We start from the raw sequence: 57,671 nt of genomic DNA, 5'->3' as shown, positions 1-57,671 counted from the left end.
GACGGACAGGATGTCTCCCGCGCTCAGAACGCGCGCGCCCGGGATGCCGTGCACGACCTGCTCGTTGACCGAGGTGCAGATCGTGTGGCGGTAGCCCCGCACCATCTGGAAGTTGGACTTCGCCCCGGCGGCCGTAATGACACGGGATGCTGCGGCGTCCAGCTCGAGCGTCGTCACCCCGGGTGCCACCAGCTCACGCACCGCCGCGAGGGCGCGCGCTGTGATCAGACCGGGTTCGACCATGGCCCGCAACTGGGCGGGGGACTTATAGATCGAGCGCCGCAAAGCCATGCGTGTCCTCGCGGGGCGCGATCAGGCGCCGCGACGGACGAGCCCGCGGGCCTCGAGCGCTGCGAAGATGCGGTCGGTGATCTCGTCGAGCGTCCCGACGCCGTCGATCGCGTCGACGATGCCCCGCTCGCCGTAGACGTCCAGGATCGGTGCCGTCTCGTTCTCGTAGATGTCGAGACGGTGAGCGATCACGTCGTCGGTGTCGTCCGAGCGTCCCTCTTGCGCGGCGCGGAGTCCGAGACGCGCGATGCTCTCGGCTCGGGGCACGCGCAACTCGATCACGGCGTCGAGAGACTCGTCACGGCTCGCGAGGAAGTCGTCGAGGTGCCCGACCTGGCCGATGTTGCGCGGGTAACCATCGAGCAAGAAGCCTGTCGCCGCATCCGGCTGCGCCAGACGATCGCGCACGATCTCGCTCGTCAGTTCGTCGGGCACGAGACGACCCTGCTCGACGATCTGCTGCACCCGCTGCCCGAGTTCGGTGCCGTCCTTGATGTTGGCGCGGAAGACATCGCCGGTCGAGACGACGGGGATGCCGTAGGCCTCGGCGATACGCACGCCCTGCGTGCCCTTGCCCGACCCCTGGGGGCCGACGATCAAGAGTCGTGTGGTGGTCATCGCAGCAGCCCCTCGTAGTGACGCTGCTGCAGCTGCGCGTCGATCTGCTTCACCGTCTCGAGGCCGACGCCGACGACGATCAGGATGGATGCTCCGCCGAACGGGAAGTTCTGGTTCGCACCGACCGTAGCCAGCGCGATCAGCGGGAGCAGCGCGATCAGACCGAGGTAGATCGAGCCCGGCAGCGTGATGCGCGTGAGCACGTAGTCCAGGTACTCGGCCGTCGGACGACCCGCGCGGATGCCGGGGATGAAGCCGCCGTAGCGCTTCATGTTGTCGGCAACCTCGACCGGGTTGAACGTGATGGCCACGTAGAAGTAGGTGAATCCGATGATGAGCAGGAAGTACACCAGCATGTAGATCGGGCTATCGCCCGTCGTCAGGTACTGCGAGATCCAGACGACCCAGGCCGCGGGTTCTTGGCCCGCTGCCGGCTGGTTGAACTGCGCGAGCAGCGCCGGGATGTAGAGCAGCGACGAGGCGAAGATGACGGGCACAACGCCAGCCATGTTGACCTTGATCGGGATGTACGTGTTGGTTCCGCCGTACGTTCGACGGCCGACCATCCGCTTCGCGTACTGCACGGGTACACGCCGCTGCGATTGTTCGACGAACACCACCAGCGCCACGACGACGATGCCAACGGCCAGCACGAGAAGGAAGGTCTCGAAGCCTCGGGCCTGCCAGATCGACCACATGGCGGCGGGGAACGTCGCGGCGATCGAGGTGAAGATCAGGAGCGACATGCCATTGCCGACACCGCGCTCGGTGACGAGCTCGGCGAACCACATGATGAGGCCGGTACCGGCCGTCATCGTGATGATCATGAGCAGCTGCGCCCACCACGCGACGTTCGTCAGCACGTTGTCGCAGGCAGCGACGCCCGTGTTGCCGAAGAGCTGTCCGCTGCGCGCGACGGTAACGAGCGTCGTCGACTGCAGGAGCGCCAGCGCGATGGTCAGGTAGCGCGTGTACTGCGTCAGACGCGCCTGACCCGCCTGACCCTCTTTGTAGAGGGTCTCGAAGTGCGGGATGACGACGCGCAGCAGCTGCGTGATGATCGTCGCCGTGATGTAGGGCATGACGCCCAGCGCGAAGATCGACAGCTGCAGCAGGGCGCCGCCCGAGAACAGGTTGACAAGAGAGAGGAGTCCCTCCATGCCCTCGTTCTGTCCGATGCAGGACTGCACGTTCGCGAAGTCGACGAACGGCGTCGGCACGTGGGCACCGAGACGATAGAGCACGATGATGCCCAAGGTGAAGGCGATCTTCCGGCGCAGGTCGGGTGTCCGGAAGATGCGCGCGATAGCGCTGAACAAGAAGGATCCTCCTGAAGGGAAGGGAGATGCCCGCGGGCGGGCCAAACATTAGGTTAGCCCAGGCTGCCGCCACGAGCAGCCCATACCCGAGATCGGCGGCAACGAGTGAGATGTCCCGAGAACGGAAACAGGGGGCCGGAGGATGCCTCCGACCCCCTGTTTGAGAACAGTTCGTCCGTGTTACTTGACGCTGCCGCCGGCGGCGACGATCTTCTGCTCGGCCGAGCCGGAGACCTTGTCGACCGTCACGGAGAGCTTCACGCCGATGTCGCCATCGCCGAGAACCTTGACCTTCTCGTTCTTGCGAACGGCACCCTTGGCGACGAGGTCGGCGACGGTTACGTCGCCACCCGCCGGGTACAGCTCGGCGAGCTTCTCGAGGTTGACGACCTGGTACTCGACGCGGAACGGGTTCTTGAACCCGCGCAGCTTCGGCGTACGCATGTGCAGCGGCATCTGGCCACCCTCGAAGCCGACGCGCACGGTGTTGCGGGCCTTGGTGCCCTTCGTGCCACGACCGGCCGTCTTGCCCTTCGAGCCCTCACCGCGACCGACGCGGGTCTTGGCCTTGTTGGCTCCCGGGACGGGACGCAGGTGGTGAACCTTCAGCACACCGGGGCGCGACGCCGGAGTGTCGTCCTTCGGAGCAGCCTTCTTGGCAGGAGCCTTGGTCGCCGCTGCCTTCGGGGCGTCGGCCGAAGCCGAGTCCTTGGCAGCGGAAGCCTTGGCCGGAGCCTTGGCGGCGGGTGCCTTCTTCTCAGCGGCGGCCTGGGGGGCTGCAGCCTTCTTGGGCGCCGCCTTCTTGGGCGCTGCCGTGGCTTCGGCGGCCTCGGCCGCGTTGTCCTTTTCAGCCATTAGTCGATCTCCTCAACCTTCACGAGGTGAGCAACCGTGTTGACATAACCACGGTTCTGGGCGTCATCCGGACGGACGACAGAGTCGCCGATCCGCTTGAGGCCGAGGCTACGCAGCGTGTCGCGCTGGTACTGCTTTTCGCTCACCTTGGACTTGATCTGCGTGACCTTCAGTCGTGCAGCCATCATGCACCTGCCTTTGCTGCCGCAGCGGCGTCGGCCTCGGCACGAACCAGACGCGCGGGGGCGACCTGGTCGAAGTCGAGACCACGACGTGCGGCGACGGCGCGGGGCTCCTCGAGCTGCTTCAGCGCGGCGACCGTCGCGTGCACGATGTTGATCGTGTTCGACGAGCCGAGCGACTTCGACAGGACATCGTGGATGCCCGCGCACTCGAGTACGGCGCGGACGGGACCGCCCGCGATAACACCGGTACCGGCGGCGGCGGGGCGGAGCAGGACGACGCCTGCTGCTGCCTCACCCTGCACGGGGTGCGGGATCGTCTTGTCGACGCGGGGCACGCGGAAGAAGTTCCGCTTGGCCTCTTCGACACCCTTCGAGATGGCCAGGGGCACCTCGCGGGCCTTGCCGTAGCCGACACCGACGAGTCCGTTCCCGTCTCCGACGATCACGAGGGCGGTGAAGCTGAAGCGACGACCACCCTTCACGACCTTCGAGACACGGTTGATGGTGACGACGCGCTCCAGGAACTGGCCCTTGTCGGCATCACGCGAACCGCGGTCACGCTGGTTGGCGTTGCGCTCGCGACCGCCGCGGCGCGGCTCGCGCTCGGCGGGCGCTTCGGTTGCGGCAGCGGTTTCAGCAGCAGCCGTCGCGTCAGGCGCGGTCTGCTCGGCAGTGGCTGCCACTTCGGTCTCCTTGATTTCACTCACAGGTTCAGTCCCCCTTCGCGGGCGCCGTCGGCGATCGCAGCGACGCGGCCGGCGTAGCGGTTACCGCCACGGTCGAACACGACATCCTCGATGCCGGCGGCCTTGGCACGCTCGGCGACGAGTTCGCCGACCTTGCGCGCCTTGGCGGTCTTGTCACCGTCGAACGAACGCAGGTCCGCTTCGAGGGTGGATGCGGACGCGACGGTGTGGCCCTTGGCGTCATCGACGACCTGGACGAACACGTGGCGTGCGGAGCGGGTCACGACGAGACGCGGGCGCAGCTCGGTCCCGACGACCTTCTTGCGAAGGCGGGCATGGCGACGCGAACGAGCGTCTGACTTCGACTTGAGAGCCATGGTTACTTACCACTCTTTCCGGCCTTGCGACGAACGACCTCGCCGGCGTAGCGCACACCCTTGCCCTTGTAGGGCTCGGGCTTGCGAATCTTGCGGATGTTGGCCGCGGCTTCGCCGACGGCCTGCTTGTCGATGCCGCTCACGGTGACCTTGTTGTTGCCCTCGACCGTGAACGTGATGCCCGCGGGGGGCTCGACCAGGACGGGGTGCGAGAAGCCGAGAGCGAACTCGACCGAGCCACCCTTCTGCGCGACGCGGTAACCCGTGCCGACGACTTCGAGGCCCTTGGTGTAGCCCGTGGTGACGCCGACGATGTTGTTGGCGATCAGGGTGCGCGTGAGTCCGTGCAGCGAACGCGATTCGCGCTCATCATCCGGACGCGACACGACGACCTGGTTCTCGTCGACGACGACCTCGATCGGACGAGCGATCGTCAGGCCGAGTTCACCCTTGGGTCCCTTGACCGAAACGTCCCGGCCGGTCACCGTGACAGTGACATCCGAGGGAATGTCGATGGGAAGTCTTCCAATACGTGACATCGAGGATCACCAAACGTAGGCGAGGACTTCCCCACCCACGCCCTTCTGCTCTGCCTGACGGTCGGTGAGAAGACCGGAGGAGGTGGACAGGATGGCGACGCCGAGTCCACCGAGGACGGTGGGGATCTCGCTCGACTTCGCGTAGACGCGCAGGCCGGGCTTCGAGACGCGCTTGATGCCCGCAATGGAGCGCTCGCGGTTCGGGCCGTACTTCAGCGTCATGGTGAGCGTCTGGCCCACGCGGGCGTCCTCGATCTCCCACTCGGCGATGTAACCCTCACGCTTGAGGATCTCGGCGATGTGCGACTTGAGCTTGGAGCTCGGCAGGCTCACGGATTCGTGGTGTGCCGAGTTCGCGTTGCGCAGCCGGGTCAGCATATCTGCGACCGGGTCTGTCATTGTCATGTGATTGTTTCCTTCGTTCACCAGGTTTCGGATGCCTGTGCAAGGCAGACGACCTGTGGTGGTGGTGTCGGGCGCTTCGACAAGCTCAGCGCCCGACGGTGTGGAGTCTTACGCCTCGGCGCGGAACGGGAAGCCGAGGTGACGCAGAAGTGCACGACCCTCGTCATCCGACTTGGCGGTCGTGACGACGGTGATGTCGAAACCACGCACGCGATCGATCCGGTCCTGGTCGATCTCGTGGAACACGGACTGTTCCTGAAGACCGAAGGTGTAGTTGCCGTTGCCGTCGAACTGCTTGGGCGACAGGCCGCGGAAGTCGCGGATACGGGGCAGAGCGAGCGTCACCAGACGGTCGATGAACTCCCACGCACGGTCGCCACGCAGCGTGACGTGGGCGCCGATGGGCTGACCCTCGCGCAGCTTGAACTGGGCAATCGACTTGCGGGCCTTCGTGACCAGCGGCTTCTGGCCGGTGATGCGGGTGAGGTCGTCGACCGCACCGTCCATCACCTTGCTGTCACGCGCGGCTTCGCCGACACCGGTGTTCACGACAACCTTGACCAGACCGGGGATCTGGTTGACGTTGGCGTACCCGAACTCTTCCTGCAGCTTCTGCTGGATCTCGGCGCGGTACTTCTGCTTCAGGCGGGGCTGGCCGGCGCCCTGGGCCTGACCGTTGGGCACAGTGCCAGTCTCCTCGGCTGTGTTGGTGCTCATCAGAGGTCCTTACCTGACTTCTTCGCGTAGCGGACGCGCACAGTGCGCTTCACGCCATCCTTCGTCTGCTCCTCGACGCGGTGACCGACGCGAGTCGGCTTCTTCGTCTCGGGGTCGACAAGGGCCACGTTGGAGATGTGGATGGGGGCTTCGAGGGTCTCGGTGCCACCGGTCTTGGTGCCGCGCTGGGTCTGGCCGACGCGCGAGTGCTTGGTGACGTAGTTCACGCCCTCCACGATCACCCGGTTGCGCTCGGTCAGGATCTCGAGGACCTTGCCCTGCTTGCCCCGGTCGCCGCCCTTGTCTTGCTTCTTGCCTGTGATGACCTGTACGAGATCACCCTTTTTGATGTTGGCCATGATCAGATCACCTCCGGTGCGAGCGAGACGATCTTCATGAACTTGCGGTCACGAAGCTCGCGGCCGACCGGTCCGAAGATACGGGTGCCGCGGGGCTCCCCGTCTGCCTTCAGGATGACGGCGGCGTTCTCGTCGAACTTGATGTAGGAGCCGTCGGGACGACGGGTCTCCTTGACGGTACGGACGATGACCGCCTTGACGACATCACCCTTCTTGACGTTTCCGCCGGGGATGGCGTCCTTGACGGTCGCCACGATGGTGTCGCCGAGGCCCGCGTAGCGGCGCTTCGAGCCACCGAGCACGCGGATCGTGAGGAGCTCTTTGGCGCCGGTGTTATCGGCGACCTTGACTCGGGATTCCTGCTGAATCACTTGGCCTTCTCCAGAATCTCCACCAGGCGCCAGCGCTTGGTCGCGCTCAGCGGACGGGTCTCATTGATGACGACCAGGTCGCCGATTCCGGCCGAGTTCGCCTCGTCGTGCACCTTGACCTTCGACGTGCGGCGGATGACCTTGCCGTAAAGCGGGTGCTTCACGCGGTCTTCGACCTCGACGACGATCGTCTTGTCCATGCGGTCGCTCGTGACGTAGCCACGACGCGACTTGCGGTAACCGCGGGCCGCGGCGTCGCGCACGTCGTGTGCGGACGACTCGTGTCCCGATGCCTGAACGGCAGCCTGGGGCTCCGCGACCTCGGCCTTGGCGGCCTTCGGTGCGGCAGCCTGGGCGGGCGCCTTCTTGGCGGCAGGCTTTGCAGCTGCCTTCGGTGCGGCGGCCTTGGTCTCCTTGGCCTCAGCGGCCTTGGTCTCAGTTGCCTTCTCGGTGGCCATTACTCAGCCCCTCCTTCGGCGGTGTCCGAGGCATCCTCGGACTTCTTCGCCTTCGTCTTCTTGGCCTTCGTCGCGACCTCCGCGGGAGCGGGCGTGGCACGGATGCCGAGCTCGCGCTCACGGATCACGGTGTAGAGCCGCGCGATGTCGCGCTTGACGGCGCGGATGCGACCGTGGCTCTCGAGCTGGCCCGTGGCCGACTGGAAGCGCAGGTTGAACAGCTCTTCCTTGGCCTTGCGCAGCTCCTCGACGAGGCGGTGGTCTTCCATCGTGTCGAGCTCAGACGGGCTGAGCTCCTTGGTACCGATAGCCATTACGCGTCGCCTTCCTCGCGCTTGATGATGCGTGCCTTCAGGGGCAGCTTGTGGATGGCACGGGTCAGTGCCTCGCGAGCGAGTTCTTCGCTGACGCCGGCGACCTCGAAGAGGACGCGACCCGGCTTGACGTTGGCAACCCACCACTCCGGCGAACCCTTACCGGAACCCATGCGGGTTTCGGCAGGCTTCTTCGTGAGCGGACGGTCGGGGTAGATGTTGATCCACACCTTTCCACCACGCTTGATGTGACGGGTCATCGCGATACGAGCGGACTCGATCTGACGGTTCGTCACGTAAGCGGGCGTGAGGGCCTGGATGCCGTACTCACCGAACGACACCTCGGTGCCACCGGTGGCGGCTCCCGAACGACCGGGGTGGTGCTGCTTGCGGTACTTGACCTTGCGGGGAATAAGCATCAGGCAGACGCTCCTTCTGCGACGGGGGCGTCGTTGCGCGGACCACGGCGACGGTCGCCACCACGGTCATCGCGGCCACGGGGCGCCTTGGGGGCATTGGCCTGCTCGCGAGCGAGCTCCTTGTTGGTGAGGTCGCCCTTGTAGATCCAGACCTTCACGCCGATGCGACCGAACGTCGTCCGGGCCTCGTAGAAGCCGTAGTCGATGTTGGCGCGGAGCGTGTGCAGGGGTACGCGACCCTCGCGGTAGAACTCCGAACGGCTCATCTCCGCGCCGCCGAGGCGACCGGAAACCTGGATGCGGACGCCCTTGGCTCCGGCGCGCTGGGCACCCTGGAGGCCCTTACGCATCGCGCGGCGGAATGCCACGCGACCCGTGAGCTGCTCGGCGATTCCCTGGGCGACCAACTGAGCGTCGGCCTCGGGGTTCTTGACCTCGAGGATGTTCAGCTGGATCTGCTTGCCCGTGAGCTTTTCGAGATCGGTACGGATGCGCTCTGCTTCGGCACCACGACGACCGATCACGATGCCCGGGCGGGCGGTGTGAATGTCGACGCGGACGCGGTCGCGGGTGCGCTCGATTTCAATGCGGCTCACGCCGGCACGGTCGAGCGAGACCTGCAGGAGCTTACGGATCCGGATGTCCTCGGCGACGTAGTCGGCGTAACGCTGGCCGACCTTGGTCGAGTCCGAGAACCAACGGGACACGTGGTCCGTGGTGATCCCGAGGCGGAAGCCGTACGGGTTGACTTTCTGTCCCATTACTTGCTCGCCTTCTTGGTCTTGGCGGACGCCGGGGCGTCAGCGGCCACGGGCGTCGCGAGCACGACCGTGATGTGGCTCGTGCGCTTCTTGATCTGGAACGCGCGGCCCTGTGCGCGGGGGCGGAAACGCTTGAGCGTCGTGCCCTCGTCGACGTAGACGTTCGCGACGTACAGGTCGCGGTCGTCGAGGAACTCGCCGTCCTTGTCAGCCTTGACCCGCGCGTTGGCCATCGCCGAGGCGACGAGCTTCGATACGGGCTCCGACGCCGACTGCGGTGCGAACTTCAGGATTGCGAGGGCCTCTTCGGCCTGCTTTCCCTTGATGAGTGCGATGACACGACGAGCCTTCTGAGGGGTCACGCGGATGTGTCGCACGCGTGCGATGGACTCCACCATTTCTCTCTCCTCTGTCGCCGCCTTAGCGGCGACGGCCCTTCTTGTCGTCCTTCTCATGGCCGCGGAAGGTGCGGGTCGGGGCGAATTCGCCCAACTTGTGGCCGACCATGGTTTCGGTCACGAACACGGGGATGTGCTTGCGACCGTCGTGGACGGCAATCGTGTGGCCGAGCATGGCCGGCACGATCATCGACCGGCGTGACCAGGTCTTGATGACGTTCTTGGAACCCGAATCGTTCTGGACGACAACCTTGCGAAGCAGGTGCTCGTCGACGAAGGGGCCCTTCTTAAGACTGCGTGGCATCTTCTGTTCCTACCTACTTGCGCTTCTTGCCGGCCGTGCGGCGGCGGACGATGAGCTTGTCGCTCTCCTTGTTGGCGTGCCGGGTGCGGCCTTCGGCCTGACCCCACGGCGAAACCGGGTGACGTCCACCGGACGTCTTGCCCTCGCCACCACCGTGCGGGTGGTCGACCGGGTTCATGGCGACACCACGGACGGTCGGGCGGATGCCCTTCCAGCGGTTGCGACCGGCCTTGCCCCAGTTGATGTTCGACTGCTCGGCGTTGCCGACCTCGCCGATGGTCGCGCGGCAGCGCGCGTCGACGTTGCGGATCTCGCCCGAGGGCAGACGCAGCTGGGCGTACGGGCCATCCTTCGCGACCAGACGCACGGAGACGCCAGCCGAGCGGGCCATCTTCGCGCCGCCGCCGGGGCGGAGCTCGATGGCGTGGATGACCGTACCGGTCGGGATGTTGCGGAGCGGCAGGTTGTTGCCGGGCTTGATGTCGGCGCCGGAACCCGACTCGACGATGTCACCCTGCGACAGCTTGTTCGGCGCGATGATGTAGCGCTTCTCGCCGTCCGCGTAGTGCAGCAGCGCGATGCGCGCCGTGCGGTTGGGGTCGTACTCGATGTGAGCGACCTTCGCGTCGATGCCGTCCTTGTCGTGACGACGGAAGTCGATGACGCGGTACTGACGCTTGTGTCCACCACCGATGTGGCGCGTGGTGATGCGGCCCTGGTTGTTGCGACCACCCGTCTTGGAGAGCGGACGCAGCAGCGACTTCTCCGGCGTCGAGCGTGTGATCTCGGCGAAGTCGGAGACCGACGAGCCGCGGCGACCGGGGGTCGTGGGCTTGTACTTGCGAATTGCCATGGTGTCTCGTCCCTATCCCGACCGTCAGCCGACTGCCGTGAAGATGTCGATGGTGCCCGAGCGCAGCGTGACGATGGCGCGCTTGGTGTCCTTGCGGCGGCCGGTGCCGAAGCGGGTGCGGCGGGCCTTGCCCACGCGGTTGATCGTGTTGACCGAAGCGACCTTCACGCCGAAGATCTTCTCGACGGCCAGCTTGATCTCGGTCTTGTCGGCGCGGGGGTCCACGAGGAACGTGTACTTACCCTCGTCGATGAGCCCATAGCTCTTCTCCGAGACGACCGGCTTCAGGATGACGTCGCGCGGGTCCTTGTTCAGGGCCGTGTTCAGGGCGCTCATGCCGAGACCTCCGTGGTGGAGACCGACTTGGATGCGACGAACGCATCGAAGGCGGCCTTGGTGAAGACGATGTCGTCCGAGACGAGCACGTCGTACGCGTTGAGCTGGTCGAACGTCAGCACGTGGACATACGCGAGGTTGCGGATGCTCTTGATGCTGATCTCGTCGTCACGCTCGATGACGACCAGGACGTTCTTGGTCGGCGCGACCGAGGCGAGGTACGTCGCCGCAGCCTTCGTCGACGGGGCACCGGCGACGCCGAGCGACTCGACGACGTGCAGGCGGTTGCCGCGAGCACGGTCGCTGAGTGCTCCGCGGAGCGCTGCGGCGATCATCTTCTTGGGCGTGCGCTGCGCGTAGTCGCGCGGCTTCGGCCCGTGGACGATGCCACCACCGGTCATGTGCGGCGCGCGGATCGAGCCTTGACGGGCGTTACCCGTGCCCTTCTGCTTGAAGGGCTTGCGGCCGGCACCCGAGACCTCGCCACGACGCTTGGTCGAGTGCGTGCCCTGGCGAGCCGCCGCGCGCTGCGCGACGACGACCTGGTGGATGAGAGGAATGTTCGTCTTGACGTCGAAGACCTCGGCGGGCAGGTTCACGGAACCAGCCTTCTTGCCGTCGGTACCCCGCACGTCGAGCGCGAGAGTCGAGTCAGTCATGTGGCTCATGCCCCCTTCACTGCGTTGCGGACGTAAACGAGGCGGCCGCGCGCACCGGGAACGGCGCCCTTGACGAGCAGCAGACCCTTCTCGGCGTCGACGGCGTGCACCGTGAGGTTCATGACGGTCACACGCTCGCCACCCATACGGCCGGCCATCCGCATGCCCTTGAAGACACGGCTCGGGGTCGACGAAGCGCCGATCGAGCCGGGCTTGCGGTGGTTACGGTGCGAACCGTGCGATGCCGAGACACCCTTGAAGTTGTGACGCTTCATGACACCGGCGAAACCCTTGCCCTTGCTCGTGCCGACGACGTCGACGAGTTGGCCGGCCTCGAAGGTGCCCTCAGCCGTGAGCTCCTGACCGAGTGAGTAGTCAGAGGCATCCGCGGTGCGGATCTCGGTGAGGTGACGGCGGGGCGTGACGCCCGCAGCCTCGAAGTGAGCCGTCTGGGGCTTGTTCACCTTGCGCGGGTCGATCTGGCCGTAGGCGATCTGAACGGCCTTGTAGCCGTCCTTCTCGGGCGTGCGGATCTGGGTGACGACGTTGGGCGCAACCTCGATCACCGTGACGGGGATCAGCTTGCCCTGGTCGTTCCATACCTGGGTCATGCCGAGCTTGGTGCCCAGCAGGCCCTGGGAAATCTTGTTGTTGACCTGTTCTGAATGTGACTGTGCCATGTCGAGCCTCAGAGCTTGATCTCGATGTTGACATCGGCCGGCAGGTCGAGACGCATCAGCGAGTCGACGGCCTTGGGCGTCGGGTCGATGATGTCGATCAGACGCTTGTGGGTGCGCATCTCGAAGTGCTCGCGGCTGTCCTTGTACTTGTGGGGGGAACGGATCACGGGGATCACGTTCTTCTCCGTCGGAAGGGGCACGGGGCCCACGACGGTCGCGCCCGCACGGGTCACGGTGTCGACGATCTTGCGCGCCGACGTGTCGATGACCTCGTGGTCATACGACTTCAGGCGAATGCGGATCTTTTGTCCCGCCATTGTCTGCTCACTCTCTATATCGCGTCGTACGGTTCCCAGATTTCTCTGGGCGCATTGGACGCATGTGACGCTTGCGCGCCTCTGGCACTTTCTGCTGCACCGCTGTTCTGATGTCACACCGGATGACAGGCATCCGGATCACTGCCCCGGCACGCACGCGTGCGAATCCCGCTTTCGCGGTTGGGGCTGTGGAGGTGTTCTGCTGCCCGCGGCCTAGTCCTGCGCTTCCGCGCGGTCTATGCACTGCCTGGCAGTGATCCTGCGCGCGCCATGCGGCACGCCGGAATGTGGAACTGGACTAGTCTACGTGTCGCCCGGGCGTGTCGCAAACTCGGGTGTGTCGAGAATCCCCTCGCACGGCGTGTCGCAACCGACGGTGGACCGATCGCTTGCCCAGAACCCCGGCTTCGCACCCCATGTCCCACTTCGTCGGCCCCATGTCCCCCTTTGTGCCGGTAAGGCCGCCGGGTAGCGGTCGTAAGTGGGACATGCCGGCGCGGCGCGACCCCGTTCTCGCGCCAGCCGGCCCCGTTAGCGGTGCGAAGTGGGACATCGGGATGGCTGAGCCGCCGGGGACCGGCGCCCGGGAACGGGCTACTGGTTGCCGATGTGCTTGTCGACGTTGTCGCGCGTCTCGTCGATCTTGGCGTGATGCTCTTCGGGCACGACCTTCTTGATCGCGTCGGCCGCGCCCGCGAGGAGCTTGTCGCTGACGTCTTCCGCCTTCTTGCTCTTCAGAGCCTCTTCGATCTTGTCGCGGTTCTGCTCGAACATCTGCTTGCCCTTGTTCACGATGTCGTCAACGCCCATGTTGTCCTCCTCCGGCGCCCGGATAGCGCATGCCCATTCATCCTCGCGTTCGACCGCCGGATCGTCCAGGCCCACGCATGCCCGGAGCGCGGCGCGAAGCGTCCCAATCACGGCGCGAGCTGACGAGACCAACTGTGAGGCTTGCATCTGCAGCACAATCTCGCCAGACTTCTCGAACGGCTTACATGAGAGACTTCTCATCTTTGTCGCATCGGAACCCGTCGACTCCCATCCGTAGCAGATGTCCGCCCGAACTATCGGCCCGCAACCCGAACCGCCCGCTTCACCAGGAGTGAGAACACCCCCATCCGCGCCACGCAGCTCCGCTCGCGTCGGCTCTCCACTGTGCGAGAACGTGGTCCCCAACGCGTTCTCGCTCTCACGAGGCACGATCTTCGCCTCATCGGGGCCGGGCGGTGTCCCCAGCACGCCCGGCCCCGATCATCCGTCTGCTCCCGGGTCCCCTCGCAGAAATGTCCCGGAAGATGAATGACAGTCGCCGCCATGCCCCGACCCCACGCACGCTGGATCGGACTGCGCCGTTCGTCGCGCTCGAATACGACTCCCCCCGTGCACACCGCGTCGCCGGCGGGCGGCACCTCACCATCGTCGTGTCGACGGGGAGCACCGATCTCCTCGGATCATTCGGACGCGTCTCCCTCGACAGCGACCAGGTTCTTCTGCTGGCCCCTGCAACCGACTACGAGATCCGGCAACCACGCGGCCAGCGGACCTGGGCGGCGTTCGTCCATGAACGGCTCGCGGTCGACCTGCTGCAGTGGCGGCATCAGACCGCCGGGGGCAGGCTGGATGTCTGGCAGCACCTCCGTACGCGAAACCCCCCGTACTGGCGCGGCATCGTCCATCCCTCCGATCACGCGTCGTTGCTCGAGGTCCTCATGCGCGCTGCGTCTTCCGGGTCAGCCACGATGTCGGTCTGGGACCAACTGGAGAGTGCCGCGAAGGTCGTACGCCGCGTCGATTCCTTCATCGCCCGCAGTTTCGACGCCGACAACTTCGTACGCGTCTCACGCGACGATCGCCCCGTACGACTGCGACGCGAGGTTGCCCGCGCGAAGGCCTTCATCGAAGCTCGGCATACCGAACCGATCTCGACGACAACGATCGCGGAGCATGCGGGCCTGTCATCGTCCGCACTGACACGTGCGTTCCAGAAGGAACTGGGCGTGACGCCGCCGGAGTATCTGCGGGCCGTGCGCGTGGCACGATTCGAACATCTGCTCGTCGAGTCCGACAAGAGCATTCGAGAGGTCGCTCGCCTTGCCGGACTCAGCTCGACCGGGCACCTGCGCGAACACATCAATCAGAAGTACGGGATGTCCCCCCGGGAGCTGCGCGCCCGGCTCCGGCAGCCGTCCTGAGCCGCGCCCACCGGTCCGCGCGTACGCCCGACATGCGAAAAGGCCCCCCGACCGTAGTCGAGGGGCCCTTTCGAGCAAGCAGGTGTTACTTCAGGATCTTCGTGACCGTGCCGGCGCCGACGGTGCGGCCACCCTCACGGATCGCGAAGCCGAGGCCATCCTCCAGGGCGATCGGCTGGATGAGCTCGACCGTCATGTCGGTGGTGTCACCGGGCATGACCATCTCGGTGCCCTCGGGCAGCGAGATGACGCCGGTGACGTCGGTGGTGCGGAAGTAGAACTGCGGGCGGTAGTTCGTGTAGAAGGGGTTGTGACGGCCACCCTCCTCCTTGGACAGGATGTACGCCGTGCCCTCGAAGTTGGTGTGGGGCGTAACCGAACCCGGCTTCACGATGACCTGGCCACGCTCGACGTCGTCACGCTTGGTGCCGCGCAGGAGCAGACCACAGTTCTCGCCGGCCCAGGCCTCGTCGAGCTGCTTGTGGAACATCTCGATACCGGTGACGATCGTCTTCTGCGTCGGGCGCAGACCCACGATCTCGACCTCGGAGTTGATCGCGAGGGTACCGCGCTCGGCGCGACCCGTCACAACCGTGCCACGGCCGGTGATGGTGAAGACATCCTCGACGGGCATGAGGAACGGCTTGTCCTTGTCGCGCACCGGGTCGGGGATCGACTCGTCGACGGCTTCCATGAGCTCGACGATCGCGTCGACCCACTTCTCGTCGCCCTCGAGAGCCTTCAGGCCCGAGACGCGGATGACGGGGGCGTTGTCGCCATCGAAGTCCTGGCTCGAGAGCAGCTCGCGAACCTCGAGCTCGACGAGCTCCAGGATTTCTTCGTCGTCGACCATGTCCGACTTGTTCAGCGCGACCATCAGGTACGGCACGCCGACCTGCTTGGCGAGCAGAACGTGCTCACGCGTCTGGGCCATCGGGCCGTCGGTCGCGGCGACCACGAGGATCGCGCCGTCCATCTGGGCGGCACCGGTGATCATGTTCTTGATGTAGTCGGCGTGACCGGGCGCATCGACGTGCGCGTAGTGACGCTTCGGGGTCTCGTACTCGACGTGCGAGATGTTGATCGTGATGCCGCGCTGACGCTCCTCGGGAGCGGAGTCGATCGACGCGAAGTCGCGCTGCACGTTGGTGGCCGACGGGTACTTGTCGGCGAGCACCTTCGAGATTGCCGCGGTGAGCGTGGTCTTGCCGTGGTCGACGTGACCGATCGTTCCGATGTTCACGTGCGGCTTGGTCCGCTCGAATTTGGCCTTAGCCACTGGGTCCTCCTAGGACATTCGTGTAGATCCTCCGGGCGCTGGATTGCGACCGGTTCTCTACGGGGATTGGTTCTCAGCTTAGTGGAGAGAGGTGAAGTGATTCTGTGTGAAGTTGTGGACCGGCCCCATCGACGGATTCAGGGCAGGCCCTGACGGCCGTGGGGCCGGAAATCGAGCTACTCGCCCTTGTTCTTCTGGACGATCTCGTCGGCCACCGCGCGGGGGACCTCGGCGTAGCTGTCGAACTCCATGGAGTAGACGGCACGACCCGAGGTCTTCGAGCGCAGGTCACCGATGTAGCCGAACATCTCGGACAGCGGGACGTTCGCCCGCACGACCTTGACGCCCGCGGCATCCTCCATCGACTGGATCTGACCGCGGCGGCTGTTGAGATCGCCGATGACGTCGCCCATGTACTCCTCGGGAGTACGCACCTCGACCGACATGATCGGCTCGAGGATGACGGGGTTCGCCTTGCGGACGGCCTCCTTGAAGCCCATCGAACCGGCGATCTTGAACGCCATTTCCGACGAGTCGACATCGTGCGAGGCACCGTCGAGCAGACTTGCCTTGACTCCCACCATGGGGTAACCGGCGAGCACACCGACGTTCATGGCGTCCTGGAAGCCCTGGTCGACCGGCGCGATGTACTCGCGCGGGATGCGTCCGCCCGAGACCTTGTTCACGAACTCGTACGTCGTCTCGGCCGTGACCTCGAGCGGTTCGATCGCGAACTGGATCTTTGCGAACTGACCCGAACCACCGGTCTGCTTCTTGTGCGTGTAGTCGTGACGCTCGACGGCCTTCTTGATCGTCTCGCGGTACGCGACCTGCGGCTTTCCGACGTTGGCCTCGACCTTGAACTCGCGCTTCATGCGGTCGACGAGGATGTCGAGGTGGAGCTCGCCCATGCCGCGGATGACCGTCTGGCCGGTGTCGGAGTTCTGCTCGACGCGGAACGTCGGGTCCTCTTCGGCCAGCTTCTGGATCGCGGTGCCCAGCTTCTCCTGGTCAGCCTTGGTCTTGGGCTCGATGGCAACCTCGATGACCGGTTCGGGGAACGTCATCGACTCGAGCACGACCTGGTGCTGCGAATCCGAGAGCGTGTCGCCCGTCGTCGTGTCCTTGAGACCGATGACCGCGTAGATGTGCCCGGCGGTGACAGCGTCGACCGGGTTCTCCTTGTTCGCGTACATCTGGAAGATCTTGCCGATGCGCTCTTTTTTGCTCTTGGTCGAGTTGACCACCTGGCTGCCCGAGTCGAGGTGACCCGAGTAGACGCGGATGTAGGTCAGACGACCGAAGAACGGGTGCGTGACGATCTTGAACGCGAGGGCCGTGAACGGCTCTTCGCGGTCGGCGTGACGCGCGATGACGATCTCTTCGTTCTTCGGGTCGTGCGCCTCGATGGCGGGGACGTCGAGAGGAGACGGGAGGTAGTCGATCACGGCGTCGAGCATCGGCTGCACGCCGCGGTTCTTGAACGCCGAACCGCAGAGCACGGGGTAGAGCTCCGAGTTGACCGTCATCTTGCGGATGGCAGCCTTGACCTCGGCGACGGAGAGCTCCTCGCCACCGAAGTACTTCTCGAGCAGCGTCTCGTCGGATTCGGCGACCGTCTCGAGCAGCATCTCGCGGTACTTCGCGACGACCTCGGCCATGTCGGCCGGGATCTCCTGGACGTCGTACTTGGCGCCCATGGTCACGTCACCCTTGGAGTCACCGGCCCACACCAGGGCACGCATCTCGACGAGGTCGACGACGCCGAGGAAGTCGTTCTCTGCACCGATGGGCAGCTGGATGACGAGCGGCTTGGCCTTCAGCTTGTTGATGATCGTGTCGACCGTGAAGTAGAAGTCGGCGCCCAGCTTGTCCATCTTGTTGACGAAGCAGATGCGCGGGACGTCGTACTTGTCGGCCTGACGCCACACGGTCTCGGACTGGGGCTCGACGCCCTCCTTGCCATCGAAGACGGCAACGGCGCCATCGAGGACGCGGAGCGAACGCTCGACCTCGACCGTGAAGTCGACGTGGCCGGGGGTGTCGATGATGTTGATCTGGTTGTTGTTCCAGAAGCACGTGACGGCGGCAGAGGTGATCGTGATGCCACGCTCCTGCTCCTGCTCCATCCAGTCGGTCGTGGACGCACCATCGTGCGTCTCACCGATCTTGTGGTTGGTTCCCGTGTAGTACAGGATGCGCTCGGTCGTCGTCGTCTTGCCGGCATCAATGTGGGCCATGATGCCGATGTTGCGGACCTTCGTGAGGTCGGTGAGCACGTCTTGTGCCACGGGGATGTCCTTACTTCTCGACTCGGTCGGTCGGGCTTCTTGTCGCTCGGCCGAGCGACCAGGTACAGGGCCGGGGCCCGGCGACGGGCTCGGGGATCGCGGCTTTCGCCCCGGTCCCCGAGCCTGTCGAGGGGTTTACCAGCGGTAGTGCGCGAAAGCGCGGTTCGACTCGGCCATCTTGTGGGTGTCTTCGCGGCGCTTGACCGCGGCACCCAGGCCGTTCGAGGCGTCCAGGATCTCGTTCTGCAGACGCTCGGTCATCGTCTTCTCACGACGACCCTTCGCGTAGCTGACGAGCCAGCGCAGCGCCAGCGTGTTGGCGCGGTGCGGCTTGACCTCGACCGGCACCTGGTAGGTCGAGCCACCGACGCGGCGGCTGCGGACCTCGAGGGTCGGGCGAACGTTGTCGAGCGCCTTCTTGAGCGTCGCGACGGCGTCCTGGCTGTTCTTCGACTCGACACCGGCGAGGGCGTTGTAGACGATCGATTCAGCGAGGGACTTCTTGCCGTCGACGAGGATCTTGTTCACGAGCTGCGTGACGATCGGAGCGCCGTATACCGGGTCGTTGACGACGGGGCGCTTCGGGGCGGGGCCTTTACGAGGCATGGTGCTTAACCCTTCTTCGCGCCGTAGCGGCTACGAGCCTGCTTACGGTTCTTGACGGCCTGCGTGTCGAGAGCGCCACGCACGATCTTGTAACGCACACCGGGGAGGTCCTTCACACGACCGCCGCGCACGAGCACCATCGAGTGCTCCTGGAGGTTGTGGCCCTCGCCGGGGATGTACGCCGTGACCTCGGTCCCGTTCGACAGCTTCACACGGGCGACCTTGCGCATCGCCGAGTTGGGCTTCTTGGGGGTGGTCGTGTACACGCGCGTGCAGACGCCGCGCTGCTGCGGGTTCGCCTTCAGGGCGGGAGCCTTGGTCTTTACGACCTTCGGGGTCCGTCCCTTGCGAACCAACTGCTGAATAGTTGGCACTTCTTCTCCTTGATGGTGCTGCACGGTGACAGCGAGCGTGTTCTCCGCCCGACGAAATCCGGAGATCGTGTCGGGTTCACGTCGACCCTCCGACGCGCCAGATGACTGTCACGTGTGGTGGGGGTATGCCGTGGGGGTGACCTGTTTGCAGGCCCGTCCCTGAGATGCGGCGTTCGCTGCCCGTATCGAACCCGTGGACACGGAGCGGAGAACCGCTTCGCACCCGAGGCACGTCACATGGCGCGCGCGAACGCACACCCGCCCATGATACGCCGGGGTTCGGTGTGGGGTCAAACGAACGACGTGCCTCAGTTTCTTTGAGCGCGTGGGGTGTGTTGGTGCCTCACATACTTTGAGCGCGAAGCTTGCCTGTGTGGAAGGCAAGATTGAGATGGCCGCGAGGCGACAGGTGACGAACAAACTCCGTGACGCGTACCGGAAAGCATCGAAGCACGACAAGGCCCGGATCCTTGACGAGGTGATGAGCACGACGGGGATGGGCCGATCAACGGCGCGGCGGATGCTGACGGGGCCGGTGCTGCCGGATCCGGCGAAGCAGGTCGATAGACGCCAGTTGCGGGCCAAGACGTATAGCGATGATTCGAGGCGGCTGCTGGAGCATGTGTGGGCGCTGATGGGCATGCCGTGCGGGAAGTACCTCGTGGTGATGCTGGAGCTGTGGATGCCGCTGCTGCACGCTGCCGGCGACCTCGACAAGCCATTCGTGACACCGCAGACGATCGTCGAGCTTCAGACAATGAGTCCGGCAACGATCGACCGGTATCTGAGCCCGGCACGTCGGGCGATGCAGTTGCGGGGGATCTCTACGACGATCCCGTCACCGCTGCTGCGCAACTCGATCGGGTTGTCGAAGGTCGGGGATGCCCCGGTCACGGCACCCGGGGTGATCGAGGCGGACACCGTCGCGCATTGCGGACCCACGTTCGTCGGCGAGTTCGCACGCACGTTGACGATGACCGACATCGCCACCGGGTGGACCGAGAACGCCTCGATCCGCAACAACGCGGCCAAGTGGATCGTCGGCGCTGTCGGCGATCTGCAGAACATGTTCCCATTCGAGCTGCGCGTGTTCGACTCGGACAACGGATCGGAGTTCATCAACCATGATGTCGCGGACTGGCTCCAAGCCCGTGACATCGCCCAGACCCGGTCCCGCCCTTACAAGAAAAACGACCAAGCGACCGTCGAGTCGAAGAACAACCACGTCGTCCGCAAACACGCGTTCCATTGGCGCTACGACACCCCGGACGAGCTCGCGCTGCTGAACGAGCTCTGGCGGCTCGTCTCACTACGGTTGAATTTCTTCACCCCGACGAAGAAGCCCACCGCATACGCCACCGCGGCCAGCGGGCGCCGCACACGCCTCTACGACGCACCGAAGACACCCTGGCAGCGAGTGCGCGATTCTGGGGTCCTCACCGCCGAGCAAGCCGACGTCGTTCAGGCCCGGATCACCGGGATCAACCCCGCCGATCTGACCCGCCGGATCAACCAGATCCAGCTCCAACTCATCGAGCTATCACAAGCCAAAACCGAAGCCATGACCACCAGCCGACACCTCGACATGACATCCTTAGAAACGTCGATCCGTCGACTCCAAACAACCAAATGAACCGCAAGCCTCGCGCTCACCATACGTGAGGCACCGCATCACCCTTCGCGCTCACTTCTAGATGAGGCACCTCGACGAAGACGATGGCCCTCACACGCCGGCAGCGAACACGAGGGCTACCAGGGCGGCGAGCAACACGACCACGAGCGCGACGATCGTCATGACGAGGGCGGCGAGGCGGCGACGCGCTCGCGCGCGCAGGGAGCGGCGGATGCCCGAGGCATCCGGAATCGCCTCGTGCAGGGTTCGCTCGCCTGCGGCGGCGCGCTCACTCGTGGCGGCGCGGTCATCCCGGACGGCCGCGCTCTGCCCCTTGCGCGAGCCGCGTACGGGCGCCGCGACACGGCTGGGGTAGGCCGCGCCCGCAATGGCCGCCGGACTGACCGCGCTCGCTAGCGCCGGGTCGCTCCGGCGGTGCGGACCCCGGTGGACGATGACGGTGTCGTCCGCGTGATCCGTGTCGGCGAGCGCCACCGGATCGGGCGGTGCCGGCACGCGGGAAAGACGCACGGTCGTGTCGCCCCCGGGCACCTCTTCGCCGACGTCGCCCCGCGAACCCGGCCCGCCCAGCGGGTTCGGCTCGGGGGTATCGGTCACTCGCCCTCCCGGCGCAGGCCGAACTCAGCGTCGCCGAGCAGGAACCGCGGGGTCAGGCGCTCGGGCAAGCCCGCCGCGGCGTCCTTCTCTGCGCCGTCCTGACCGATCAGGATCACGCCGTTGGTCGAATCGAGGTCTACGATCATCCATCCGTCGGGCGTCAGCTCCATGCGCGCGTGCGTCTTCGAGACCGTCCGCGTCTCGTCCTGGATGGCGATGAGCTGCACATCGCCGTCTTCGGGCTCACGGTGCGGTCGACGGCCGATGATGACGACATCCGCCGTCAGCGGGATCGGCGCGCCGAGGGCCGGCACGAGGGTCCAGACCGTCCGACGACGCGCCACGACGATCGTCTCGTCGAACGATTCGTCGGGCTCGTCGTTCCGGGGGATCTCCGGGCGTTTGTGCTGCGCGGACACCGACGTGCGCGCCGAACGAGGCGCACCGGATGTCGGGGCCCCCTGGACCGCGGAGACCTCCGCCGAGGACTCGTAGGTCAACTCGGTCGACCCGAGGAACGGTTGGAAGGAAGCCGAACGGACGGCGCCCGATGCGGCGGGAGCCCAGGGTTCGTTCGACGCCCGCGCTGAGACGGGGGGCTCGGCTTGCGGCCGCGACCCCTCGGTGTCGTCGATATCTTCGGGAGAGAACGAGGGCCGCGATTCCGGCGCTCCGTGAGGCCCGGAAGTCCCGTGCAAGAACCCTCGGACCGGCACATCGGTGGCCGCCGTGTCCGTCCGTCCCGCGAAGGCGGCTGGGGTCGTCTGCATCGTGGATCGGAAGGTGGGGACCGGGGGCAGCGGCGCCGACCCTCGTGCGATTTCGACGGGCATCAGGGGCGCTCCACCGCGTCCGACCGGAACCGGGACGACCGAGGGATACCCATCGATCGTCGGCGGCGCGGGCCGCGGCGGCACATCGGGACCGCCCGCCGGTCCGTGGGCTCCGAACACCGAGGCGAGCGCTGCGCCACCCGCGGGAGCGGCCGGGGGCGCGGGAGTCGGTGCTTCCGGGGCCTGCCAACCGTCGTCCGCGCTGGAGCGACGTCGCGTCGGGGATGCGACAGCGTTTCCGGACAGCCACCGCGCAGATCCCCAGCCGATGATGCTCGCCCACACCGGGAACAGGAGCGCGCCGAGCACCGTCATGCCCGTCCCCAGCCCGAACGACCGGTTGATGCGCTGCAGGGCGATCACCGCCACGACGAAGAACGCGCAGGTGCCGAGCACGGGCACCACCAGGAGCAGCACGAGCCATCCGGAGAGGCCGCCGAGGCGAAGGAGGACGACGGTGTTGAGAATCGGTACCCACGCCTGCCAGGACGCCTCGCCCGCCTTGCGGAAGACGGCGGAGAGACTGAGAGCCACCCAGATATAGAGAACGAGCGCGACGACCAGCGAGGTCGTGATGAGTTCGGTGGTGTTCATGATGGGCGCGAGCCGCCGTCGCGGCGCCGCGTTCTCCTCTCCTGACGACGTGGAGCGCCCGAGGGGGCGCTCTTCGGCGAGATCTCCCGGGTGAACGATCTCAACGATACGGCTGCGATGACGGAACGCCATACGCTCTCTCGAGCCGAGAAAAGGCGACGCTCTTCCTCGACGATGCGCCAGAACTCGTCCGACTCCGCCGGCGTGACGGCATCCATCGCGAAAACGGCACGATCCGCGCGATCCGCCAGCAGAAGAGCACGGGGTGTGGCGTACTCCGCCGCCGTCTCCTCCCGCGTCTGCGTGCGGGGGGCGACACGCCCGTGGTCGACGGCCGCATCGACGTATTCCTCCCAGCCCGCGACGACGCGAGCCGTCGGGTCATCCCCGCGGCGGCGGCTTCGGCGCCGGAGCGCCTTTGCCGCGACGACGACAGCGAACGGGCCGAGAAGAAGCGCGGCGAGCACCAGGACGATGCCGGAGATGCGCAGCACCCCCCACAGCCCGGTGAGGTCTGCGGGGGCGTCGTCGTCGCGGACATCGCTCGCGGGCGCGTCCTGCTGCACGGGATCCGGAGGAACGACCTCCTCGGCATTCTCGGGACGCACTTCGGTCTCGTTCTGCGGGTCTCGCTGCAGGGTCAGATCGGTCTGCGGGGCAACCGTGCTCTGCGGCGTGACGTCGATCGCGACCCAGTCACCCGCATCCGACTGCACCTCGGTCCAGGCGACGATGTCGCCCCCGCGACACGCACCGGCGTCGCAGGTGCGCAGCCCGTCGTCCGACGCCAACCGCGCCCCGACCACGACGCGCGCGGGAAATCCGAGTTCTCGAGCGATGAGCGCCACGGCCACCGAGAACTGCTCGTCGTCGCCAACGGCCGCGACGAGCGGCAGGTCGGCGTCGCCCACCTCCGCTTCACGGTCGAGCAGGGCGCGGAACAGGGCGTCGATCCGAGCGAGCGAATGCCCCGATGCGCTCGACTCGAACGCGTACCCCGGGATCTCCGTCAACCACGTCGGCGGCGACTCGGGATCGACCGATACGGCGTGCGAAAGGTAGCCCCTCTCGCGGAGCAGCTCGACGAGACCCGCGAGGGCCGCGCCGCCGCTTCCCTCGACATGCTCGGCAACCCAGCGCTGCAGGGACTCGGGTGGCTCGACCGCGCCGGCCGGTGTCCCAGGAGCGCCGATGAGACCCAGATCGACCGTCTGCGGTGCCACGGCGGTGACCGCGTAGACGTCGCCCGCCCGCACACCACCCTCGGAGACCTGAACCCCTCCCCAGGCTTCGCTGCTGTAGTAGAACGAATCGGCGAGCGCACTGGAGCGCGTGCCCCCGAAGTCGATCGACTGCACCCGTCCGAGCGTCGGCAACCAGATACCCGTGAGCTGCCCGATGCGGATGTCCGCGGTCACCGGTATGCCCTCGCCCGCGTCGAGCCGGGCCGGCACCCGCAGATAACGACCGGCGTCGACCGCGCCGCGTGGGTCGACGGCGCGAAACGTCTCGCCGTCGTAGTACGAGAGCGTCGCGAGCCGCACCCTCGTCGCGTGGCTTCCGCCATCATCCGCGGACACACCGTCGCCCGCGTCCACACGGAACAGGACCGCATCGGTCCGGGGCGCGGTGAAGTTCGTGCGGTACTCCGTGAGCGGGCTGATCGCGCTCGTCAGGGCGGTCTCGGGACCGACGCCCGAACGCAGGACCGTGCGCTCGGCACCCTGAGCGACAGCCGGCACGATGGCGGCCGCGGCGACGACGGATACCGCGATCATGGCGGCACCGAGAGCCATCCGGCGAGCATCGGATGCTCCGCGCGAACGCGACAGTCGCACTCCGCTCGCGGAGGCGGCGCGGCGAAGCGCACGTGAGCGCTCGGCGTATGTCTGCCACGAGAGCCAGACGAGGCTCGCGACCAGGCTGAGCGCCCCGATCAGCGTTTCGACCGGCGCGGCGAGTGTGATGGGCCCGATCTCGAGCGGCGCACTCACGCTCGTCCGGCCGAAGAGAAGCCCGAAGGCCACCATCCCCAACCCCACGAGCACCGCCAGCGCCGAGGTCGGCGGACGCCGCCACGCGAGGAGCAGGGCGGCGGTGATTCCGAAGAGGAAGACGATCAGGGCGGGAACGAGCAGGTTCCGATACGCGCCGGCGGGAAGTTGGACCGTGAGCAGGTCCTTCCACGCCGTGATGCTCCCGAACAGCACCTCGCCGAGCCCCGTGACGGCCTCGGGGAGGGAGGTCATCCGCGACGGCACGGCGACCGGGACGCCGAGCACCATCAGGCTGCCGAAAGCCACGAGCCCCGTGAGCCATCCGGGCCAGCGGAGCGCGCGCGCCGTGGTCGCGATCGCCGCACCGACCACGGCGGCAGCCAGCACGAGAATCAGGAAGGCCGGAGAGCGATAGATCGGCCACGCGGCGACGGCCGCCAGCACCGTGATGGTGGCGACGTACAGGCTGCCCGCGGCGATACGCGCACCGGATCGCGTTCCCCTCCCCCGCCGCAGCGGCCGACCCACGTGTGCCGTCATGCGCCGGCTCCGCGCAGCATCAGGCTCGCAAGATCGTCGAGCACGCCGATGGTGAGGATCGTGAAACCGCCCACGCCCTGCATCCGCGGGTGCGCGCGCTCGTCACACACCACGGCGATCACCGCGGTGTCGGCGGGAAAGGCCAGGGCCGCGCGACGCAGCGTCGACGTCGTGACGCGTGACCCGCAGACGACGATGGCGATCGACAGGTCGTTCTTGGCCTCCGCCGTCAGCCGGCAGATACCCTCGAGCGGCATCGTGTTCTCGAGGGCTTCGACGGTGCAGAATCCGTCGAGCAGGGCGCGCGGCGACGCCGCCGAGATGTCCCGGATGGCCCGCAAGCGGCCACGCACGACGCGCGGGATCTCCGCCCCCGTCACGACGTCCAGGTCGCGTCCGTCGCGCACCGCCTGCACACCCAGCGAAGCGGCGGCACTGACAGCGAGCTCGAACTCGTCGGCGTCGGTGAACTCCTTCTCCGAGAGGCCGAGCACCACCGCCATCCGGGATCGACGCGACTCTTCGAATTGCCGCACCATGAGCTGACCGGTCTTGGCCGTGGACTTCCAGTGGATCTGCCGGCGCGCATCTCCCGGCGCGTACTCGCGGATCGCATGGAACGACATGTCCGCGTCGACGAGGCGGCGGGTCGGCTGTCCCTCGAGGTCGCGCACGAGACCCGCGCTCGTGGACGGCACCGCGACGGTTCGGGGATGCACATACACGCGACGGACGTCGTCCCAGGCGCGTTCGCGGCGGAGGAGCCCGACGGGGTCCGTGCGGACGGCGGTGGGCGGCCCGACCGTGATGATCCCCCGACGCAGGGCCGGGATCGTCAACGGCTGAGCGACGAAGTGCCCGGCGCGCATGAGGGGTACGCCCAGCTCCACCAGCCCGTCGCCGACGGGCAGATCGAGGCGGCCCGGCAGTGCCGTCGAGCGACCGCGATTTCGGATGACGATCTCGCCCGTCAGTTCGCCGCCCACGACGACCCGCTCGTGGGCGAGGCGCACCACGACGTCGTAGGCGCGTGCGCCGAACAGGAAGGGCACGCAGAGCGCGAGCATCACGAGGGATGCGAAGCCGGCGACCAGCCACTCGACCCACCCGAAAGCGGCGCCGAAACCGAGCCCGAGTGTGGCCGACGCCAGCACGAGCCAGCCCGCGGGCATGACCGAGCCGCCCGCGCGGTCCGCGACGGCACGGGCACCGGCCCCGACCGCGCGCGCCGCCGTCACGATCCACACGCCGGCGCGCGCGCCGCGCTCACCCCGCGCGGTCGTCGTGACTCGTGTGCGCGCCGATGGCCCGGACGACGCCGACGTCCGGGTGGCAGGTGCCTCGTCGCTTACGGTCATCCGGGCTCACGCTGGGTCGGCGGGGGGACGTCGAGCAGCACCTGCCCGATCACGGATTCGGGGCTGACCCCGTCGAACTCGGCCTCGGGGTGCAGGATCAGGCGGTGCGAGAGCACCGCGACCGCGAGCGACTTGACATCGTCGGGTGTGACGTAGGTGCGCCCCCGAGACGCCGCCCGTGTCTTGCTGACATGCGTCAGACCGAGTGCGCCGCGAATGCTGACGCCCAGGCGAACCTGGTCAGCCGAGCGGGTCGCATCGACGAGGCGCGCGATGTAGTCGAGCACCAGCGCGTCGATGTACACCTCTTTCGCGATGTCGGACATCCCGATGAGTGCCTGCGGCGCGACGATCGCCGTCAGCTCGGAGGTCGGGACGGCGGCGCCGCTCAGGATGCGGACGGTCGAGGCGTGGTCAGGGTAGCCGAGCGACGTCTTCAGCAGGAACCGGTCGAGCTGTGCCTCGGGGAGGCGGTACGTGCCGGCCTGCTCGACGGGGTTCTGCGTCGCGATCACGAGGAAGGGATCGCCGACCGGACGGCTGATCCCATCGATCGTGACGCTGCCCTCTTCCATCACCTCGAGCAGGGCGGACTGAGTCTTGGGGCTCGCGCGGTTGATCTCGTCGGCCAGCACGATGTTCGCGAACACGGGGCCGGCGTGAAACTCGAAGGCGCCCGTCTTCTGGTCGTAGACGGTGATGCCCGTGATGTCGCCCGGCAACAGATCCGGGGTGAACTGGATGCGGGTGTTGGTGCCCTGCACCGACTGACCGAGCGCCCGCGCGAGCGATGTCTTGCCCGTGCCCGGAACATCCTCCAGCAGAACGTGGCCGTCGCTGATCATCGCGGTGAGCACGAGCTCGACGACGTGGCGCTTGCCGAGCACCGCCCGCTCGACGTTGTCGGCGAGCTGCGAGAAGGTCTGCGCGAACCATGTCGCCTGGTCCGGGGTCACGGTCATGAGATCAGACTCTTTCTTCGGGATCGGGTGTCGAGGATCATGCCGCGGGCTCCGCAGCTCCGGAATCGACGGGCGGGGGGTCAGCGGGTGTCTCGGGAACCGGGACGGGATTGTTCGGGGTGCAGGCGCCGCCGAAGGTGCCCGAGGCGGGGGCGAGGCCCCAGCCCTGCCCGTCCCAGGAAGCCGTGACTCCGATGTCCTCGACCGAGACAGCGCCCCGCGGGACGATTCCCGTCTCGGGATCGAACGGAAGCGGGACGCCATCCGCATCGCGGAATACAGCCGAGCCGTAGGCGAAGTCGATCTGGGCGAGAGAGCCGGTCGACGAGCCCGTCGGTGCGATCTGACTGCCCCCGACACAGGTGTCTGCCCCGACCTGCCACGCGGCCTGAACCTGGAAGGGCGCGCTGCCCGCGGCCGGGATGACGGCAGCCCACTCGCTCGATGTGCCCCACTGCGTGTGCGTGTAGCGCACGCGGATCCCGGGGTCGGCGTCGAAGACCGGGTTCGGCGGGGCGCCCTCGAACTGCGGGACATTGAGGGTCGGTGCATCCTCGGTCGACGTCGGCAGATCCCGGATGACCCACCGGGCGCCGTCTGTCTCGACATCCGGCGTCGGCGACACCTCGAAGGTGTAGCCCTGCGGCGGCGCGGTGCTCTGCACCGCGCGCACCGACTGTTGCACGGACGCCGATCCGAAGGTTTCGCCCGCGAAGCGTGACACGGCGCACGCGGTGAAGGCGTACTCCAACCCATCCGGCACGGTGAAGACGGCCGACCCGTCCGCGCTGGTCGGCGAGCACGTCTGGTCGGCGCGCGAAACGCCCAGTCGCAGCGTCGAGCCATCGCCACCGGACGCGGCGGCGGCCTGCGCGCTGATCGTCGAGGTGCCGTCGCCATTGGCTGTCGACGTCAGCGACAGCGAGATGCCGGTCGGCGCTCCGATGCCGTTCGCCTGGATCGCGACAGCCGCGCCCGACGCGGTGCCGGTGAGCCCGGGCGGCAGGGGGAAGAGGGACTGCGGAGTGATGACGACGGTCGTCGACGTGTTCGAGCCCACTCGGAAGGACGGCACCGTGAGTGTGTCACGACCGCTCGGCAGGTCGACCACCACGGTCTCGCCGCCAGCGCCGGCGATCTGCACGGAGCCGGTCTTCGCCTGATCGATCCCCTCGATCGTGAGGCTGATGAGCCCGCCCTCTCCCCCGGTGGCGACCGGGGCCCAGGTGACCGACCGCGGGGCCGCGGGCGTGTCGTACGCCCACGCGACCGTGCTGACGCTCGTCCGAGACTCGCCGATCGCGTTGACGGCGACGACCTCGTACGTTCGTTCAGCGCCATTCGGTGCGGCGATGCTCGGGCAGATCCCCTCGATCGAACAGGTAGCGACGACCGATCCAGACGCCGCCCCGGTTTCCGCTCCGGATGCCGAGGAACGCACGACGAACTCGCTCAGCGCGGGGTACGCCTGGTTCGCGGCGCCCGGGTCGACCCGCAGCGTCACCGCGCCGTCGGCGTAGGCGACCTGGCGGACGCTCGTCGGCGCCTGCGGATACCCCTGCAGATCGAGCAGCAGGGCACCGTCGCGCCCGCCGCCCGTGGTGCGTCCCTGCGCGTCGCGCAGAGTGAAGGATGCCGTGCACGTCGCGCCCGGGGCATCCTCGGTCCATTGGGCGAGCACGGTTGCGGCGGACGCGACCGAGAATGTCACGCCCACGCACGCGCCCGTCGCCGCGACGCCGACGACCTCGAGCGGCGTGCCCGGCAGCGGGTTGACCTCGCCGGCCGCCCCGACCACGGGGATCACACACGAGGATCCGCCGGCTTGGGAACACTGCTGGGCGAGCGTTCCCCCGACGGGCAGCGCCGAGGGCACCGGGCCGACGCGCAGCAGCAAACGCACTGGGTCGACTCCCGTGTGGCTCGTGATCGACACGGTGATCGCTTCCTGCGTACCGGGCACGGCACGGTCGGCGCCCGTTATCGTCAGCCGTCCGTCTTCCGCCTCGATCACGAACGACGACCCGGTGTACTCGACGGCGTAGGCGATCCGGTCCCACTCGGCGCGCCCTTGCCAGCTCGTGAGCGTCCGCAGATCGAAGTCGGCGCTGGATCCGGGGGCGATCGTCAACGCGCCGCCGCGCAGCTGAGGCTGGGGCGCGACCGCGAGCACGCGGATCGGGATGGCGATGACGCTCCACTCCTGCGTGCCCGCCAACCGCACCGGCACGTAACAGGCATCCGCCCACGGCGCGGCCAAACCCGCCTCGTAGCGGACCGTCGTGCCCGAGACCAGTTCGCAGGTTCCCTGCGGCCGCGCACCCGAAGCCGCGACATCGGGCGACACCTGCAGCCTCGTGCCATCCGGGACGGGAACGAGTGCGGCAACGTCGATGTTCTTCGAGCGCCCCTCGGTCACTTCCTGCGCGCCCGCTCCGCCGCGCAGGGCGAGCTTGACATCGCGCTCGCCGGGGATGCGGAGGAATCCGTAGGTGGTGACCGGACCGGATGCGCCCTCACCGCTGAGTTCGAAGGCGACGATTCGACTCGACAGCGGGAGGGGTCCCGAGATCGTCGTGCCGTCGACCTCGAGATCGGTCGGCGCTCCCCAGAGGGAGAGGGTCAGCTCCGAGATCTCGCCGCCCGTCCAACGCACCTTGCCCGAGACCACGTCGACGCCCCCCACAAGATCGTCCCGGGTCTCGGCGGTCAGCACGGTGTCGGCGACGACGGGGTAGTCGGGCACCGCCTCGCGGACGATCCGGACCACCACCAGACCGCTCGCGGTGTTGCCGGAGTCGCTCTCGACGTCGTACAAGAACGACATCGTCCCCGGCTCGGAGCTTGCCGTCACGGCGATCGTGGCCTCGTCTACCGTGCTGACGAGACTCTCGAGGCGCTCATACTCTTCGCTCGGCGAACCGTCCTCGAGGGTGGGCGGCAGGTCGGGTTGGACGCCCGTCACGCGGAGCGTGCCGCCGGTCGGGTCGATGTCGTTGGCGAGCGGACTCACCTCGATGACGTTCTGCGTTCCCGCCTGCACCTGGACGTAGTCGGTGAACGTCACGGGACTGGGGTTCGACTGGCCGTCGAGAACGCCGACGCGGACGGTGCCGATGCCCGTCGCGCCCGAGGCATCCACCACGCGGTACTGGAACGAGACCTGTCCCCGAAAACCGGCAACGCTGGAGTAGACGATGGATGTGCCATCCGCCGAAACGGATGCGGCCCCGGAATCCGGCTGGGTGAGCACCGCGTCCAGGGCGACCGCGTCGCCGTCGGGGTCGACGCCGAAGGAGTCGAACGGGACGGTCGTGGTCTGACCGCTCAGCACACGACCCTCGAGGGTCTCGGGGAGCGGATCGCGGTTGGCATCGTCGGACTGGACGGTTATGCGCACCTCGGCCGTGTCGGTCAGGGCGGGCGCGCCCGTCGCGTACACGCCGTACTGCACGACGTACTCGCCGGGTGTTTCGGGGGCGAGATAGCGCAGCACTCCACCCGAGGCGAAGGCGAGACCCTCGGAGGTCGAGGACACGACCGCGGCCGGGTTGAGCGTCAGACCCGACCCCGACGGGGCGACATCGTTCGTGAGCACCGGGATGTCGACCTGCGCGCCCTGTCTGACGACGACGGAGTCGCCGACGGCGATGGGCGCCAGCTCGGGCGCAGGAGGCAACAGATAGATCGTCGCCTCGCCGACGACGCGAGCCCCGGCATCCGCCGTTCCATCGCTCACGACGTACGAGACGGTGCCGAGCCGGCCGGGATCGCCCGTGGCGGTCGTTCCCGAGACCCGCATCGAGTTCTGCCCGACGATGTCGACGCTGAGCGATGCTCCCGCGGCGATGCGGGGAACCGCGTCGCTCAGCAGCAGCACCCGACGGGTCGGATTCGAGACCGCCGCGAAGACATCGACGGTCGCGTCCTCGCGCGGGTGCACGAACGCGACGACGGGTGCCGTCGCGAGCTGCGCGGCCGCGTCGTCGGCGAGCAGGGTGATGCGGGCCGTGCCCGTGACCTCGCTCGTGCCGTCGCCGACCGAGAAGCTCACCCGGTAGGTGCCGGGCTGCTCGGCCGTGATATCGAACGCGGTGCCGCCGGGGGTCGCGACGACGCTGGCGGGGGCGTCGTCGAGCACGCGCACCGCCGTGAGCGTCAGCTCCCCCGCCGTTCCGGTGACGTGCGGGGAGACATCGACCGTGAGACCCGCACCCACCGTGTCGACGACGGCGAAGGACTGGACCTGCAGGCGCGGCTGCGTCGAGACGCGGACCGACAAAGGCTTCGTCGCGACCGCCCCACGGGTATCGGCGACGGTGACCTGGAGCTCGATGAGTTGCGCCGCGCCCGACCCGTCGTCCGCGTGCTGGTAGACGACCTCGCCGGAGGGGGAAGCCGTCACCACACCCACCCCGGAGGGATTCTCGACCGAGAGCAAGAGCAGCGGATCGCCGTCGGGATCGACCCAACCGGTCAGCACCGGAACCGACACCGTGCCGCCCGTCGCGACCTCGGGCGTCGGCCACTCGGCCAGGCATCCGACGCTCCCACACCACTCCGGTGCGGCGTTCGCCGCGTCCGGTTCGACGGTGACCGCAACCGTCGTCGGCTCGGATCGGAGACCGTCGACGGCCGTACCGTCGGTGACGCGGTACGTGAACGATCCCGAGCCGCGCGCGCCGTCGGCGACCCGGACGGCGAGCCGCTGACCGCTGTCGATGATCGTGACCTCGCCAAGCCCTGGGTCAAGCCCGGTGACTGACACGGGATCGATGCTCAGCACGTCTTCGTTGGGATCGTGATCGTTCAACAGCACCGGCAGCACGACGAGCGCTCCCGCTCGCACGCCGAAGGCGTCCGGCTCGGCGACCGGGGGCTTCGGATCGAGGACGACCGGGGCTTCCTCCTGGGCATCTTCGATCGTCGGATCGACACGATCATCGAGCGACCAGTCCTGGCTCGTCGCCACCAGTTGGCCGTCGGGGAGAGTCCACACCCATCCGGAACGCGTCTCGTTCAACGCGACGACTCCCTCGCCGAGAAGGAAGGACGGTCGACGCTGGTCGTCCAATTCGAGGCCGGCGTAGTCGAGCACGGACTCCCCCGCGCTCGAGTTCCACAAGACGCCCCCGCCCGAGGGAGCCAACCAGGCCGCGTAGGTCGTGCCGTCGACCGTCACGGGTCGGGCGGGAGTGCCGAGCACCTCCTGCCCGGTGCCGAGCTCGCGGATCGCCGGCGCGCCGTTCACCTCCAGCCGCACCAAACGCGTCTCGTCCGCGAGGTACACCGCGTCGGCGGAGGTCGAGGGCCGGCTGATCACCCGACCGCTGAGGGTGTCGGTCTCGATCGGCTCGGCCGCATCCTTCCGCCACGCGACCCCCGTGTCGAGGTCGACGACGAACCACACCCCCGACGCCGCCGAGATCACCGGGGCGGTCGCATCGATCACGGCATCATCGACCCCACGAACCGAGCGGGTTCCGATGTCGTACCGCAGCACGGCGCCGCCCTGCTCCGAGTAGCTGTACAGGATGCCGGCATCATCGACCGCGATCGCGTCGGCCGCGTACTGCGGCCCCTCTTCGGACCCGTCGCCCGAGCCGTCGTCCGGATCCACCTGCGTCGGCGCGCTGTCGCTCAGGCGACCGACCCACACCGCGCCCGTGTCGGTGAGGTACGCCACGAAGTCGCCTGCGACGGAGACATCCGTCGTCCCCTCGGGAGTTGACGGCGAGTCCCGCAGAGCCTCATCGTCGAGGTCGATGGGAAGGGCCTCGTCGACCGGGGTCACCTTGCCATAACTCTCGGAGAAGAGGTACGGCCCCGAGCTGCCGCCCTGCGCGACGAACGTCGGATTCGCGACGGTCCGCACCGTGTCGAGCTCGCCGATCGCCGTGTTGACGCGCGCATACCGACGACCATCGCCCGTCTGCAGCGCCCAGACGGACGTGTCGACCGATGGGGTCTCGCGCGCATCGAGTCCGGGCCAGACGATGCCGATCCCGATGACGGTCGCGAGAGCGGCGATCGCGGCGAGGCCCGAGATCAGCCTGCGCCGACGCGGCATCAGAAGCCCCCCGCCCCGAACAGTGCGCCGAGCGCACCCGCGATGACCGCAACCGCCACGACGACCGCCGCTCCCGCTATCCAGGGCCACTTGCGCGCCGGTGCCGCGGAGCTCGAAATATCGGTGTCCTCGTCACGCGCGAGGGCGGCGACGCCACGTCGGGACGGTGCCTTGCGGGTCGTGTCCTGGGGCACCCAGGGCCGCGCAGGACCGCGCAAACCGGCATCAGCGAAGTCGACGGATGCCGTGGGCGCCGCCCACTCGTCGACGGCGACCTCGAGCGGGGTCTGGTCGAGACCCAGCTCGGCCTGAACCGCACGCAGCGCCTCGCCGAACGGAAGCGCGCCCGCGTACCGCCGATCGGGATCGCGGTTCATCGCGGTGGCGAGCACCTCTTGCAGGGATCCGGGAACGTCGGCGCGGGTCAGCGGCGGGTAGTTCGCGTGCACGATGCGGCGTCGCAGGTGCTCACGCGTGTTCTGGCCCTTCTCGCGCCGCTCGAACGGGCTGTGCCCGGCGAGCAGCGAGTAGACCGTCGCGCCCAGCCCCCACACCTCGCTCGCGATCGTGCCCGACGTCTTCTCGGTGATCACCTCGGGCGCGCTCCAGGGCACACTCATCGCCAACATCTCGTCGGCCTGGCTGCGGGCGAGCGACGACGAGATGCCGAAGTCGGCCAAGACGGGTGCCCCGAAGCTCGTCACGAGGATATTGCTCGGCTTGATGTCGCGGTGCACGAGTCCCGCGCGGTGCGCGGACTCCAGTGCGCTCGCCATCTTGACGCCGATCGCGAGAGCCTCGGCGACCGGGATCCGCTCGACGCGGTAGCGCTGCGAGAGCGAACCCGGGCAATACTCCATCACGATGTACGGACGACCCTCGGCCGAGACGCCCGCCTGGTACACCGTCACGATCGACGGATGCGCGGACAGGTGCGCCAAGACATCCGCTTCCGAATTGAACATGCGCAGCAGGTCGGCGTCGCGCACGTCGCTCGGCAGGACCTTCACGGCGACATGACGACGCGGCATGTCCTGCTCGTACAGAAACACATCGGCGAAACCGCCGGAACCGAGCGGCCGCACGTAGGTCAGACCGGGCAGGATGGGAGGCGCGGACGGCAGCCTTTTGGCCACGTGCTGTCCCCCAGACTGCATACCCCGGCGGCACTCCTGAAAAGGATGCGTGCGCCGATGCCCTCAACCACCTGAGACGCTCACTGCCCCCGCACGGAGAACGCCGCCCTTGCGACCGCGAGGGGTGCACACATGCTAACAAAGTGCGGCCGCTGACTGGCCCGCCGATCCACATCCTCTGACGGCCACGGGGCGGAGGACCTACGCGTCTGGTCCCGGGGTCGGAAACGGCGGCATTCCGGGGTCGAATGGCGCATCCAGCGACTGCGACAGCTCGGCCAGCAGGGCATCGACCTGCGGCTCGACGTAGCGGGTGACGGCGGCCTGGATCCGCAGTCGATGGTGGAGCAGGATGGCGCAGACCTCGCGGCCGATCAGGTTGGCGTAATCATCGGCCAGCCCGACCTCTTGGCGCAGGGCGGCTTTCGCCGCGTCGGTCAGCGCGGGCAGGGCGGGAACCTCGGCGTCGACCTCTTGCGCCAACCCCGAGATCGTGAAGAGGAACGGTGCACCCGCGACGGGATCCGGATCCATCGGCAGACCTTCGTACTCGGGTTCGAGTCCTTCCGCCGGCCGGTAGCTGCGCGCCCGATTACGGGCGGCCTGCTGATCGAGTTCGGCCTGCAGCATCGGCAGGTTGAGCGACGTATAGACGGCCACGGCCTGGTCGACGATCGCCTTGATCCGGGTGGACAGTCCGTGCTGCACCGCGTGCGGAACGTCCGAGCCGAGCCCCGCCGCCGACAGCACAGGAGATCCGAAACAGCGTCGACAGGGAGCGACCCTGCCGCGGTGGGTGGAGGGCTCCCAGCGCGGGAGCCAGCGCAGCCAGGCATCGACCGCCCCGCTGACCTGCGTCTCCAAAGACCGCTCCACGGGACCAACGGTAGTACCGGGATGCCGCGACAGCACAGACATCCGCGCACCGGCGTGCTCGTGGCGCCCCGTCCGCCACGCCCATCCAGCACCGCTCCCCTGGCACAAAATGCGCTCTGCGGTCACTCTCAGGCTCGATTTCTGCCAGGCGAGCGGGTCAGTCCTCGTCGCGCTCCCAGGGCCAGCGGGCGCCGCCCGGGCCCGCGCGCACGATCGCGAGGGCGGATGCCGCGGCCACGACGCCAGCAACGCCCACCACGAGAGCGGGCCACGACACGGCAAGGCCTGCCGCAACTCCCAGCGCCAGCAGCGGGTCGGCGCCCGCGAAAAACGCCCCGAACGCAACCCCCACCACGTACCCGGCCGCTGCGGCGATGCCGGAAAGCACCGCCGCGCCAGTGCCCGCCCGGGCGTGCAGCCCCGGATAGCAGACGGCCGAGAAGCCGACCGTCGCCAGGATCGTCCCGACGATGCCTGGCGCCTGCGAGAGCCCTGGCTCAGCGATCACCGCCTGATTCAGCATCAGGCTCGTGACGCCGAGACCGAAGACGAGCAGAGCGACGAACGCGACCGCGGTGAACGCCAGGATCGTCAGCGGGCGCCGCCGATCGGCCGCGCCCGCCTCATCCATGTCTAGCCCTGGGCGGACCGTGCGAGTGTGGGACCGGCCTCGAGCGTCCGCTCGTACTCGCGCTGTGCTTCGAGGTTCAGCTCGCTCATGCGGCGACCGCGCGCTGCGACCCACGCCCCGAACCAGATCGTGAGCTCACGGCCGATGACGAAGGCGGCGAAGGCGAGAGGTGCGACCAGCTGCGCCTCGACGAGGTCCGCGCCCTCACTCCGGGTGAGCTGCCAGAACGGTGCCTGGAAGAGCTGACCGACCAGGTGTGCGCCATACGCGACGAACCCGATGAGCAGACCCCAGACGACCCAGTGCGCCCAACGTCCGCGGTTGATGATCGCACCGAGCAGCCAGAAACCGATGAAGAAGACGGCGGTCGTGATCCACAGCCACCACGAGGTGAGGGCTTCGATCGCGGAGTCGGCAACCGTGTCGAATGTGAGCGATCGATCGATCAAGCCGATGACGAGGGCGGCACCCAGATACAGCACGGCGAAGCTGACGGCCGCGAGCAGACCGATCAGGCCGGCCGCGGCGCGGTTGCCACGCGGGCGGGGCGGCTCGGGGGCCTGCACGAAGATCGGCTGGGGGCTGGCGAAAGCGGCCGGGGCTGCGGCGGCCGGGGCGACGTAAGCCTCGGTAGCGGGCTCGCTCGGCGTCACCGGGGCAGGCGAGGCCAGCGGGGCGGCGAGACCGGAGGATGCGTAAGCCGTCGTCGGAGCATCGGAGCCGGACGCGTACGAGGTGGTCGGCGCATCCGCGTCGGATGTGGTTGCAACGCGGGGTTCGACCGCGGGCTCGGCGGTTGTCGCATCGGACGAGTCGGGTGTCGCCGCGGCCTCGTACATCGCGTAGTCGATGTCTTCGCCACGCGATGTCGATTCGCCACGCGATGTCGATTCGCCACGCGATGTCGTCGGAGTGACGTCGCGCTGAGCGGCTTCGGCGTCTGCCAGGCCCTCGTGCGCGCGGCCCACGACGTCATCCACCGGCCGCGGGTCCTCGACGGGTGCGCCGGGCTCCTTGCTGGCGTCGCTCATGGGTGTGCTCCTCACGCAGGGACGGTCTACCCGCCCGATCTCTGCGGGGCGCTCCCCGCGGGCCTCAGGCTACCCCGGTGTCGCGGCGAGGCCGGGCAGGCATGCCGTCGTGTGTCGGATGCCGGTCGCGCTCCGTCTGCGAGCTACGGCCACACGCGCGCTTCGGTGCTCGCCTGGTCGAACGGGGGTCCCGGGAAGGTGCGGACGACGGCGAGCCACCGTCCGCCTCTCAGCACGTGCGACTCGGCGGCGGAGGCATCACCCGCCGGAAGATCGCAGCGGACGCCGTCTTCGAGGGATGTACACACGAATCCCGTCGCGGGCAGGACGTTCTGCGCTGTCTCCACGGCGGAGGCACTGACATCGGCGACCGTGACCGTGGCCGTGCCCGTGCCATCCGTCCAGGTGCAGCCGAGCGTGACCTGCGCGCCGAGCGCCTCCGGTAATCCCGACACGGAAGACGGCGGGTATTCGATCGACTCGTCGAGGGATGTCCCCGTGGCGGCTTTGAGCTGATCCCACAGCGCCCTCGAGTAGAGGTCTCCGCACGTTTTGGGCGCACCGGCCGCGTCGTCATTCACCGGCGGTTGCACGGTCTCGGTCGGGGATGGGGACGGATCGGGAACCGTGACCACGGGCTGCGGATTCAGGGCCCTGTCTACGACATCCCCCGTCCATGCGAGCACCACAGGCGTCATGGGTGCGGCGAGCCACACGAGACCCGCGACTACCGCGACGCTGACGACACCGACGAACCACGCGAACGCCGTGTTGCGTCCCCCGATCTTCGCCACCCGCCGTCTCCTGTCGCGCTTCCCCTCTGCCCCCGGACATCCCGCGCCCAGGTTAAGCCTCCGCCGTGACGTAGCCCGTTAGCAACGCGGCGCACCACGCGACGAACGGGTAGCTCGCGTGTGGAACGGAGGCACGAAAAAGGGGCCCGCCGAAGCGGACCCCTTTTTCTGGCACTACTTAGTTGTAGGTACCGGGCGTGAAGTCATCCGTCGAGAAGCTGTCGAAATCGACGAACCCGAGGTCGGCTTCGGAGTAGACACCGTCGGACGCGAATACCCGGTTGGGGTAGCGCTCGCTCTTGGCCTCTTCCGTCGCCTCGACGACCACGTTGCGGTACTTGCCGAGGCCCGTACCGGCGGGGATGAGCTTTCCGATGATGACGTTTTCCTTCAGTCCCATCAGCGGGTCGCTCTTGCCCTGCATGGCCGCTTCGGTGAGCACGCGGGTCGTCTCCTGGAACGAGGCGGCCGACAGCCACGACTCGGTCGCCAGCGACGCCTTGGTGATACCCATCAGCTCCGGACGTCCCGACGCGGGGCGCTTGCCCTCGCCGACCGTCTGGCGGTTGATGTCGATGAAGCGACGCGAGTCAACGAGCTCACCGGGCAGCAGCGTCGTGTCGCCGTGGTCGACCACGGTGACCTTCCGCAGCATCTGGCGAACGATGACCTCGATGTGCTTGTCGTGAATCGGCACACCCTGCGAGCGGTACACACCCTGGACGCCGTTGACGAGGTACTTCTGCACCTCGCGGGCACCCTGGACACGCATGATGTCCTTCGGGTCACGCGTACCGACCTGCAGTGCCTCGCCGACCTCGACGTGCTGGCCGTCCTCGACCAGAAGCGTCGCGCGCTTCAGGACCGGGTAGACCTTGGGCTCGTCGCCGTCGTCGGGCGTGATGATGATCTTCTTCGACTTGTCGGTCTCGTCGATCGTGATGCGACCAGCGGCCTCCGCGATAGGCGATGCACCCTTGGGGGTACGCGCCTCGAAGAGCTCCTGCACGCGGGGCAGACCCTGCGTGATGTCGTCGGCCGAGGCCGAACCACCCGTGTGGAAGGTACGCATCGTGAGCTGCGTTCCGGGCTCACCGATCGACTGGGCCGCGATGATACCGACGGCCTCACCGATGTCGACGAGCTTTCCGGTCGCGAGCGAGCGGCCGTAGCAGTTGGCGCAGACGCCGACGGCCGAGTCACAGGTGAGGACGGACCGCACCTTGATCGACTCGACACCCAGCTCGATGAGGCGATCGATGAGCACGTCGCCCACGTCGTCTCCGGCCGAGGCGACGACCTCGCCCTTGCTGTCGACGACGTCCGACGCGAGCGTGCGAGCGAACACCGAGTTCTCGACGTTCTTGTCGCGCACGAGCGTGCCATCGGCGCCGGGGGCAGCGATCGTGTACTCGAGGCCCTTGCCGGTGCCACAGTCATCCTCGCGGATGATGACGTCCTGCGAGACGTCCACCAGACGACGGGTCAGGTAACCCGAGTCGGCGGTACGCAGAGCGGTGTCGGCGAGACCCTTACGGGTACCGTGCGTGGCGATGAAGTACTCGGCAACCGACAGACCCTCGCGGTACGACGAGATGATCGGACGCGGGATGATCTCACCCTTGGGGTTGTTCACCAGGCCTCGCATACCCGCAATGTTGCGGATCTGCAGCCAGTTACCACGAGCACCGGAGGACACCATGCGGTTGATGGTGTTGTCTTCGGGGAAGTTCTCGCGCATCGCGACCTGCACCTCGTCGGTGGCCTTGGTCCAGATGTCGATGAGTTCCTTGCGGCGAGCGGAGTCGTCGATGAAGCCCATGTCGAAGTCGTCCTGGACCTTCGCTGCATCCTTCTCGTAACGTCCCACGATCTCCGCCTTGTTGGGCGGCGTGAGGATGTCGGAGAGGGCAACCGTGACACCCGAACGGGTGGCCCAGTAGAAACCGGCGTCCTTGATGCGGTCCAGCGTCGCCGCAACCTCGGCCGGGTATTCCTCGGCGAGCTTGTTGACGATCTGCGACAGCTTGTTCTTGTCGGCGACGTCGCGCACGAAGGGGTAGCCCTTCGGGAGGGTGTCGTTGAAGATCGCCTGTCCGAGCGAGGACTCCACCAGCCCGTGACGCTCGTAACCCTCGGGCGCTTCGCCCTCGAGGAACGACAGTCCCGGGATGCGGATGCGCACGACGGCCTGCAGATCGAGGGTTCCCTCGTCCTTGGCCAGGATCGCCTCGGAGACCGAACCGAACGCGCGTCCCTCGCCGGCCGCACCCTTCTTGACCGTGGTCAGGTGGTGGAGGCCGATGATCATGTCCTGCGAAGGCAGGGTGACCGGGCGACCGTCGGAGGGCTTCAGGATGTTGTTCGACGCGAGCATCAGGATGCGCGCCTCGGCCTGAGCCTCAACCGACAGCGGAAGGTGGACGGCCATCTGGTCACCGTCGAAGTCCGCGTTGAACGCGGCACAGACGAGCGGGTGCAGCTGGATCGCCTTGCCCTCCACGAGCTGCGGCTCGAACGCCTGGATACCCAGGCGGTGGAGCGTGGGCGCGCGGTTGAGCAGCACGGGGCGCTCGCGGATGATCTCTTCCAGCACGTCCCAGACCTCGGGGCGCGTGCGCTCGACGGCGCGCTTGGCGGCCTTGATGTTCTGCGAGTGACCGAGGTCGATCAGGCGCTTGATGACGAACGGCTTGAAGAGCTCCAGAGCCATCTGCTTGGGCAGACCACACTGGTGCAGCTTCAGCTGCGGTCCGACGACGATGACCGAACGGCCCGAGTAGTCGACGCGCTTGCCGAGCAGGTTCTGACGGAATCGACCCTGCTTACCCTTCAGCATGTCGCTGAGGGACTTGAGGGCACGGTTACCCGTACCCGTCACGGGGCGACCACGGCGACCGTTGTCGAACAGTGCGTCGACGGCCTCCTGCAGCATGCGCTTTTCGTTGTTGACGATGATCTCGGGGGCACCGAGGTCGATCAGGCGACGGAGGCGGTTGTTGCGGTTGATCACGCGACGGTAGAGGTCGTTGAGATCGGATGTCGCGAAGCGGCCACCATCGAGCTGCACCATGGGGCGAAGCTCCGGCGGGATCACCGGGACGACGTCGAGCACCATCGCGGCGGGGCTCATGCCCGTCGAGAGGAACGCGTTGACGACCTTGAGGCGCTTGATCGCACGGATCTTGCGCTGCCCCTTGCCCTCCGAGATCTGCAGGTGCAGGTTCTCGGCTTCGGCGGCCAGGTCGAACGCCGCGAGGCGACGCTGGATCGACTCGGCGCCCATGTGGGCCTCGAAGTACAGGCTGTAGCGGTCCTGCAGCTCCTGGAAGACGTCGTCTTCGGGCTTGAGGTCGCCGACCTTGAGGCCCCGGAAGTCTTCCCAGACGCGCTCGAGACGGGTGATCTGCTCGTCGAAGCCCTTGCGAACCTGACCCATCTCCTTCTCGGCGGCGTCCTTGAGCTTCTTCTTCTGGTCGGCCTTGGCACCTTCGGCCTCGAGAGCTGCGAGCTCGGTCTCGAGGGTCTGCAGGCGCGTCGCGATGCGGGAGTCGCGCTGGTCGCCCAGCGTCTTCAGCTCGAGGCGAAGCTCGTTCTCGAGCTGCGGCATGTCGGCGTGACGAGCATCGTCGTCGACCGAGATGACCATGTAGGCCGCGAAGTAGATGACCTTCTCGAGGTCCTTCGGCGCCATGTCGAGCAGGTAGCCGAGGCGCGAGGGCACACCCTTGAAGTACCAGATGTGCGTGACGGGCGCGGCGAGCTCGATGTGGCCCATGCGCTCGCGACGGACCGAGGACTTGGTGACCTCGACGCCGCAGCGCTCGCAGACGATGCCCTTGAAGCGCACCCGCTTGTACTTGCCGCAGGCGCACTCCCAGTCACGGCTCGGTCCGAAGATCTGCTCTCCGAAGAGGCCGTCCTTCTCGGGCTTCAGCGTGCGGTAGTTGATGGTCTCGGGCTTCTTGACCTCGCCGAAGGACCAACGACGGATGTCGTCGGCGGTGGCGAGACCAATGCGAAGCTCGTCAAAAGTTGTTACGTCGAGCACGTGTTCTCCTGTGTCGAAATCTGTAAGTCAGTTATGAGTCGGGTCGTCTGTCGAAGGGTCAGATCTCGTCGATGGACGACGACTCGAACCGGCTGGAGATGTTGATGCCGAGCTCTTCCGCGGCGCGGAAAGCCTCGTCATCCGTGTCGCGGAGGTTGACCGCCGTGCCATCCGCCGAGAGGACCTCGACGTTCAGGCAGAGCGACTGCATCTCCTTGATGAGCACCTTGAAGGACTCGGGGATGCCGGGCTCCTGGATGTTCTCGCCCTTGACGATGGCCTCGTACACCTTGACGCGGCCGAGGATGTCGTCGGACTTGATCGTGAGGAGCTCCTGCAGTGCGTAGGCGGCGCCATAGGCCTCGAGGGCCCAGACCTCCATCTCACCGAATCGCTGACCACCGAACTGCGCCTTACCACCCAGCGGCTGCTGCGTGATCATCGAGTACGGGCCCGTCGAACGTGCGTGGATCTTGTCGTCGACGAGGTGGTGCAGCTTCAGGATGTACATGTACCCGACCGATACCGGTGCGGGGAACGGGTCGCCCGAGCGGCCGTCGAACAGAAGCGCCTTACCGGTGCCGTCGATCAGGCGGTCGCCGTCGCGGGTCGGCGTGGTGACATCGAGCAGACCCTGGATCTCGGCCTCGCTCGCACCGTCGAACACCGGTGTCGCGACCTTGGTGCCGGGCGCGGCTTCGAGAGCCTGTTCCGGGAGCTTCGCGGCCCACTCGGGGGTGCCCTCGACCTTCCAGCCCTGCTTCGCGATCCACCCGAGGTGGGTCTCGAGAACCTGACCGAAGTTCATGCGACCGGGGATACCGAGCGGGTTGAGCACGACGTCGACGGGGGTTCCATCGGCCATGAAGGGCATGTCTTCGACCGGAAGGATCTTCGCGATGACACCCTTGTTGCCGTGACGGCCGGCGAGCTTGTCACCCTCGGTGATCTTGCGCTTCTGGGCGATGTAGACCACAACGCGGCGGTTGACGCCCGAGCCGAGCTCGTCGTCGCCATCCTCGGCGTTGAACTCCTTGACGGCGATGATCGTGCCCTGCTCACCGTGGGGAACCTTCAGCGACGTGTCGCGAACCTCGCGGCTCTTCTCGTTGAAGATCGCGCGGAGCAGGCGCTCCTCGGCCGACAGCTCGGTCTCACCCTTCGGCGTGACCTTGCCGACGAGGATGTCGCCGGGGCGAACCTCGGCACCGATGCGGACGATGCCGCGCTCGTCGAGGTCCTTCAGCAGGTCGGGCGCGACGTTGGGGAGGTCACGGGTGATCTCTTCCTTGCCGAGCTTGGTGTCGCGCGAGTCGACCTCGTACTCCTCGATGTGGATAGACGAGAGGGTGTCGTCCTTCACCAGGTTCTGGTTCAGGATGATCGCGTCCTCGAAGTTGTGACCCTCCCAGGGCATGAACGCCACGAGCAGGTTCTTACCGAGAGCGAGCTCGCCATTCTCCGTCGCGGGGCCGTCGGCGATGACCGCACCGACCTCGACACGGTCGCCTGCCGAGACGATGACGCGCTGGTTGTAGCTCGTGCCCTGGTTGGAGCGGTCGAACTTGCGCAGGTAGTACTCCTGCGTTCCGCCCTCGTCGAGCTGGAGCGTGACGACATCCGCCGACACCTCGATGACGACACCGGCCTTCTCGGCCGTGACGACGTCACCCGCGTCGATGGCTGCGTAGCCCTCCATACCGGTACCGACCAGCGGCGAGTCGCTGCGGAGGAGCGGCACGGCCTGACGCTGCATGTTGGCACCCATGAGGGCGCGCTGTGCGTCGTCGTGCTCGAGGAAGGGGACGAGGGATGTTGCGACCGATACCATCTGGCGCGGCGAGACATCCATGTACCCGATCTCTTCGGGGTGGAAGAGGTCGACCTCGCCACCCTTCTTGCGGGCGAGCACGCGCTCTTCGACGAAGTGACCGTCGGCCTTGAGGGGCGCGTTGGCCTGGGCGACGATGAAGTCGTCCTCTTCGCTGGCCGTGAGGTAGTCGATCTGCTCGGTGACGAGACCGTCGACGACCTTGCGGTACGGGGTCTCGATGAAGCCGAAGGCGTTGATGCGCGCGAACGATGCGAGCGATCCGATCAGGCCGATGTTCGGGCCTTCCGGGGTCTCGATCGGGCACATGCGGCCGTAGTGCGAGGGGTGGACGTCACGAACCTCGACGCCTGCGCGCTCACGCGACAGACCGCCGGGGCCGAGCGCCGAGAGGCGACGCTTGTGGGTCAGACCCGCGAGCGGGTTGTTCTGGTCCATGAACTGCGAGAGCTGCGACGTTCCGAAGAACTCCTTGATCGCGGCGACGACGGGGCGGACGTTGATCAGGGTCTGCGGCGTGATGGCCTCGATGTCCTGCGTGGTCATGCGCTCGCGGACGACGCGCTCCATGCGCGACAGACCCGTGCGGACCTGGTTCTGGATGAGCTCGCCGACGGCGCGGATGCGACGGTTACCGAAGTTGTCGATGTCGTCGGTGTCCATGCGGATCTCGGCGGGCTTGCCACCGCGGATGCCGGGGAACGTCGCGTCACCGCGGTGCAGGCGCACGAGGTACTTGATCGTCGCGACGACATCCTCGACCGTCAGGACCGACGCCGAGAGCGGCTCGTCGAGACCGAGCTTCTGGTTGATCTTGTAGCGACCGACCTTCGCCAGGTCGTAGCGCTTCGGGTTGAAGTAGAAGTTGTCGAGCAGCGCACGCGCGGCCTCGGCAGCGACCTGCTCACCCGGACGGAGCTTGCGGTAGATGTCGCGGAGCGCATCTTCCTTCGTGACGATCGTGTCCTTCGCGAGGGTCTCTTCGATGGAGTCGAAGCCCGCGAACTCGGTCATGATGTCTTCGCTCGTCAGGCCCAGGGCCTTGAGGAACACGGTGACCGACTGCTTGCGCTTGCGGTCGATGCGAACGCCGACCTGGTCGCGCTTGTCGATCTCGAACTCGAGCCAGGCACCACGGCTCGGGATGACGCGCGCCGAGACGATGTCCTTGTCGGAGGTCTTGTCGGGCGTCTTGTCGAAGTACACACCCGGCGAGCGGACGAGCTGCGAGACGACGACACGCTCGGTGCCGTTGATGATGAACGTGCCCTTGCCGGTCTGCAGGGGGAAGTCACCCATGAAGACGGTCTGGGTCTTGATCTCACCGGTCTGGTGGTTCATGAACTCGGCCTCGACGTACAGCGGGGCGGCGTACGTCTTGCCGCGCTCCTTGCACTCCTCGATCGAGTACTTCTCGGGCTCGAGGTACGGGTTCGTGAACGACAGCTGCATCGTCTCGGAGAGGTCTTCGATCGGCGAGATCTCTTCGAAGATCTCCTCGAGGCCGCTGATCTCGGGAACGTCGGTGCGTCCGATGGCCTGAGCCTCGGCGACACGTGCCTTCCAGGCGTCGTTTCCGACGAGCCAGTCGAAGGACTCGGTCTGCAGCGCGAGAAGGTCGGGGACCGTCAGCGTGTCAGAGATCTTCGCGAACGAGAGGCGGGATGCTCCGCGACCGGTCTTGGGGGTGGTGGTGGATGCGTTGCGCGCAGCGGCCAAGGGAAAAACCTCCATGGGCCCGGTGAAGGGCTCGTGTTTCCTCGTCGTGGGTGGATCGCTCGCCTTCCCCGAAACTCAGGCGCCGCACGCCGCTTTCGCGGGGGGCGCATAAGCACAGCCGACCACCATATGAGGGCAGGGGGAATCTAGGAGCGCAAACATCAACTATACGTCGCGAATGGCCGATTGTCCAGTCGGATTCTTGACGAGTGTTGGTTCCTACGGTATAACCGCGCGCGCCCCTTCCTATTCCCTGGCGCTGCGACGGCGCCTTCGACAGGCTCAGGGGCCGTCGCTGAGCCACACCCCACGGTCGCCGAGCCCACATGGGGCGCCAGAATCCCGCTGGGGCGCGAGATCCCGCGCCCCACGGTCATTTCCACGCCCCAAGCAGCCGAGTGCAGGGGACGCGAGCTCGTCAGGGGTGCGGGCGGGCGTGACGGAACCGGATGCGGGTGCCCGGGCGGGCCTGTCCCAGGGCGCCGAGCGAGGCATCCGTCACGACCGCGATCACGGGATAGCCACCCGTCACCGGGCCGTCCGCGAGCAGCACCGTCGGCCGACCCCCGGGCGGCACCTGGAGGGCACCCGGCACCATCCCCTCACTCGGCAGCTCGCCCGCCATCGTTCGAACGAGTTCGGGACCGTCGAGCCGCACACCCACCCGATCCGCATCGCCCGAGACCGTCCACACCGCGTCGAAGAGCAGACGCAGAGCGGATGCCTCGAACCAGGCCTCCCGCGGACCCGGGGCGAGTTCGAGCTCCAGTTCATCGGGCGGTGGCCCCCACGGGGCGACATCGAGCGGCGGCACCGGCGTGTGCGGCGAGCGCCCCACGACGAGCCGCGTGCCGATGCTAAGAGGGTCGGGACCCAGCCGGGCGAGAGTGTCGGTCGAGAGCGAACCCAGCACGGACCCGCTGTGGCCGACATCGGCGACGCCCACGGCTTCGATACCCCCGCGGACGGCGAGGTAGGCACGCGCGCCGTGCTCGAGCCATCCGATCCGCAGCTCGGATCCGCGCCGCCACTCGTGCGCCTCGTACACGTCGAGGGGCCGTCCGTCGATCGCGACCGGCCCGAACCCGCCGGTCACCGCGATCCACAGGTCGCGTTCCGCCACAGCACGGAAGCCGCCCATCGCCACCTCGACGGCCGCGGCGCCCTCGGGATTGCCGACGAGGCGGTTGGCGATGCGCAGGGCCCCCCGGTCGAGCGCGCCCGAACGCGCGACCCCGATCGAGGCGTGGCCCGCACGGCCGAGGTCCTGCACGGTCGCGAACAATCCCGGCTCGAGCACCTCGATCGCCGCGGACGCGGGCGGTGCGCTGTACAGCGGGACGGATGCTTCGGGCTCGCCGACCTCCGGTGCAACCGCAGCCGCGCTCTGCGATCCCGCACCCGCACCCACAGCCGCAACCGCAACCGCAACCGCACCCTGCGACCCCGCGCCCGCGGCCACAGCCGCCGCCACGCGCGCGGCCACCCGCCGGAACCGCACCCGATCGCCCGGGCTCAGGAGCGCCGGCCTCGCGGCGGACGGGTCGAAGAGGGCGGCGGACGTCGTGCCGATCAGCCTCCAGCCACCCGGTGTTTCGCGCGGGTAGGCGCCGGAGAACTCGCCGGCCAGCCCCACAGCACCGATGGGTACGCGGGTGCGCGGAGAATCGAGACGGGGCACGTCGAACGCCCAGGCCGGGCTGGTCAGGTATCCGAATCCGGGCGCGAATCCGGTGAACGCGACGGTCCACTCGGCCCGCTCGTGCCGTTCGGCGAGCTCCCCGGGACCGAGGCCCAAGAGTTCTGCGGTCTCGGCGAGGTCGGGGCCGTCGTAGGCGATGTCGAGGACGATCGAGCGAGCCGACGGCGGTGCGGCCGAAGCATCCGCCCTCACGTCCCTCGCGTCCCTCACGTCCCTCACATACTCGGACCACGTCCGCTCGATCCATGAGCGCGCGGTCGCCGCGGGCACTCGCGCGGGGTCGAACGGAACGAGCACGGTGCGTGCGGCGGGCACGAGATCGCCGACCCCGTCGAGCGGTGCCGCGGCGAGCGCCTCACGGAGGGCCAGCACCCCGGCGAGGGCATCGACCTCGGCAAGGAACGCCCGCTCCCCCATCGGCAGGACGCGCACCAGACCGGCATCACGCACCACAGCGGCATCACGCACCACCGCGGGATCACTCACCACGGCGGCATCACGCACCACCGCGGGATCACTCACCACGGCAAGCCGCTCACCATGGCGGGCGCACGCCGATTCGCGCGGCGTCGAGCGCGGCGCGAACGGCACGGGCCATCGCGACGCTTTCGGGGGTGTCGCCGTGCAGGCACAGCGAGACGGCCTGGGCGACGACGAGGGTGCCGTCGATCGCCTCGACGACACCCTCGCGCGCCAGCCGCACCGCGCGCTCGGCGACGGCATCGGGGTCGTGGAGCAGGTCACCCGGCATCCCCCGCGGCACGAGCGCGCCGTCGGGCGTGTAGCCGCGGTCGAGGAAGGCCTCACGAACGAAGGGCACGCCCGCGGCTTCGGATGCCTCGGCCAGCGCGTCGCCGAGAGCCAGCACCGGCACGCCTCGGCCGAGGGAATCCGAGAGGTCGACGACCGCCCGAACGAGCGCTCGCGCCTGCTCGGGATGCGCACCGGCGGCGTGGTAGAGCGCCCCGTGCGGCTTGACGTAGCGGATGTCCGCCCCGGCCACGCGCAGGGCCTCGAGCTGCGCCCAGACGACCGCGGTCAGTTCCGCGGGCGCGAGGTCCATCGCGGCGCGGCCGAACCCGGCGCGATCCGGGTACGACGGATGCGCACCGACGGCCACGCCATGCCGCGCGGCGCGTTCGATCGCGAGGCGCATCGACGAGACATCCCCCGCGTGTCCGCCCGTCGCGACACTCGCGCTCGAGATGACGGCGAACATCGCCTCATCGTCCGCGGACGGCACTCCATCGACCGTCTCGCCGAGGTCGGCGTTGAGGTCCACGGATGCGACGGTCACGGGACCATTGTCCCGCGTGCCGCTCGGCTACCGTGGGCGGGTGAGCAGAAAGCGCGACGGCGACGACGAGGCATCCGCTCCCTCGACCCGCCTGTCGGATGGCTCGATCGCTCGCGTCGTGCCCTCGCCGTACACGACGGGGTGGGAATTGGATGTCGCCGGCACCCCCCAATCCCATGTCGATCTCGACGACCCGACACACCTCCACTTCGAATACATCGCGCGCATGGGCGCCGTCATCGACCGGCTGAAGCTCCCGGGGCAGCCCCTCACCGCCGTGCACCTCGGCGCCGGAGCGCTCACCCTGCCCCGCTACATCGCGTGGACGCGACCGGGCTCGCGCCAGCAGGTGGTGGATATCGAGCCTGCGCTGGTCGACCTGGTGCGCGCCGAGCTGCCGCTTCCGAGCGGCGCATCTATCCGGGTCCGAATCGGCGACGCGCGCGCCGTGCTCGGGCGCCTCCCTGCGGGACTCGTCGGCACGGTCGACCTGCTCATCTCGGACGTCTTCGCCGGGGCGCAGACGCCCGCACACCTGACCTCGGTCGAGTTCTACCGCGCGGCTGCCGCCGTCCTCGCCCCGGACGGTGTGCTGCTGGTCAACGTCGCCGACGGACCCGGCCTGCGCTACGCACGCCGCCAGGTCGCGACGGTCCGCGAGGTGCTGCCCAACGTCATCGTGCTCGCCGAGGTGCAGGTCTTGAAGGGTCGCCGCTTCGGCAACCTGGTGATCGCCGCATCCGCCGCCAAACTCCCGACGGCCTGGTTGCCGCGACTGATGGCCGCAGGCCCGCACCCCGCCAAGGTCGCCGAAGGCACGGAACTCGACGCATTCGTCGCGGGTGTCAGCGCCACGACGGATGCCGACGCCACCGATTCTCCGGCCCCATCGTCGTCTCTGTTCGACCGCTGAAAAAACAACGCGAAGCGAGCAGCGGCGCGCCCGGCGCGGCTCGGCCGGTTGTGCGCCCCCACGTTGCACACTGGAGGAGCGAAACACGCGGTGAGGAGGTCACGGTGAGCTACATCCACGGGTACGACCCCGAAACACTGCGCGAGATCGTGGACGTGAACGAGTGCCGCGAGCGCTTGCTGGAACTCGGCGACCAGCGGAGCCTGCCCGCCCTGCTCGAGCGCGTCTGGCTGCTGAAGGTGCTCGACCGCCTGGAAGAGGCGAGCGTCATCTCGGACGAGTCGGTGCGTGTCGCCCGCATGGCCGGCACCCGCAAGGATCTGCTGCGTGCACGCATCCTGCACGCCACCGTCCAGCAGTGGCGCGGAGCGTATGCCGCCGCCGAGCATGAACTGTCCACCTGCGCGGGTGAGGCGGAAGGCCAGGGCTGGTCTGCCATCGCGGCGTTCTCGTACCAGCACCGCGGCAAGGTGCACTACGACGCCGGCGACTATGAGTCCGCGCGTCGCGACTTCAAGCGGGCCCTGTTCCTGCGTCAGGAGTCGGGCGCACCCGATGAGCAGCTCGAAGCGACGCTGCTCGCCGTCGACGCCGCGGACCGGCGTCGAGCCCGAACGTCGGTCGCGAGCTGACGGCACTTTTCCGGAGGGCGTTGCAGCCTCCGCGACCGATGTCGTAGGGACGGTTTAGGTTTTTCGACATGTCCGATCTGCAACGCGTGCGCACGTGGGCCGATGCCCTCATCTCGCTCCATCTGGATGCTTCGTGGTCGTTCGGGTTCGACAACGCCAAGCGCCGCGCAGGGCTCTGCGACTACACGCGCAAGCGGATCAGCGTCTCGCGCTATCTGTCCGCACGCTATGACGACGACACGAACCACCAGACCTTGCTGCACGAGGTTGCGCACGCGATCGCGGGCCCGGCCGCCGGACACGGGGCACGGTGGAAGCAGGTCGCCCGCGAGCTGGGCTACGTGGGTGGCACGACGCACGCGGGCGAGACGGCGACCGAACTCGCCCCCTGGATCGGGGTGTGCCCGGCCGGGCACCTCGCGTATCGGCATCGGCGGCCGACACGGCCCGCCTCGTGCGTGAAGTGCGCGCCCCGGTTCGACGATCGCCACCTGTTCCGGTGGGAGAAGCGCGAGATCTCGCCCGCCGAGCGCCTCGCGGCGATGCAGGAGCGCTGAGCCCGAGCACGCGCTGGCCCCGGCCAGTTGTCGGTTGCGAGCGGCCCCCGGGCTCCAGCCGCTGTGCCCCAGCCGCTCAGGCGTACACGCGCAGGTCGCTCGGAACCATCCGAAAGCGAATCTCGTGTCGGCCGTCGGCATTCTCATCGAGGCGTGTCTCGAGCTCGCCGTCGTGCACGAAGACCGGGAGCGAACCTTGCTGTGGCAAGACCGCCAGCGTGAGCTCGGGCACCAGTCGACGCTCGATATCCGACGAACGCGGCATCAGGCGCAGCGCCCGCGCGACAGCGGCGGTCCGTCGGCCGAACGCGAGCGAGGCGACGGCGCGGTACCGCGGCCCACGGGCGTGCAACACCCGAACATCGAGCACATCGTCATCGACGCTCCAGCGCCGCATCGTCGCGACGCCCTGCGGATCGTTGCGGCCGACGCTGGCGAACACCGACCAGACGCGCATCCGCTCTCCGTCCAACTCGATCTCGATGGGCTCGGCTTCGCGCAGCACACCCCAGGCCGCAACGACCCCTCCGAACCACTTACCCAGACGGTCGCGGTATCCCTCGCGCCTCGCGACGAAATCCGGATAGATGCCCACCGAGCCCGCATTGAGGACGGTGGCGCCCGGTCCGCCCGTCGACAGCTCGGCAGCGGCGACGCGTATCCCCCGACCGTCGCGGAGGGCCTCGATGCCGCTTTCCACCGTGTCGGCACCGATGGCGCGAGCGAAATGATTGAAGGTCCCGCCCGGAAGCACCAGGAGCGGAAGGTCCGTGTCGCGCGCGATAGCGGCGAGTGTCGAGACCGTCCCATCCCCGCCGCAGACTCCGAGGACGCGTGGAGGTGATGAGCTCGCCAGGGCGCGGGCAGCGACAGCGGACGGCGGATCTTCCGGGTCGAACTCGCTCAGCCGTGCGTTCGGCAGCTCCTTCTCGATCTCGCTCCGCGGGTCCGTGCGGATGACCTCCACTCCCGAAGACGGATTCACGAAGATGAGCACCCCGTCACCGTCCCGGGACGCCGGGAGGTCGACGCGCTCTCCCCGCTCCGGCGCCGGCCCCTCGGGCGAGGTTCGCGCCGGCACGAGGACGCGACCCAGGAGCCCCACTCCCGCACCGATCGCGAAGCCCCCGACGACATCCGAGAGCCAGTGGGCCCGCACATGCATACGGGAGTACCCGACCGCGGCAGCGAGGGGCGCCACCACGGCACCGACGAGCGGTGCTTCGATCGCGACTCCCGTGGCGAATGCTGCAGCGCTCGCGGAATGCCCGGAGGGGAACGACGCCGACGTCGGGTACACGGCGAGGCGTCGGCGGACGGGGATGTCCGTCAACACGGGGCGCGAGCCGCCGAACACCTCCTTGCCGATGAGGTTGGCGAGGATGCTCGCCACCGCGAGCGATGCGACACCGCGGAGCGCGGCCCGCGAACGTCCGGAGACGATGAGGACGCCCGCAAGGACAAACCAGAGTCGTCCGTGATCTGCTGCGCGCGAGAGGCGGCGGTACCCGCTGTCGCGCGCCCGCAGGTCGCGCCGGGCATTCACACGACGGTTGGCGAACCGGTCGGCCCGGCGCACCCACCGCGGCATGACGGTCGTCCGGCGATGTGCAATGTGCGGCTGCCGCAGGATGCCGAAACGCATCCCCCGAGGCTACGCTGCGGCCCCGCCCCGCGGCAGTGCCGGGTCCGGCGTAAATCTGAAAGGAATGTCGGGCCGCGAGCGACCCTGAATCGCCTCACCAGGCACATCTGACTCCACCGTTCCTTTCAGATTTACGCCGGGGCCTAACGCGCGGCTCGGGCAGGGTCGCTTCGGCAGGCTCAGCGACCGGCACCGGACGATCCCTGGGCCTGACCGGCACCCACGGTCCTGAGCCTGTCGAAGGGATCGGCGAAGCTCGGCTACCGGTACCGGTGCAACACTGGGGACATGCGCATCCTGCTCAAGCTCGTGATCGACTGCGACGCGGATGCCGCGTGGCGGGCCCTGCACTCACCCCGCGCGGTGGCCGAGCTATACGGCTCGCTCGTCCGCCTCGAATCCGCCGAGCCGGGCGGCCTGCCGACACGCTGGGAGCCGGGGACGGATGCCGTCGTCGACATATCGATCGGCGGGATCGTGCCGATGGGCCGGCAGCTCATCCACGCGAGCGACCGGGTCACCCTGGACTCGCGGGGCGAGGTGCGCATCTTCCGGGACAGCGGCATTCCCCTCACCGGACCGCTCGCCTCGCTGGATGTCTGGGACCACCAGCTCGCGGTCTCACCCGCACCGGGCGACCCCGCGCGAACCCTGTGGCGCGAGCGCCTCACGATCGGCGGCCGCACCGCTCCCCTGCTGTGGCCAGGACTCTGGGCGGCTTGGCAGTGGCGGGCCCTGCGCATCCGGGCCCTCGCCCCCACGTGGGCACACGATATCGAAGCGACGGACGCGGCTGGGCCTTCCACCTGAGCCGTCTGCCTGAGCCCTCTCCCCGAGCGTGCGGGGTGAGCACGGGGCGTGACACCACCGCCCGATCACAGGCACAGCGCCCCCAGACGCCCTACTCAGCGAGCGCTTCGACGGGCGCGACCTGGGTGGCGAGTCGCGTCGGAACGACCGCGGCGACCAGCGTCAGGATGGCCGTCGCCACGACGACAACCGCGAGGGGCACGACCGGCAGCGCCGGCAGCACGAAGGTCCCCGCGGTCCCGCCGGGCACGACCGGCACGGAGCCGAGCAGCGACTGCGCACCCGCCCATCCGTACGCCACGCCGAGCACGAGGCCGAGCGCGAGGGCAGCGACGGTCACGTGGGCGGCCTCGAGCAGGATCATGCGTCGCACCTGCCCGTTCGAGAGGCCGAGGGCGCGCAGCAGTCCGAGCTCGCGGCGCCGCTGCACGACCCCGATCGTCAGCAGATTCACGAGGCCGACACCGGCGATGACGGCCGAGACCCCGACGAGCGTCATCATCACGATCGAGAAGGTGTCGAGCAGCGACGCCATGTACGGCGGCAGTTCGCCGCCTCCCGTCGCGGTCAGCACGGCCTTGGTCGATTCGATCGCGACGGCGAACATCGTCACGAGCGTGACCCCCATGACCACGCCGATAGCCATGCGAGACGAGCGTTCCGGATGCCTCAGCCCGTTCTCTGCGGCGAGTCGCGCGGTTGCCGACGAGCCGAAGGCGCGACCGACAAGACGGAGGACCGGCGGCATGACGATCGTCGAGCCGAGGGCAAGCCCCGTGAATGACAGGAGGCCGCCCAAGAATGCGACGACGACGCCCAGGGGTGTGACGATTCCGACCAGGATGCCGAGCGCAAGCAGCACCGCGCCGGCAGAGAACAGCGCGATTGCCGTGATGTTGCGTCCGGGGCGGCGGGCGAGGTCGCTGTGCGTCCGCTCGACCGAGCCGCCGAGCGCCTCGAGTGGCGTGACGGAGAGCACACGGTGCGACCCCGACCAGGCCGCGGCCCACGTCGTGAGCACGACGACAACGGCCGGCACGAGCAGTTCTGGCCGCACAAGTGGGAAGGGCACCGTCGGGCGGTCGATGAGTTCACCGGCGATCGCGACCCCGACGGCCGCGACACCGGTGCCCGCCAGCAGCCCGACGACGGCACCGATCGCGCCGACGACGAGGCCCTGGCGCGCGACCTCCGCGCGCTGCGACCGTGCCGATGCCCCGATGAGGCGCATGAGCGCGATGTTGCGGACCCGGCCCGCCACGATCGTGGCGAACGTGTTGGCGGTGACGATCGCGGCGACGAACACCGCGACACCCAGGAGCAACACGGTGAGGATGCCGACGACCACGGCGAGCGTTCCGCTCGAACCGATCATCTCGTCGGCGAACAGGAATGCGCCGATATAGCCCGTCGCGCTGATGAGCACGACGCCGAAGGCGCTCGAGAGCGCGGCGACGAGGATGCTCGCGCCCATTCCGCGCTCGCGCAGCCAGGCGAGGCGAGCGGTACCGGCCACGGCGCGCGTATCACCCGAGAAAGACAGGGTGGAAGCGGATGCCTGAGGCTCCGTCGCGACGGCGCTCACGCTCGCACCGCCCGCACGACGTCGTCTTCCGCATCGACCGGAGCGTCGTCTTCCGGATCGCGCAGAGCGCCGCCTTCCGCGGCGAGCATGTGTGCCGAGATCTGCTCGGCACTCTGCTGCGACCGGTCCGCGACGATTCGCCCGTCACCGAGGAACAGGACGCGATCGGCATAGCTCGCCGCGATCGGGTCGTGCGTGACCATCGCGATGCTCTGCCCGTGCTCGCGGGACGCCGTCGCCAAAAGCGCCAGTACGTCGCGACCCGAGCGGGAGTCGAGGTTTCCCGTCGGCTCATCCGCGAAGACGAGGTCCGGTCCGGTTGCGAGCGCCCGGGCGATCGCGACGCGCTGCTGCTGCCCGCCGCTCAGCTGATGCGGACGGTGCCGCAGCCGCCCACCGAGACCGAGCGTCTCGACCAGGCCGTCGATGCGTGCGCGCTCGAGGGCGCTCGGCCGGCGCCCGTCCAGATCGAAGGGCAGCATGATGTTGCCGATCGCGTCGAGGGTCGGGACGAGGTTGAAGGCCTGGAACACGAAACCGACGCGGCGTCGCCGCAGGATCGTCAGGTCGAGGTCTGTCGCGCCCGTGATCTCGGAGTCGCCGATCCACGCTCGTCCCGAGGTCGGGGCGTCGAGACCCGCCATGACGTGCATGAGCGTGGACTTACCGGAGCCGGACGGACCCATGATCGCCGTGAACTCCCCGCGACGGATGCCGACGGTGACATCGTCGAGCGCCCGCACCATCCCCTCGCCGGAACCGTAGGACTTGGACAGGTTGTGCACCCGGGCGGCGAGCCCGAGTTCTGTTGTGGAAATCTGCATGTCTTCGACGCTAGGGATGGCGCCCATCCCGGCGCGTCCGCCGGAGGTCGTCGCCGCATCCTTCTGAAGGATGACGTTCGTGTCGTCCCCCGAGTCCGGGGCGGGGATGCCTCAGGCGAGCCCGTGCTCGAAAGCGAAGACGACGAGCTGCACACGGTCGCGCAGCCCGAGCTTGGCGAGGATTCGGCTGATGTGCGTCTTGACCGTGGCCTCGGACAGGAACTCCCGCCCCGCGATCTCGGCGTTACTGAGTCCACGCGCCGCGAGCGCGAAGATCTCGCGTTCGCGCTCCGTAAGTCCCCCGTACGACGCGGGAACGGGCCTCGGCGCCTCGGCGAAATGGGCGAACAGGTCACGGGTCGCGGATGCCGCAATCACAGCCGACCCCGCATGCACGGTGCGGATGGACGCGAGCAAGAACTCGGGATCGGCGTCTTTCAGCAGAAACCCGCTGGCCCCGCCCCGGATGGCGCGAGCGGCCGCCTCGTCGAGATCGAAGGTGGTGAGCATGACGACGCGGGGTGGCCCGTCGGAAGAAGCGGGGTCCGCATAGGCGGGATCGGCCAGGATCTCGGCCGTCGCGCCGATGCCGTCGAGCACGGGCATCCGAATATCCATCAGCACGACATCCGGACGCGTTTCGCGCACGACCCGAACCGCCTCACGACCATCGGATGCCTCGGCGACGACCTCGAGATCGGCCTGCGAGGCCACGAGCATCCGGATGCCCGCCCGGAAGAGGGCCTGATCGTCGACCAGTGCGACGCGGATCATGCGAGCTCTCCCGCCAGCGCCGCGGCGAGCGGAAGGGATGCCGCAACGACGAACTCTCCGGACGCGGCGCCGGCCGTGAGTGTGCCGCCGGCGAGGTGAGCGCGCTCACGCATCCCGATGAGGCCGTGCCCGGAGCCGGAGGTATCTTCACCGGGCACATCGTGCGGGTTGAGGCGCGCATCACCCGCCATGTGTGCCAGACGAATGCGGTTGCGGACCGCGAGATCGACGCGGTCGGGATGCCAGGCGAGCACAACGGACACCGCACCACCATCGCCGTGCCGGAGGGCGTTGGTGAGCGCCTCCTGCAGGATCCGGTACAGCGCGAGCTGCACGGCGGCCGGCGGATCCGCGCGGGGCGTGGGCTCGACGTCGACGTGCAGAGCCACGCCGGCCGCCCGCACCTGGGCATAGAGCGCCTCGAGGTCCGCGAGGGTCGGCTGCGGGCCCTCCGCCTGGCTGTGTCGCAGCTGCGTCAGCAGCAGCCGCACGTCGGAGAGGGCCGCCCGCGCCGTCGTCGAGATCGTGCCGAGAGCGGATCCGGTGGCCTCAGGATCCGTCGCCGCCGCGTACCGCGCACCGTCGGCCTGAGCGATGATGACCGCGAGCGAGTGGGCGACGACATCGTGCATGTCGCGCGCGATCGTTGTGCGCTGCTGCTCCGCGATCGCCTCGTCCTGCGCCCGCATCTGGGCCTCGCGGTTGGCCCGCGCGCGGAGTGCCGTCCGCACGAGTGCGCCGACCGTCCACGACAGCAGCAACGCGAAGGTCGCGGCGACCCAGACCGCGAGTCCCGCGACGAGATACTGCCCGAGGGCGTCCGTGATGCTCCAGCCGCCGCGCAGGAGGGGCGGAACGATCAGATAGAGCGAGATGAGCGCCGCGCCGAGAACCCCGGAGGCGAAGGCCAGCCACATCACCAGGCGCGCACCATACGCCGCCGCCGCATAGAGCACCCCGAAGATCGCGACGTTCACGAGCAATGGCGAGAGCCCGAGCGCCATCTGCACCAGCGCCCCCGCCCACACGGCAGCGAGCGCAAGTGCGGGGCTCGCCCGGCGCAGGGCGAGCCCCGCACTGAAGATCACGACCACGGGCAGTATCTGCCAGGCGACGGTGCCCGAGGAGCTGGCCCATAGCACCCAGCCCGCGGAGACATCGGCGAAGACCGCGATGATGAACAGCAGCCCGGCTATGGTCACGTCGACGGCCAGTTGGTACGGCTTGAGGGGGCGGAACACGCTTCTCACGGTACGGGAGCGCGCGAGCCGAGGCATCCGTCTGTGGATGTATCTGACGCCGCGTTTGCGGTTCAC

The 57,671-nt window shown here is 68.0% G+C and carries 53 protein-coding genes and 1 pseudogene (1 of these 54 only partly in view); 6 read left to right on the top strand and 48 right to left on the bottom strand.

All coding sequences use genetic code 11. From position 1 onward, the window contains the following. The 24 genes and pseudogenes from map to ACT9TC_RS12160 all read right to left on the bottom strand — a co-directional run. On the bottom strand, positions 1 to 291 hold the 5' end (the start) of the coding sequence (map, locus tag ACT9TC_RS12275) for a type I methionyl aminopeptidase (protein ID WP_458040766.1). The gene continues 540 nt to the left of window position 1, outside the view; only the first 291 of its 831 coding nucleotides appear in the window; the start codon lies at positions 289 to 291; its stop codon lies off the left edge, out of view. Positions 292 to 312: 21 nt separating this feature from the next. Continuing rightward, positions 313 to 909, bottom strand: coding sequence for an adenylate kinase (locus ACT9TC_RS12270; protein WP_458040765.1), 597 nt, complete (start codon positions 907 to 909; stop codon positions 313 to 315). Next, complete coding sequence (gene secY / locus ACT9TC_RS12265) at positions 906 to 2,228, bottom strand: preprotein translocase subunit SecY (RefSeq protein ID WP_458040764.1); 1,323 nt, start codon at positions 2,226 to 2,228, stop codon at positions 906 to 908. The genes ACT9TC_RS12270 and secY overlap by 4 nt, the downstream gene beginning before the upstream one ends. A 180-nt stretch (positions 2,229 to 2,408) precedes the next feature. Beyond that, entirely contained in the window at positions 2,409 to 3,083 is a 675-nt protein-coding gene (rplO, locus tag ACT9TC_RS12260) for a 50S ribosomal protein L15 (protein WP_458040763.1), read from the bottom strand. Further along, a complete protein-coding gene (gene rpmD, locus ACT9TC_RS12255) occupies positions 3,083 to 3,268 on the bottom strand; it encodes a 50S ribosomal protein L30 (RefSeq protein ID WP_036299980.1) in 186 nt (61 codons plus the stop codon). Before rpmD ends, rplO begins: the two co-directional genes overlap by 1 nt. Beyond that, the gene (gene rpsE, locus ACT9TC_RS12250) at positions 3,268 to 3,951 is read right to left on the bottom strand and encodes a 30S ribosomal protein S5 (protein WP_458040762.1); all 684 of its coding nucleotides are present in this window, start codon (positions 3,949 to 3,951) and stop codon (positions 3,268 to 3,270) included. Before rpsE ends, rpmD begins: the two co-directional genes overlap by 1 nt. A 20-nt stretch (positions 3,952 to 3,971) precedes the next feature. Then, the gene (gene rplR, locus ACT9TC_RS12245; protein ID WP_036299976.1) at positions 3,972 to 4,331 is read right to left on the bottom strand and encodes a 50S ribosomal protein L18; all 360 of its coding nucleotides are present in this window, start codon (positions 4,329 to 4,331) and stop codon (positions 3,972 to 3,974) included. A 2-nt stretch (positions 4,332 to 4,333) separates the two neighbouring features. After that, positions 4,334 to 4,870 carry a 50S ribosomal protein L6 gene (rplF, locus tag ACT9TC_RS12240; protein WP_458040761.1) on the bottom strand — a complete coding sequence of 179 codons (537 nt, stop codon included), beginning with the start codon at positions 4,868 to 4,870 and terminating at the stop codon, positions 4,334 to 4,336. Positions 4,871 to 4,876: 6 nt separating this feature from the next. Next, positions 4,877 to 5,275, bottom strand: a complete 399-nt coding sequence (gene rpsH / locus ACT9TC_RS12235) for a 30S ribosomal protein S8 (protein ID WP_458040760.1) — start codon at positions 5,273 to 5,275, stop codon at positions 4,877 to 4,879. Positions 5,276 to 5,383: 108 nt separating this feature from the next. Beyond that, positions 5,384 to 5,992 carry a 50S ribosomal protein L5 gene (gene rplE / locus ACT9TC_RS12230; protein ID WP_458040759.1) on the bottom strand — a complete coding sequence of 203 codons (609 nt, stop codon included), beginning with the start codon at positions 5,990 to 5,992 and terminating at the stop codon, positions 5,384 to 5,386. Then, complete coding sequence (gene rplX / locus ACT9TC_RS12225) at positions 5,992 to 6,351, bottom strand: 50S ribosomal protein L24 (RefSeq protein ID WP_458040758.1); 360 nt, start codon at positions 6,349 to 6,351, stop codon at positions 5,992 to 5,994. Before rplX ends, rplE begins: the two co-directional genes overlap by 1 nt. 2 nt (positions 6,352 to 6,353) lie before the next feature. Further along, positions 6,354 to 6,722: a 50S ribosomal protein L14 gene (gene rplN / locus ACT9TC_RS12220; protein WP_036299968.1), complete on the bottom strand. Its 369-nt coding sequence runs from the start codon at positions 6,720 to 6,722 to the stop codon at positions 6,354 to 6,356. After that, positions 6,719 to 7,018 (bottom strand): annotated as a pseudogene (rpsQ, locus tag ACT9TC_RS12215) (30S ribosomal protein S17); the annotation flags it as partial. The gene rplN and the pseudogene rpsQ, both read right to left, overlap by 4 nt. Positions 7,019 to 7,179: 161 nt before the next feature. Further along, the gene (rpmC, locus tag ACT9TC_RS12210) at positions 7,180 to 7,494 is read right to left on the bottom strand and encodes a 50S ribosomal protein L29 (RefSeq protein ID WP_458040757.1); all 315 of its coding nucleotides are present in this window, start codon (positions 7,492 to 7,494) and stop codon (positions 7,180 to 7,182) included. Further along, a complete protein-coding gene (rplP, locus tag ACT9TC_RS12205; RefSeq protein WP_036299964.1) occupies positions 7,494 to 7,913 on the bottom strand; it encodes a 50S ribosomal protein L16 in 420 nt (139 codons plus the stop codon). Before rplP ends, rpmC begins: the two co-directional genes overlap by 1 nt. Further along, positions 7,913 to 8,674, bottom strand: a complete 762-nt coding sequence (rpsC, locus tag ACT9TC_RS12200; protein WP_458040756.1) for a 30S ribosomal protein S3 — start codon at positions 8,672 to 8,674, stop codon at positions 7,913 to 7,915. The genes rplP and rpsC overlap by 1 nt, the downstream gene beginning before the upstream one ends. Further along, a complete protein-coding gene (gene rplV / locus ACT9TC_RS12195) occupies positions 8,674 to 9,072 on the bottom strand; it encodes a 50S ribosomal protein L22 (protein WP_036299959.1) in 399 nt (132 codons plus the stop codon). Before rplV ends, rpsC begins: the two co-directional genes overlap by 1 nt. Positions 9,073 to 9,094: 22 nt before the next feature. After that, complete coding sequence (rpsS, locus tag ACT9TC_RS12190) at positions 9,095 to 9,376, bottom strand: 30S ribosomal protein S19 (RefSeq protein WP_100809903.1); 282 nt, start codon at positions 9,374 to 9,376, stop codon at positions 9,095 to 9,097. Between the two features lie 13 nt (positions 9,377 to 9,389). After that, positions 9,390 to 10,229 (bottom strand): 50S ribosomal protein L2, encoded by an 840-nt coding sequence (rplB, locus tag ACT9TC_RS12185; protein WP_036299955.1) that lies wholly within the window; start codon positions 10,227 to 10,229, stop codon positions 9,390 to 9,392. 24 nt (positions 10,230 to 10,253) lie between these two features. Beyond that, the gene (gene rplW / locus ACT9TC_RS12180; protein ID WP_458040755.1) at positions 10,254 to 10,565 is read right to left on the bottom strand and encodes a 50S ribosomal protein L23; all 312 of its coding nucleotides are present in this window, start codon (positions 10,563 to 10,565) and stop codon (positions 10,254 to 10,256) included. Next, positions 10,562 to 11,224: a 50S ribosomal protein L4 gene (gene rplD, locus ACT9TC_RS12175; RefSeq protein ID WP_458040754.1), complete on the bottom strand. Its 663-nt coding sequence runs from the start codon at positions 11,222 to 11,224 to the stop codon at positions 10,562 to 10,564. The genes rplW and rplD overlap by 4 nt, the downstream gene beginning before the upstream one ends. Before the next feature lie 5 nt (positions 11,225 to 11,229). Then, positions 11,230 to 11,904 carry a 50S ribosomal protein L3 gene (gene rplC, locus ACT9TC_RS12170; RefSeq protein WP_458040753.1) on the bottom strand — a complete coding sequence of 225 codons (675 nt, stop codon included), beginning with the start codon at positions 11,902 to 11,904 and terminating at the stop codon, positions 11,230 to 11,232. A gap of 8 nt (positions 11,905 to 11,912) precedes the next feature. After that, complete coding sequence (rpsJ, locus tag ACT9TC_RS12165) at positions 11,913 to 12,221, bottom strand: 30S ribosomal protein S10 (RefSeq protein ID WP_036299948.1); 309 nt, start codon at positions 12,219 to 12,221, stop codon at positions 11,913 to 11,915. A 594-nt stretch (positions 12,222 to 12,815) separates the two neighbouring features. Further along, on the bottom strand, positions 12,816 to 13,031 hold the full coding sequence (locus tag ACT9TC_RS12160) for a hypothetical protein (RefSeq protein ID WP_458040752.1): 216 nt from the start codon (positions 13,029 to 13,031) through the stop codon (positions 12,816 to 12,818). 485 nt (positions 13,032 to 13,516) lie between these two features. On the opposite strand from ACT9TC_RS12160, the gene ACT9TC_RS12155 reads away from it, so the two are divergent. Further along, positions 13,517 to 14,413: a helix-turn-helix domain-containing protein gene (locus ACT9TC_RS12155; RefSeq protein ID WP_458040751.1), complete on the top strand. Its 897-nt coding sequence runs from the start codon at positions 13,517 to 13,519 to the stop codon at positions 14,411 to 14,413. 85 nt (positions 14,414 to 14,498) lie between these two features. Here ACT9TC_RS12155 and tuf read toward each other — a convergent pair whose 3' ends face one another. The 4 genes from tuf to rpsL form a co-directional block, all read right to left on the bottom strand. Continuing rightward, entirely contained in the window at positions 14,499 to 15,692 is a 1,194-nt protein-coding gene (gene tuf, locus ACT9TC_RS12150; RefSeq protein WP_036299944.1) for an elongation factor Tu, read from the bottom strand. Positions 15,693 to 15,868: 176 nt separating this feature from the next. Continuing rightward, positions 15,869 to 17,983 (bottom strand): elongation factor G, encoded by a 2,115-nt coding sequence (fusA, locus tag ACT9TC_RS12145; RefSeq protein WP_458040750.1) that lies wholly within the window; start codon positions 17,981 to 17,983, stop codon positions 15,869 to 15,871. 135 nt (positions 17,984 to 18,118) lie between these two features. Beyond that, positions 18,119 to 18,589 (bottom strand): 30S ribosomal protein S7, encoded by a 471-nt coding sequence (gene rpsG, locus ACT9TC_RS12140; RefSeq protein ID WP_036299940.1) that lies wholly within the window; start codon positions 18,587 to 18,589, stop codon positions 18,119 to 18,121. Positions 18,590 to 18,594: 5 nt separating this feature from the next. Beyond that, positions 18,595 to 18,963 (bottom strand): 30S ribosomal protein S12, encoded by a 369-nt coding sequence (gene rpsL / locus ACT9TC_RS12135; protein WP_036299939.1) that lies wholly within the window; start codon positions 18,961 to 18,963, stop codon positions 18,595 to 18,597. A gap of 409 nt (positions 18,964 to 19,372) precedes the next feature. Here rpsL and ACT9TC_RS12130 point away from each other — a divergent pair, with 409 nt between their 5' ends. Beyond that, positions 19,373 to 20,596 (top strand): integrase catalytic domain-containing protein, encoded by a 1,224-nt coding sequence (locus ACT9TC_RS12130; RefSeq protein ID WP_458040749.1) that lies wholly within the window; start codon positions 19,373 to 19,375, stop codon positions 20,594 to 20,596. Between the two features lie 90 nt (positions 20,597 to 20,686). Here the strand turns inward: ACT9TC_RS12130 and ACT9TC_RS12125 are convergent, their stop codons facing one another. From ACT9TC_RS12125 to ACT9TC_RS12055, 15 genes are all read right to left on the bottom strand, one after another. Beyond that, positions 20,687 to 21,193: a hypothetical protein gene (locus ACT9TC_RS12125; protein WP_458040748.1), complete on the bottom strand. Its 507-nt coding sequence runs from the start codon at positions 21,191 to 21,193 to the stop codon at positions 20,687 to 20,689. Then, the gene (locus ACT9TC_RS12120; protein WP_458040747.1) at positions 21,190 to 22,620 is read right to left on the bottom strand and encodes a DUF5684 domain-containing protein; all 1,431 of its coding nucleotides are present in this window, start codon (positions 22,618 to 22,620) and stop codon (positions 21,190 to 21,192) included. The genes ACT9TC_RS12125 and ACT9TC_RS12120 overlap by 4 nt, the downstream gene beginning before the upstream one ends. After that, on the bottom strand, positions 22,617 to 25,157 hold the full coding sequence (locus ACT9TC_RS12115; protein ID WP_458040746.1) for a transglutaminase domain-containing protein: 2,541 nt from the start codon (positions 25,155 to 25,157) through the stop codon (positions 22,617 to 22,619). The genes ACT9TC_RS12120 and ACT9TC_RS12115 overlap by 4 nt, the downstream gene beginning before the upstream one ends. After that, positions 25,154 to 26,515, bottom strand: coding sequence for a DUF58 domain-containing protein (locus ACT9TC_RS12110; RefSeq protein ID WP_458040745.1), 1,362 nt, complete (start codon positions 26,513 to 26,515; stop codon positions 25,154 to 25,156). The genes ACT9TC_RS12115 and ACT9TC_RS12110 overlap by 4 nt, the downstream gene beginning before the upstream one ends. Further along, positions 26,512 to 27,477 (bottom strand): AAA family ATPase, encoded by a 966-nt coding sequence (locus ACT9TC_RS12105; RefSeq protein WP_458040744.1) that lies wholly within the window; start codon positions 27,475 to 27,477, stop codon positions 26,512 to 26,514. Before ACT9TC_RS12105 ends, ACT9TC_RS12110 begins: the two co-directional genes overlap by 4 nt. Before the next feature lie 37 nt (positions 27,478 to 27,514). Next, the gene (locus ACT9TC_RS12100) at positions 27,515 to 33,547 is read right to left on the bottom strand and encodes an Ig-like domain-containing protein (protein ID WP_458040743.1); all 6,033 of its coding nucleotides are present in this window, start codon (positions 33,545 to 33,547) and stop codon (positions 27,515 to 27,517) included. Continuing rightward, positions 33,547 to 34,683, bottom strand: a complete 1,137-nt coding sequence (locus tag ACT9TC_RS12095; protein ID WP_458040742.1) for a serine/threonine-protein kinase — start codon at positions 34,681 to 34,683, stop codon at positions 33,547 to 33,549. Before ACT9TC_RS12095 ends, ACT9TC_RS12100 begins: the two co-directional genes overlap by 1 nt. A 201-nt stretch (positions 34,684 to 34,884) precedes the next feature. Then, positions 34,885 to 35,559, bottom strand: a complete 675-nt coding sequence (locus ACT9TC_RS12090) for a spermidine/putrescine ABC transporter substrate-binding protein (RefSeq protein ID WP_458040741.1) — start codon at positions 35,557 to 35,559, stop codon at positions 34,885 to 34,887. 157 nt (positions 35,560 to 35,716) lie between these two features. Further along, positions 35,717 to 36,190: a hypothetical protein gene (locus ACT9TC_RS12085; RefSeq protein ID WP_458040740.1), complete on the bottom strand. Its 474-nt coding sequence runs from the start codon at positions 36,188 to 36,190 to the stop codon at positions 35,717 to 35,719. 2 nt (positions 36,191 to 36,192) lie between these two features. After that, the gene (locus ACT9TC_RS12080; RefSeq protein WP_458040739.1) at positions 36,193 to 37,221 is read right to left on the bottom strand and encodes an ABC transporter; all 1,029 of its coding nucleotides are present in this window, start codon (positions 37,219 to 37,221) and stop codon (positions 36,193 to 36,195) included. 143 nt (positions 37,222 to 37,364) lie between these two features. Next, complete coding sequence (locus tag ACT9TC_RS12075; protein ID WP_458040738.1) at positions 37,365 to 38,015, bottom strand: hypothetical protein; 651 nt, start codon at positions 38,013 to 38,015, stop codon at positions 37,365 to 37,367. Positions 38,016 to 38,193: 178 nt separating this feature from the next. Further along, positions 38,194 to 42,066, bottom strand: a complete 3,873-nt coding sequence (locus ACT9TC_RS12070) for a DNA-directed RNA polymerase subunit beta' (protein ID WP_458040737.1) — start codon at positions 42,064 to 42,066, stop codon at positions 38,194 to 38,196. 58 nt (positions 42,067 to 42,124) lie between these two features. Further along, positions 42,125 to 45,616: a DNA-directed RNA polymerase subunit beta gene (gene rpoB, locus ACT9TC_RS12065; protein WP_458040736.1), complete on the bottom strand. Its 3,492-nt coding sequence runs from the start codon at positions 45,614 to 45,616 to the stop codon at positions 42,125 to 42,127. A 418-nt stretch (positions 45,617 to 46,034) separates the two neighbouring features. Then, entirely contained in the window at positions 46,035 to 47,840 is a 1,806-nt protein-coding gene (locus ACT9TC_RS12060) for a 5-oxoprolinase subunit B/C family protein (RefSeq protein ID WP_458040735.1), read from the bottom strand. Between the two features lie 13 nt (positions 47,841 to 47,853). After that, positions 47,854 to 48,615, bottom strand: coding sequence for a 5-oxoprolinase subunit PxpA (locus tag ACT9TC_RS12055; protein WP_458040734.1), 762 nt, complete (start codon positions 48,613 to 48,615; stop codon positions 47,854 to 47,856). Between the two features lie 40 nt (positions 48,616 to 48,655). Here ACT9TC_RS12055 and ACT9TC_RS12050 point away from each other — a divergent pair, with 40 nt between their 5' ends. From ACT9TC_RS12050 to ACT9TC_RS12040, 3 genes are all read left to right on the top strand, one after another. Next, complete coding sequence (locus ACT9TC_RS12050; RefSeq protein WP_458040733.1) at positions 48,656 to 49,528, top strand: spermidine synthase; 873 nt, start codon at positions 48,656 to 48,658, stop codon at positions 49,526 to 49,528. A 104-nt stretch (positions 49,529 to 49,632) separates the two neighbouring features. Further along, on the top strand, positions 49,633 to 50,160 hold the full coding sequence (locus ACT9TC_RS12045) for a hypothetical protein (RefSeq protein ID WP_458040732.1): 528 nt from the start codon (positions 49,633 to 49,635) through the stop codon (positions 50,158 to 50,160). Positions 50,161 to 50,228: 68 nt separating this feature from the next. Then, on the top strand, positions 50,229 to 50,717 hold the full coding sequence (locus tag ACT9TC_RS12040) for a SprT-like domain-containing protein (protein WP_458040731.1): 489 nt from the start codon (positions 50,229 to 50,231) through the stop codon (positions 50,715 to 50,717). Between the two features lie 76 nt (positions 50,718 to 50,793). Here ACT9TC_RS12040 and ACT9TC_RS12035 read toward each other — a convergent pair whose 3' ends face one another. Further along, a complete protein-coding gene (locus ACT9TC_RS12035) occupies positions 50,794 to 52,362 on the bottom strand; it encodes a phosphatase PAP2 family protein (protein WP_458040730.1) in 1,569 nt (522 codons plus the stop codon). 288 nt (positions 52,363 to 52,650) lie between these two features. Between ACT9TC_RS12035 and ACT9TC_RS12030 the strand changes: the two genes are divergently transcribed. Beyond that, positions 52,651 to 53,172 (top strand): hypothetical protein, encoded by a 522-nt coding sequence (locus tag ACT9TC_RS12030; protein ID WP_458040729.1) that lies wholly within the window; start codon positions 52,651 to 52,653, stop codon positions 53,170 to 53,172. A 91-nt stretch (positions 53,173 to 53,263) separates the two neighbouring features. Here the strand turns inward: ACT9TC_RS12030 and ACT9TC_RS12025 are convergent, their stop codons facing one another. From ACT9TC_RS12025 to ACT9TC_RS12010, 4 genes are all read right to left on the bottom strand, one after another. Further along, positions 53,264 to 54,646: an FtsX-like permease family protein gene (locus ACT9TC_RS12025; protein WP_458042925.1), complete on the bottom strand. Its 1,383-nt coding sequence runs from the start codon at positions 54,644 to 54,646 to the stop codon at positions 53,264 to 53,266. 107 nt (positions 54,647 to 54,753) lie between these two features. Further along, on the bottom strand, positions 54,754 to 55,581 hold the full coding sequence (locus ACT9TC_RS12020) for an ABC transporter ATP-binding protein (protein WP_458040728.1): 828 nt from the start codon (positions 55,579 to 55,581) through the stop codon (positions 54,754 to 54,756). A 111-nt stretch (positions 55,582 to 55,692) separates the two neighbouring features. Beyond that, complete coding sequence (locus tag ACT9TC_RS12015; RefSeq protein WP_458040727.1) at positions 55,693 to 56,355, bottom strand: response regulator; 663 nt, start codon at positions 56,353 to 56,355, stop codon at positions 55,693 to 55,695. Further along, positions 56,352 to 57,596: a sensor histidine kinase gene (locus ACT9TC_RS12010; protein ID WP_458040726.1), complete on the bottom strand. Its 1,245-nt coding sequence runs from the start codon at positions 57,594 to 57,596 to the stop codon at positions 56,352 to 56,354. Before ACT9TC_RS12010 ends, ACT9TC_RS12015 begins: the two co-directional genes overlap by 4 nt. Positions 57,597 to 57,671 lie beyond the last annotated feature (75 nt).

Source organism: Microbacterium sp. HM-570, from assembly GCF_054165885.1.
This window is presented reverse-complemented; position numbering and strand designations above follow the sequence as displayed.

Bases quoted from the DNA above. Each gene is read 5' to 3' on its own strand.
- ACT9TC_RS12270 (WP_458040765.1), bottom strand. From the start codon at position 909: ATGACCACCACACGACTCTTGATCGTCGGCCCCCAGGGGTCGGGCAAG.
- rplO (WP_458040763.1), bottom strand. From the start codon at position 3,083: ATGGCTGAAAAGGACAACGCGGCCGAGGCCGCCGAAGCCACGGCAGCG.
- rpmD (WP_036299980.1), bottom strand. From the start codon at position 3,268: ATGGCTGCACGACTGAAGGTCACGCAGATCAAGTCCAAGGTGAGCGAA.
- rplR (WP_036299976.1), bottom strand. From the start codon at position 4,331: ATGGCTCTCAAGTCGAAGTCAGACGCTCGTTCGCGTCGCCATGCCCGC.
- rplF (WP_458040761.1), bottom strand. From the start codon at position 4,870: ATGTCACGTATTGGAAGACTTCCCATCGACATTCCCTCGGATGTCACT.
- rpsH (WP_458040760.1), bottom strand. From the start codon at position 5,275: ATGACAATGACAGACCCGGTCGCAGATATGCTGACCCGGCTGCGCAAC.
- rplE (WP_458040759.1), bottom strand. From the start codon at position 5,992: ATGAGCACCAACACAGCCGAGGAGACTGGCACTGTGCCCAACGGTCAG.
- rplX (WP_458040758.1), bottom strand. From the start codon at position 6,351: ATGGCCAACATCAAAAAGGGTGATCTCGTACAGGTCATCACAGGCAAG.
- rpmC (WP_458040757.1), bottom strand. From the start codon at position 7,494: ATGGCTATCGGTACCAAGGAGCTCAGCCCGTCTGAGCTCGACACGATG.
- rplP (WP_036299964.1), bottom strand. From the start codon at position 7,913: ATGCTTATTCCCCGCAAGGTCAAGTACCGCAAGCAGCACCACCCCGGT.
- rpsC (WP_458040756.1), bottom strand. From the start codon at position 8,674: ATGGGACAGAAAGTCAACCCGTACGGCTTCCGCCTCGGGATCACCACG.
- rplV (WP_036299959.1), bottom strand. From the start codon at position 9,072: ATGGTGGAGTCCATCGCACGCGTGCGACACATCCGCGTGACCCCTCAG.
- rpsS (WP_100809903.1), bottom strand. From the start codon at position 9,376: ATGCCACGCAGTCTTAAGAAGGGCCCCTTCGTCGACGAGCACCTGCTT.
- rplB (WP_036299955.1), bottom strand. From the start codon at position 10,229: ATGGCAATTCGCAAGTACAAGCCCACGACCCCCGGTCGCCGCGGCTCG.
- rplW (WP_458040755.1), bottom strand. From the start codon at position 10,565: ATGAGCGCCCTGAACACGGCCCTGAACAAGGACCCGCGCGACGTCATC.
- rplD (WP_458040754.1), bottom strand. From the start codon at position 11,224: ATGACTGACTCGACTCTCGCGCTCGACGTGCGGGGTACCGACGGCAAG.
- rplC (WP_458040753.1), bottom strand. From the start codon at position 11,904: ATGGCACAGTCACATTCAGAACAGGTCAACAACAAGATTTCCCAGGGC.
- rpsJ (WP_036299948.1), bottom strand. From the start codon at position 12,221: ATGGCGGGACAAAAGATCCGCATTCGCCTGAAGTCGTATGACCACGAG.
- ACT9TC_RS12160 (WP_458040752.1), bottom strand. From the start codon at position 13,031: ATGGGCGTTGACGACATCGTGAACAAGGGCAAGCAGATGTTCGAGCAG.
- ACT9TC_RS12155 (WP_458040751.1), top strand. From the start codon at position 13,517: ATGAATGACAGTCGCCGCCATGCCCCGACCCCACGCACGCTGGATCGG.
- rpsG (WP_036299940.1), bottom strand. From the start codon at position 18,589: ATGCCTCGTAAAGGCCCCGCCCCGAAGCGCCCCGTCGTCAACGACCCG.
- ACT9TC_RS12120 (WP_458040747.1), bottom strand. From the start codon at position 22,620: ATGAACACCACCGAACTCATCACGACCTCGCTGGTCGTCGCGCTCGTT.
- ACT9TC_RS12115 (WP_458040746.1), bottom strand. From the start codon at position 25,157: ATGACGGCACACGTGGGTCGGCCGCTGCGGCGGGGGAGGGGAACGCGA.
- ACT9TC_RS12110 (WP_458040745.1), bottom strand. From the start codon at position 26,515: ATGACCGTAAGCGACGAGGCACCTGCCACCCGGACGTCGGCGTCGTCC.
- ACT9TC_RS12105 (WP_458040744.1), bottom strand. From the start codon at position 27,477: ATGACCGTGACCCCGGACCAGGCGACATGGTTCGCGCAGACCTTCTCG.
- ACT9TC_RS12100 (WP_458040743.1), bottom strand. From the start codon at position 33,547: ATGCCGCGTCGGCGCAGGCTGATCTCGGGCCTCGCCGCGATCGCCGCT.
- ACT9TC_RS12085 (WP_458040740.1), bottom strand. From the start codon at position 36,190: ATGGATGAGGCGGGCGCGGCCGATCGGCGGCGCCCGCTGACGATCCTG.
- ACT9TC_RS12080 (WP_458040739.1), bottom strand. From the start codon at position 37,221: ATGAGCGACGCCAGCAAGGAGCCCGGCGCACCCGTCGAGGACCCGCGG.
- ACT9TC_RS12040 (WP_458040731.1), top strand. From the start codon at position 50,229: ATGTCCGATCTGCAACGCGTGCGCACGTGGGCCGATGCCCTCATCTCG.
- ACT9TC_RS12035 (WP_458040730.1), bottom strand. From the start codon at position 52,362: ATGCGTTTCGGCATCCTGCGGCAGCCGCACATTGCACATCGCCGGACG.
- ACT9TC_RS12030 (WP_458040729.1), top strand. From the start codon at position 52,651: ATGCGCATCCTGCTCAAGCTCGTGATCGACTGCGACGCGGATGCCGCG.
- ACT9TC_RS12025 (WP_458042925.1), bottom strand. From the start codon at position 54,646: ATGGGCGCGAGCATCCTCGTCGCCGCGCTCTCGAGCGCCTTCGGCGTC.
- ACT9TC_RS12020 (WP_458040728.1), bottom strand. From the start codon at position 55,581: ATGCAGATTTCCACAACAGAACTCGGGCTCGCCGCCCGGGTGCACAAC.
- ACT9TC_RS12015 (WP_458040727.1), bottom strand. From the start codon at position 56,355: ATGATCCGCGTCGCACTGGTCGACGATCAGGCCCTCTTCCGGGCGGGC.